Here is a 57,093-nt window from a genome sequence, read left to right on the forward strand (position 1 = left end):
GACCGGGTCCTCCTCGTGCTTCTCGAACGCCTGGATGGTGGCGCGGGCGAAGACGGCAGGGCCCGAGGCGTCGAAGTTGGCGAGGACCGAGAACCAGTACATGATCCCGAGCCGCTGCTCGTGGGTGAAGTCGCTCGGCCGCAAATCCTCCCAGGGCAGGTCTGCCGGGTTCCAGACCGTCCGCTTGGACTTCTCGTAGATGGCGGCGAGCTTCCCGGTCTCGACCCGCCATTCCATCGGATAGATGTTCGGCTGAGGGATCTCGGGAGCGGGCCAGAAACCGCCCTCGGGAATCGTCAGGTCCGCCATGGCCACACCCCCTGTGACAGCTCCGTTTCACATCTTGCGCCTGTATGTCACGTCTTTCAAGGACGCCCGGGGCCCGGCGCGCCCCGCTTCGGGAACCGGCACAGGACGTGCCCTGCTTCGGGAACCGCGACGCTCAGGAGCGGGCCCGCTGCGTCAGGGCGACGCACGCGAGGACGGCCAGCGCCGCCGCGATCGTGACCGGGCCGAACAGCTCCCCGAGCAGCAGCCAGGCCCACAGCAGCGTGAGCAGCGGCTGGGCGAGCTGGGTCTGCCCGGCGCGGGCGATGCCGCCCATGGCCAGGCCCGCGTACCAGGGGATGAAGCCGAGGAACATCGAGACCAGGCCGACGTACGCGAATCCGGCCAGCGAGGCGGCGGTGGGCCGCGGGTCGGTGGTGAGCGCGAGCGCGACGGCGATCGGGACGGTCAGCGGGGCGGCGAGGACGAGGGTGTGGGAGATCACCCGCCAGCCGGGGGTCTCGCGGGCCAGGCGCCCGCCCTCGGTGTAGCCGACGGCGGCCGACAGCAGCGCGCCGACGAGCAGCAGGTCGGCCCCGGTGACGTGGCCGCCGCCCATGCTGAGGGTGAAGGCGGTGATCGACACGGCCCCGAGGCCGCAGGACACCCAGAACAGCGCCCTGGGCCACTCCCCCGCCCGCAGCACCGCGCAGGCGGCGGTGGCCGCGGGCAGCAGCCCGATCACCACGGCGGCGTGCGAGGTGGAGGCCCCGGCGTACAGCGCCAGGCCGCTGAAGAGGGGGAAGCCGAACACCACACCCGCCACGATGACGCCGTACGACCGCAGCTGGGCCCTGGGCGGCAGCAGCGGCATCCTGGCCGCGAGCAGGAAGGCGGCCGCCGCGACGGCCGCGACGGCGGCCCGGCCGACCGCCACCAGGTAGGGGTCGAAGCCCTCCATCGCGAAGACCGTCGCCGGGAACGACCCCGAGAACGCCAGCACCCCGAGCCCGGCCAGCAGGGTGCCCCGCCACGCCCCGCCACGCGTCTCGGGCGGCACCGCGCCGGCGGGCCGCCGGTCGTGCCGCGCCTCTCTCGGGGACACCACCCGCACCGGCGAGGCCGTACCCGCCGCTATCCGATTTGGCACGATAGCGCTACTCTTTTCACTCATGAACGACGATAGCAGTATCGTCCGGCTCACCGCCACGCTCCGTGAGGAGGTGTCGCGGCTCCATCCGGGCGACCGGCTGCCGTCGAGCCGGGAGCTGGTCCGGCTGCACAACGTGAGCCCGGTGACCGTGTCGCGCGCGATCGGCAGGCTCGCCGCCGAGGGGCGGGTGATCACCAGGCCCGGCAGCGGCGCCTACGTCGCCCCGGCGATCACGCTCGGCGGCGACAGCGCCGACATGTCGTGGCAGACGGTGGCGCTCGGCGACAGGGTGGTGGACGACAGCGAGGTCAGCGGCCTGCTCACCTCGCCGCCCGAGGGGGTCATCCCGCTCACCGGGGGCTACCTCAACCCGGCGCTGCGCCCCTCCCGGGCCCTGTCGGCCGCCGCCTCCCGGGCGCTGCGCCGCCCCGACGTGTGGGCGATGCCGCCGCTGACCGGCCTCCCGGAGCTGCGCAGGTGGTTCGCCCGGGAGCTGGGCGGCGACGTCACCCCGTCGGACGTGCTGATCGTCAGCGGCGGGCAGTCGGCGATCGTCCACGCCTTCCGCGCCCTCGCGGCCCCCGGCACCCCCGTACTCGTCGAGACCCCCACCTACCCGGGCGCGCTCGCCGCGGCGCGGGCCGCCGGGCTGCGCGCGACGGCCGTGCCCATGGACCGCGACGGGGTACGGCCCGAACTCCTCGCGGAGGCGTTCGCCGTGACCGGCGCGCGGGTCTTCCTCTGCCAGCCGACCCTGCACAACCCCACCGGCGCGACCCTGACCCTGGAGCGGCGCGAGCAGGTGCTGGCGATCGCCCGCGCCGCCGGGGCGTTCGTGATCGAGGACGACTACGCCCGCTACTTCACCACCTCCCCCGTACCTCCGCCGATGGTCGCGCTGGACGCCCACGGCACGGTCGTGCACATCAACTCGCTGACCAAGGTCCTGTCACCGAGCCTGCGGGTGGCCGGGGTCGTCGCCCGGGGCCCCGCCGCCCGGCGCCTCCGGGCGAGCCAGCTCGTGGAGTCGTTCTTCGTGGCCAGGCCGCTCCAGGAGACGGCGCTGGAGTTCGTCGGCTCGCCCGCCTGGCGGCGCCACCTGGCCGCGCTGGGCACCGAGCTGGCGCTGCGCAGGGACACCCTCGCCGCCGCCCTCACCGCCCGGATGCCCGGCGCCGGGATCCACCTCGTCCCCCGCGGCGGTCTGCACCTGTGGGTACGGCTCCCCGAGGACCGCGACGAGGAGGCCGTGGTGGAGGCGGCCGGTCGGGCGGGCGCGCTGGTGAGCCCCGGGCGCATCTACTACCCGGCCGAGCCGCCGGGGCCGCGCATCAGGGTGACCCACTCGGCGGCCGTCCACACGGCCGAGCTGGTCGAGGGCGTCCGCAGACTGGCGACGGCCCTGGAGTCCCCCGGCCGCGCCTGAGCCCGCCCCCGCGACCCGGACCGCCCCCTCGCGGGGGTTCGGGGACGCCCCCTGCCCCCGAACCCCCGTGAGAGGGCGGTCAGGTGGCCGCGAAGACCTCGTGGTGGGTGACGGTGAGCTCGCGCTCGACCAGGAAGCGGTCGTCCTCGTCGTAGAAGACGGCACGCGACGGATCGTCCCCGGCGAAGGCCGCGATCGCCTCCCACGATTCCCAGAGCGAGGTCAGCAGGAACTCGGCCCGCTCTCCCACGTCGCGGCGGGTGAAGCACACCCCCCGGTTGCCCTCGGTCGAGGTGTAGCCGACGTACCCGGTGGCCAGCAGGTAGCTCTCATAGGCGACGGCGTCCTCGGCGCGGGTCCAGCCTCTCCACACTCTCATGATCATGGTCTCTCCTCCGGTACGACGCACGCCTGCCGGTCTCCTTGAACGCGAGATAGGCCAGGTACCACACGACAACCTCCCTTGGAACACCACCTATGAACCTACGACGGTGTCGCAGAGAACACAACCCCCTAATGGCGTACAGTGGTTGCGAAGAGGGATGAGGTGAGCGGACGACATGAACAACCCCTCCGACCTGGTGATCGACTTCGTGAACACGTACGACGTCGAAGGGGAGAGCGACTCGATCCCCTCCCCCGCCGCGCTGACCGCCTGGCTCGGCGGGCGAGGGCTGATCGGCGCGGACGACACGGCCGACGAGCGGGACCTGGCGACGGCCGTCGATCTCCGCGAGGCCCTCCGCGAGGCCCTGCGCCACAACCACGACCGCCCCGGCGGGACCGGTGATGACGATCACGGGCGAGGGCTGTCGCGGCCCTTCTCCGCCCTCCCGCTGCGTGTCGCGCTGACCGCCGAGGGGCCGGTGCTCGAACCGGTCGCGATGGGGGTGCCCGGCGGTCTGGCCGGGATCGCCGCCGCCGTGATGAGCGCCCGTTCCGACGGGATGTGGCCGCGCCTGAAGGTCTGTACCGAGAGCACCTGTCAGTGGGCGTTCATCGACTCGTCCAAGAATCGTTCGCGGTCGTGGTGTTCCATGAGGGTCTGCGGCAACCGCACGAAGACAAGGGCATATCGGGCCCGACGGCAGATGGAGCCGGGTTCACGTCATCTCTGAGTCGGATTCCCCGATACGGTGTAAGAGCCTGCCTCACGGATCCACCCGCCTGATGCCCGCTCGCGTGGCACGAGATCCACGAGACAGCGCGTTCCGAGGCGACGGCAGACGGCAGAGAAGGAGCGGGCCGAGATGGCAGACGTAGGCGTGCGGGCGGCTCGGCACGAGGATGTCGCCGCGGTGACGGGCACCCAGATCCGCGCGTGGAAGTACGGCTACCGGGATTTCCTTCCCGAAGGACCGCTGGAGCAGATGACCGGCCCGGCGGCCGAGAACATGTGGCGCCAGCAGTGGGACGACGCGATCACCTCCCCGCCCAGCCGCCGGCACCGCGTGCTGGTGGCCGTGGAGCAGGTCGTCCTCGACACCGACGCCTTCCCGGCGCTCGGTCCCGGCGGCATCGAGGCGATGGCCGCGCTGCAGGGCGCGGAGAAGGTCGCCGGTCTGGCCTCACACGCCCCGGCGGAGGACCCTGACCTCGACCCGACCACCGCCGGGGAGATGCTCACCTTCCTGATCGACCCCGACCACGTCCGGCGCGGCCACGGCAGCCGGCTGCTGAACGCCACGGTCGACTACCTCCGTGACGACGGCTACCACACCATCGTGACCTGGGTCTTCGCCGACAACTACGCGGTGCTCGGCTTCCTGGAGTCCGCCGGGTGGGGCGCCGACGGGGCCGAGCGGGTCATCGACATGGGCCGTACGGTGCGGATGATCCGCCTGGCGACCGACATCAGCTAGAACCCGAGAGGAACCCCGCAGCACCATGGCCACCCCGAGCCAGTGGATCGCCGGAGCACGTCCGCGCACCCTTCCCGCCGCCGTCGTCCCCGTCGCCATAGGCACCGGGGTCGCGATCGGCTACGGCGGAGGGGTGTGGTGGCGGGCCCTGCTGGCCCTGTTCGTGGCCCTCGCCCTGCAGGTGGGCGTCAACTACGCCAACGACTACAGCGACGGGGTGCGCGGCACCGACGAGGACCGGGTCGGCCCGATGCGCCTGGTCGGCTCGCGCGCCGCCTCGCCCCGCCAGGTCCTCACCGCGGCCCTCGCCTGCTTCCTGGCCGCCGCGGTGGCCGGGCTGGTGCTCGTCGTGGCCACCGGGGCCTGGTGGCTGCTGCTGGTCGGGGCCCTGGCGATCGCCGCGGCCTGGTTCTACACCGGCGGCTCCAGCCCGTACGGCTATCGGGCGCTCGGCGAGGTCTCGGTCTTCGTGTTCTTCGGCCTGGTGGCGGTGGCCGGGACCACGTACGTCCAGCTCGAACACCTGCCCTGGCTCGCGGTGGCGGCGGCCGTGCCCGCGGGCCTGCTGGCCTGCGCGATGCTCGTGGTCAACAACCTGCGCGACATCGTGACCGACGGACCGGCGGGCAAGCGGACCATGGCCGTGGTGCTCGGCGACAGCGGCACCCGTGTCCTCTACACCCTCTGCCTGCTCCTGCCCCTGGTGATCGCACTCGCGCTGGCGCCGTGGAAGCCGTTCGCGGCCCTGGCGCTGCTCGCCGCCCCGCTCGCCGTCACCCCGGTGAAGGCCGTACGCGCGGGCGCGACCGGCCCCGCGCTCATCGCCACCCTCCAGCAGACGGGTCGCTTCCAGCTCGCGTACGGCCTGCTGCTCACCATCGGCCTCGCCCTCTAGCCTGGCCTCCTCACAGCAGGCGGCGCATCACGACGCGGGGGGCGATCTCGATGCCCAGCTCGCGCTCGTGGCGCACCAGCTCGGCCAGCTCCGGCCCCCACTCGGCGGGGTCGAGCACGGAGAAGCCGCGCCGGGCGTACCAGGGCGCGTTCCAGGACACGTCGCGGTAGGTCGTCAGCGTCACGGCGGCGAAACCGGTCGAGGCCGCGTGCTCGCAGACGGCCTCCAGCAGGCTCCCACCGGCGCCCCTGCGCCCGTGGTCGGGGTGGACGGCGAGCTGGTCGAGGTGGACCTGCCCGTCGACCCAGCCGAACAGGGCGAACCCGATCGGCGGATCGCCCGCCACCAGCACCCGGGAGGGGTCGTCGGCCTCCTCGACCATCGTGGTCCCCGGCGGGAAGGTGATTCCGACCTGGGCGAAGACCCCGTCGGCCGCGAGCTCCACCGCCACCAGCCCGGCCAGCTCCTCCGGCCGCGCCCAGCGGACCTCAGTCGAAGTCGAAGATGGAGTGCCTGTCATAGAAGTGGAGGATATAGCGGCACCGCTCGCAGATCATCAGGGTCACCCGGTGCGAGGTGATGCCCCAGCGGCTGTCGAGCCTGCCCTGCTCCTGTCGGAACGCGGTGCCGTGACAGAGCGGGCAGGCGAGCTCGGGAGGTGTCATGGCCGTACAACGAGCGGCGCCGGACCCGCGGTTCCGAGGACCGCGGTTCCGGCGCGACCGCGGTCCCGGCGCGACCGCGGTCCCGGCGCGACCGCGGTCCCGGCGCGACCGCGGTTCCGAATACCGTGGTTCCGGCGCGACCACAAAGCCCGATTCGTCACCGCCTCACCGAAGCCGCCACCCAAGCCCGCGCCTCACCGAGGCCGCCACCCGGGGTCACGCGTCGCGGAGACCGGCCGACGCGGGCGACACAGGCGACGCGGGCGATCAGCGCGTTAGAGGTCGAGAAGGTGCTCCAGGCCGACGGTGAGGCCGGGCAGCTCGCGGACCCTGCGCACGCCCAGGAGCACCCCCGGGGTGAACGACGAGCGGTTCATGGTGTCGTGGCGGATGGTGAGGATCTCGCCGTCGCCGCCCAGGATGACCTCCTGGTGGGCGATGAGCCCGGCCAGGCGCACCGCGTGCACGCGGACCCCGTCGACGTCGGCGCCGCGCGCCCCGTCGAGCTCCGTGCTGGTGGCGTCGGGCATCGGCGCCGACCCCGCCTTGCGCCGCGCCTCGGCGACCAGCTCGGCCGTACGGCGGGCGGTGCCCGAGGGCGCGTCGGCCTTGTTGGGGTGGTGCAGCTCGACGATCTCGGCCGACTCGAAGTAGCGGGCCGCCTGCTGGGCGAAGTGCATCATGAGCACGGCCGCGATGCCGAAGTTGGGGGCGATCAGCGCGTTGACTCCGGGGTTGGCGTCCAGCCAGCCTCGTACGGTCGCCAGCCGGTCGGCGTCGAAGCCGGTGGTGCCGACCACCGGGTGGATGCCGTGGGAGACGCACCATTCGAGGTTGTTCATCACGACGTCGGGGTGGGTGAAGTCGACCACCACCTCGGCGCCTTCCAGCTCCTCGATCGGGTCGCCCTGGTCGACGGCCGAGACCAGTTCCAGATCGTCCGCCGCCTCGACGGCCCTGCACACTTCGACACCGACGCGCCCTCGGGCGCCGAGAACTCCAACCCTGATCACGGGCCCAAGGCTATACCGAAGGGCCCCGGAACGAAGGACGGCCCCGGCACGGGACGCGCCGAAGCCCCTCGTACGCGGAATCGAGAAGAACCCTCGCGAGACAGCGAACGGCCCCGGCACGGGACGCGCCGAAGCCCCTCGTACGCGGAATCGAGAAGAACCCTCGCGAGACGGCGAACGGCCCCGGTGCGAAATGCGCCGGGGCCGCTCGTGTGTGGAACGGGGAGGGGCCGTCAGCCGGTGACGACCGCGCTGAAGTCCCGGTCCTCCTTGTAGGGGCCGATGACCGCGAGGGACATCGGGCGGGTGAGGACGTCGGAGGCCACCTCGGCGATCTGCTCCGGGGTCACCGCCTCGATCCTGCCGAGCAGGTCGTCGACCGAGAGCAGCTCGTCGAAGACCAGCTCGCCCTTGCCGATCCTGGACATCCGGGAACCGGTGTCCTCCAGGCCGAGCACGAGGCCGCCGCGCATCTGGCCCTTGCCTCGGACGATCTCCTCCTCGGTGATGCCGTCGGCGACCACGCGGTGCACCTCCTCACGGCAGATCTTCAGCACCTCGTCGATCTTCGACGGCAGGCAGCCGACGTAGATGCCGAACTGGCCGGTGTCGGACAGGGCGGAGGTGTAGGAGTAGGCCGAGTAGGCCAGCCCCCTCTTCTCCCTGATCTCCTGGAACAGCCGCGAGGACATCCCGCCGCCCAGCGCCGCGTTGAGCACGCCGAGCGCGAAGCGGCGGTCGTCGGTGCGGGTGAGCGCGGTCGCGCCGAGGACCAGGTTGGCCTGCTCGGTCGGCCGGTGCACCACCCGCGTGCCGGAGCGCGGCTCGACGCCGGGCCCCGACACGCGCGGGGGCACCGGCGAGGCGTCCCCGCCCAGGGCCCCGGCCCGCTCGTAGGCCGCGGCGACCAGGGCCACCACCCGCTCGTGGTCGACGTTGCCCGCCACCGACACCACGGTGTGGGTGGGCAGGTAGTAACGCCGGTAGTACTCGGCGATGCGGTCGCGGGTGACCGCGGTGATCGAGTCGACCGTGCCGAGGATCGGCCTGCCGACCGGCGTGTCACCGTACAGCTCGGCGGAGAACTGCTCGTGCACCACGTCCGAGGGGTCGTCGTCGTGCATGGCGATCTCCTCCAGGATCACGCCACGCTCGGCCTCGACGTCCTCGGCGCTGATGATCGAGGAGGTCACCACGTCGGAGAGCACGTCGATCGCCACCCGCAGGTCCTCGTCGAGGACCCGCGCGTAGTAGCAGGTGTACTCCTTGGCGGTGAACGCGTTGATCTCGCCGCCGATGCCCTCGATCGCCGCGGAGATCTCCAGGGCGTCCCGCGTGGGCGTGCCCTTGAACAGAAGGTGCTCAAGGAAGTGGGAGGAGCCCATGTGCTGGGGGGACTCGTCTCGCGACCCGATGCCGACCCACATGCCGACCGCGACGGAACGCACGGTCGGCATGGACTCGGTCACCACCCGGAGCCCACCGGGAAGGACGGTGCGCTTCACGACCCCGGCGCCGTCCCTGCCGGGGTGCAGAGTGGTGGTGATCACGAGTTGCGGTCTTCCCCTCCGCCGCCACCGCGGTTGCCGCCGCCGCTGTTGCTGCTGCGGGTGCGGGTGCGGCGGGGCCGCTCCTCGCGGGGCTTGTCGTCGGCGGCGGACGCCTCGGCGGCCGGGGCGGCCGGCGCTTCGGTGTCGCCGGACTCGGCCTTCGCCGCGGCCTCCTTCTCGATGACCTCGACGGGCACCAGGGAGAGCTTGCCGCGCGAGTCGATCTCGGCGATCTCCACCTGGACCTTCTCGCCGACGTTCATGACGTCCTCGACGTTCTCGATGCGCTTGCCGCCGTGCAGCTTGCGGATCTGGGAGACGTGCAGGAGGCCGTCCTTGCCCGGCATGAGGGAGATGAAGGCACCGAAGGCGGCGATCTTGACGACCGTGCCCAGGTAGCGCTCGCCGACCTCCGGCATGTGCGGGTTCGCGATGGCGTTGATCGCCGACCTGGCCGCCTCGGCGGACGGGCCGTCGGTGGCGCCGATGTAGATGGTTCCGTCGTCTTCCAGGGTGATCTCGGCGCCGGTGTCGTCCTGGATCTGGTTGATCATCTTGCCCTTCGGGCCGATGACCTCTCCGATCTTGTCCACCGGAATCTTGATCGTGATGATGCGCGGGGCCGTCGCGTTCATCTCCGCCGGGGAGTCGATGGCCTCCTGCATCACGTCGATGATCGCCAGACGGGCGCCCTTGGCCTGCTTCAGCGCGGCGGCCAGCACCGAGGCCGGGATGCCGTCGAGCTTGGTGTCGAGCTGGAGGGCGGTGATGACGTCCTTGGTGCCGGCGACCTTGAAGTCCATGTCGCCCATGGCGTCCTCGGCGCCGAGGATGTCGGTCAGCGTGACGTACTGGTCGCCCTCGTTGATGAGGCCCATCGCGATGCCCGCGACGATGCCCTTCAGCGGGACGCCCGCGTCGAGCAGCGCCATCGTCGAGGCGCAGACCGAGCCCATGGAGGTCGAGCCGTTGGAGCTCAGCGCCTCGGAGACCTGGCGGATCGCGTACGGGAACTCCTCGCGCGCCGGCAGCACCGGCAGGAGCGCCCGCTCGGCGAGCGCGCCGTGGCCGATCTCGCGCCGCTTGGGCGAGCCCACCCGGCCGGTCTCGCCGGTGGAGTACGGCGGGAAGTTGTAGTTGTGCATGTAGCGCTTGGTGCGCTCGGGGTTGAGCGTGTCGATCATCTGCTCCATGCGGAGCATGTTGAGCGTGGTGATGCCCAGGATCTGGGTCTCGCCGCGCTCGAACAGGGCCGAGCCGTGCACCCGGGGCACGATGTGGACCTCGGCGCTGAGCTGGCGGATGTCCTTGACGCCGCGGCCGTCGATGCGGACGCCCTCGGCGATGACGCGCTCGCGCATGAGCTTCTTGGTCAGCGACCGGAACGCGGCGCCGATCTCCTTCTCGCGGCCCTCGAAGTCGGGGCCGACCTTCTCCAGCACCAGGGCCTTGACCCGGTCGAGCTCGGTCTCGCGCTCCTGCTTGGCGGCGATGGTGAGCGCGGCGGCGAGCTCGCTGCGCACCGCGCCGGTCACGGCCTCCAGGACGTCGTCCTGGTAGTCGAGGAACAGGGGGTACTCGGCGGTCTCCTTGGCGGCGACCTTCGCGACCTTGGACTGCGCGTCGCACAGCACCTTGATGAACGGCTTGGCGGCCTCGAGGCCCTGGGCCACGGTCTCCTCGGTCGGAGCCACGGCGCCCTCGGCGACCAGCTTGAGCGTGTCGCGGGTGGACTCGGCCTCGACCATCATGATCGCGACGTCGCCGTCGTCCAGGACGCGGCCCGCGACCACCATGTCGAAGGTGGCGCTGGCCAGCTCGGTGTTGGTCGGGAAGGCGACCCACTGGCCCTCGATCAGCGCGACGCGGACGCCGCCGATCGGGCCGGAGAACGGCAGCCCGGCGAGCTGGGTGGACAGGGACGCGGCGTTGATCGCCACGACGTCGTACAGGTGCTCGGGGTGGAGCGCCATGACGGTGGCGACGACCTGGATCTCGTTGCGCAGGCCCTTGACGAACGAGGGGCGCAACGGCCGGTCGATCAGGCGGCAGGTGAGGATGGCGTCCTCGGAGGGACGGCCCTCACGCCGGAAGAACGAGCCGGGAATGCGGCCCGCGGCGTACATCCGCTCCTCGACGTCCACCGTGAGGGGGAAGAAGTCGAGGTTCTCCTTGGGGTTCTTCGACGCCGTGGTCGCGGAGAGGACCATCGTGTCGTCGTCGAGGTAGACGACGGCGGAACCCGCCGCCTGGCGCGCGAGCCGGCCGGTCTCGAACCGGATGGTACGCGTGCCGAATGAGCCGTTGTCGATGACGGCTTCGCTGCTGTGGACACCCTCCACGGGGGACCTCCTTGTGGGTCGGTCGCCCGCGTCCGGCCAGACGCACGTGTCGCGCCTGGTTCGTCGTGTTGCCGGCTCCCCGTAGGTGCAGCGCCGGTCTTCGATCGAAGCGCCCGGTTCCGTATGGCTTGTGCCATGATGACCGGGGGCCACTACCGAGGACCGGCCCTCCGACGCCGTGGGGCGCGCTTGCTTGCGGACGCGGGGCACTGTCTCGGCTATTCAGTTTGCTCACTGGGGCGGCGTCTTCGTGGCGCGACGCGCCGACACCGCCCCATATGAGATGAGGGAGCGGCGCGAACGCCACTCCCCCATGACACTATCGGCGCAGGCCGAGGCGCTCGATGAGCGAGCGGTAGCGCGTGATGTCCTTGCTCTGCAGGTACTTCAGCAGCCGGCGACGGCGGCCGACGAGCAGCAGCAGGCCACGACGGCTGTGGTGGTCGTGCTTGTGCACCTTCAGGTGCTCGGTGAGCTCGCTGATGCGCTTGCTGAGCAGCGCGATCTGCACCTCGGGGGAACCGGTGTCGGTCTCACCCTTGGCGTAGTCACCGATGATCTGCTTCTTTGCTGCGGTGTCGAGCGACACTTTTCTCCTTGAACCTCTGCGGGCACGCGCAATTCCGGCTCCCCGAACGACCGTGCGTGCCTACAGTCGCCGTGGCGAGATCAGCACCGGGATCATGAGACACCGGTTACAGAGCTGACATGCCAGGCTACCACCGGGTTCAACGCCCCCGCACATCGTACGGGAGCCCCGGCGATCCCCTGACGGGAACCCCGGCGGGAGCGGGGATCCGGGGCCTGAGGGGCCTCGACAGGACGATGAGGATCAGCTCGTCAGGCGCCGTACCTCGTCCACGTCGGCGTGGATCTGCGCGACGAGCGCCTCGATCGAGTCGAACCTGGTGTTGCCGCGCAGCCTCGGCCCGAAGTCCACGGCCACGTGGGCACCGTAGAGGTCGAGGTCGTCGCGGTCGAGCGCGTACGCCTCGACCGTGCGGGGCACGCCCTCGAAGGTCGGGTTGGTGCCCACCGAGATCGCCGCGGGCCAGCGCTCGCCGCCGTAGACGGCGGGCAGGTTGCCGGTCGAGACCCCCTGCAGCCAGCCGGCGTAGACGCCGTCGGCGGGGATCGCGGTGAACTCCGGTGACTCCAGGTTGGCCGTCGGGAAACCGAGCTGGCGGCCGCGCTGGTAGCCGCGGACGACGACGCCCTCGACCCGGTGCGGGCGGCCTAGCGTCTGGGTGACCGCCTCCATGTCCCCGGCGGAGATCTGCTCGCGGATCAGGGTGGAGGAGATCGTCTCCCCGTCGCTGACCAGCGGGACCGCCTCGGCCACGAAGTCGTACTTCTCCCCGAGGGTGCGCAGCGTCTCGACGTCGCCGGAGGCCTTGTGGCCGAAGCGGAAGTTCTCCCCCACCACGACCCCGGCGGCGTGCAGCCGGTCGACGAGCACGGTCTGCACGAACTCGTCCGGGCTCATCCGGGAGAACTCCAGCGTGAACGGCAGGACGCACACCGCGTCGACGCCCAGCCCCGCGAGCAGCTCGGTGCGGTGCCTGGCCGTCGTCAGCCTCGGCGGGTGCGTGCCGGGCCGCACGACCTCCTCCGGGTGCGGGTCGAAGGTCACCACCACCGAGGACACCCCGAGACGCGCGGCCATCGCGACGGCACGGGCCACCATCTGCTGATGCCCGCGATGAACGCCGTCGAAGACGCCGATCGTGACGACGGACCTGCCCCAGTCTCCGGGCACGTCGTCCAATCCGTGCCAGCCTCGCACCGCAGCCTCTTCCCTCGTAGCGGATGAACCCCTAAAGCCTGCCATGCTCCCGGTGCTTCCCCCCAATCGGGGAGCCCCTTGGCCCCGACCCGCCGTCGGCCACCGGACCCACGGGACTCTTCACGCGGCGACGGGCGGCCCCGTCAGGGGACGAAGACCGCCAGGGACTTGGCGATCCGGTCGTGCTCCTCCACCAGCGCCACCAGGGCGCCGTCGGGGCCGAACACCCCGATCGGCCCGCTTCCCAGGCCCAGCGCGGGCAGCCGGCCGCCGTGCGCGACGGAGGCCGCCTCCTCGGCGGTCACGTCCCGGCGGGGGAAGGCCGCCGCGACCGCGTCGGCCATCGGCAGGATCACGCACTCGGCCGCGAGCCGCTCCAGGGTGTGGGCCGCCGACAGGTCGTAGGGACCCACCCGGGTGCGGCGCAGCGCGGTCAGGTGGCCGCCCACCCCCAGATCGGCGCCCAGGTCGCGGGCGAGCGCGCGGATGTAGGTGCCGCTGGAGCACGAGACCGAGGCGTCGACGTCGACGAGGTCACCGTGCCGGCGTACGGCGGTGATCTCGAAGCCCGACACGGTCACCGGACGAGCCTTGAGCTCGACCTCCTCGCCCGCCCTGGCCCGCTTGTAGGCCCGCTCCCCGTTCACCTTGATGGCGCTGACCTGCGGCGGGATCTGCATGATCGGGCCGGTCAGCGCGGCGACGCCCTTCCTGATCGCCTCCTCGGCGACCTCGGCCGCCGACGCCGTGGCGACGATCTCGCCCTCGGCGTCGTCGGTGTTGGTGGACTGGCCGAGGCGGATCGTGGCGTCGTAGCCCTTCTCGGTGAGCGCGAGGTGGCCGAGCAGGCGGGTGGCCTTCTCGACGCCGACCACCAGCACGCCGGTGGCCATCGGGTCGAGGGTGCCCGCGTGGCCGACCTTGCGGGTGCCCGCGATGCCGCGGAGCTTGGCCACGACGTCGTGCGAGGTCCACTCGGCGGGCTTGTCGACGATGATCAGCCCGCTCGGCGGCGGGGTGCGCTTGGCGCGAGCCGTACTCATTTCGGTCCTTACGAGCGTGCCGGGAAGGGTTCTACAGCAGTGCCCGGAGACTCGCGATCGTCTCCTCGACGGGCTGGTGGGAGGTGAAACCCGCCGCCTTGGCGTGCCCGCCGCCGCCCAGCGCGGTACTGACGCGCGAGACGTCCACCCCGCCCTTGGAGCGCATCGAGACCTGCCAGACGCCGTCGTCGTCCTCCTTGAGGATCGTGGCGACATCCGCCTCGTCGGTGCGCCGGATCACGTCGATGATCCCCTCGACCTCGTCGTACGGCAGCCCGTACGCGGCGCGGTCGGCGCGGGTGACGAACGTCCAGACCAGGCCACCGCCCACCTCGGGCTCCAGCCGCACCCTGCCGAGCACGACGCCGAGCACCTTCAGGTAGCCGGACGGGGAGCGGTCCCACAGCTCACGGGCGATCTTCTCGGGGTCGAGCCCGACGGCGAGCAGCCGGGCGGCCATGGCGTGCGCCTCGGGGGTGGTGGAGGAGTGCCTGAAGGAGCCGGTGTCGGTGACGAGCCCGACGTACAGGCAGGTCGCGATGTCCTTGTCGACCGTCAGGCCGAGCCGGTGGATCAGCTCCTCGGCGAGCACGGCGGTGGCCGCGGCGGCGGGGTCGACCAGGTTGAGGGTGCCGAACCCGGTGTTGGAGGGGTGGTGGTCCAGGACGACCAGCTCGTGCGCCTTGACCGTGTTGCCGGCGAGCACGCCCAGACGCCCGACGGTGGGGACGTCGAAGGTGACCATCACCTCGGGCGCCGCCGGGTAGTGCGCGGGGTCGGCCAGCAGGTCCTGCCCAGGCAGGAAGCGCAGCAGCCTGGGCACCGCGAAGCGCCGGTCGCCGAAGGAGGCGGTGACCCGCTTGCCCGCCGCGCGCAGCGCGAGCCCGACGCCCAGCATGGAGCCGAGCGCGTCGCCGTCGGGCGAGACGTGGCAGGCCAGCGCGATCTCGTCCGCGGCGGAGATGAGCTCGACGGCCCGGTCCCAGTCGTGACCGGACACCGGGCCCACCGAGTCACCGCCGCTCAGGTCGGGCGTCACGTCGCGGAGTGTCCCGCGCGTTCCGAGGACTCGTCTTCCTCGCCGTCGCCGTCCTCCCGGTCCTCGGGCTTGCGGTACGGATCGGCGTCGCCGGCGTGCGAGGCTCCCTCGGCCCGCTTGGCGATCTCCACGTCCCTGGCCTTCGCCTCGGCGAGCAGGTCCTCCAGGTGACGGGCGTTGTCGGGGAGCGGGTCGTGGGTGAACGTCAGCGTCGGCGTGTGGCGCAGGCCCGTCTGGCGGCCCACCTCCGAGCGGATGAGCCCCTTGGCGCTCTCCAGGGCGACGGCGGAGTCGGCCCGCTCGGCCTCGGAGCCGAACACGGTGTAGAACACCGTGGCCTCGCCCAGGTCGTTGGTGATGCGCGTGTCCGTGACGGTCACGAACCCCAGCCTGGGGTCCTTGATCCGGCGCTCCAGCATCTCCGCCACGATCTGCTGGATCCGATCGGCGATCTTGCGCGCGCGTGCGGCGTCCATAGCTCCCCCCTTCTCACGGGGACGGCCGGTGGCGGTAGGGGTGCTCCCGCCGGCCGGCCGTCTCCGTATCTAGTCCTCGTCCTCGTTGTAGAGCCGGTGCCTGGCGGACAGCAGCTCGATCTCCGGATGGAAGGCGATCAGTCGCTCGCAGTCGTCCAGCACCGCGCCGCAGTTGGCGGCGGTGGCGGAGACGACCGCGATCCCGATCTCGGTACGGCGGTGCAGATCGAGGTGGCCGGTCTCCGCGACGGCCACACCCGGGAACCGTCGCTGCACCTCGGCGACGATGGGACGCACCACCGAGCGCTTCTGCTTCAGCGAGTGGACGTCGCCGAGCAGGATGTCCAGTGTCAGAGCACCTACATACATGGTGGGTCACTCGCCACGATCGTCGTCGTGCCACGGGGCGCGGGCCCCGCCCACCGGCCGCGCACCCGAGGGGCGCGGCCGGTGGAACGGTTCCTCTGCCTGCCGGGACATCAGACGCGCGGCTTCTCCCGCATCTCGAAGGTCTCGATGACGTCATCGATCTTGATGTCGCTGTAGCCGACACCGATACCGCACTCGAACCCTTCGCGGACCTCGGTCGCGTCGTCCTTGAAACGGCGCAGCGAGGAGACGGTGAGGTTGTCGGAGATGACGACCCCGCCGCGGATGATCCGGGCCTTGCTGTTGCGGACGATCGTGCCCGAGCGGACCAGCGCACCGGCGATGTTGCCGATCTTCGGCACCTTGAAGACCTCGCGGACCTCGGCGGTGCCCATCTGGACCTCTTCGAACTCCGGCTTGAGCATGCCCTTGAGGGCCGCCTCGATCTCCTCGATCGCCTGGTAGATGACCGAGTAGTAGCGGATGTCGACGCCCTCGCGCTCGGCCAGGTCGCGCGCCCTGACCTCGGGACGCACGTTGAAGCCGATGATGACGGCGTTGTCGTCGGCGACCGCCAGGTTGACGTCGTACTCGGTGATCGCACCGACGGCGCGGTGGAGCACCCGCAGGCGCACCTCGTCGCCGACGTCGATCTTGAGCAGCGCGTCCTCCAGGGCCTCGACGGAACCGGAGACGTCACCCTTGATGATGAGCTTGAGCTCGTCGACCTGGCCCTTCTCCATCTCGCTGAAGAGCTCTTCGAGGGTGCGGCGACGGCCGGACTTGGCCATGTCCGCGATGCGCTTGCGCGCCGCGCGCTGCTGGGCGATCTGGCGCGCCATCCGGTCGTCGGTGACGACGATGAAGTTGTCACCGGCTCCCGGCGTCGCGGTCAGACCGAGCACCTGCACCGGACGGGACGGGTCGGCCTCGGGGATCGAGTCGCCGTTGTCGTCGAGCATCGCCCGGACGCGGCCGAAGGCCTCGCCACAGACGATCGAGTCGCCGACGCGGAGCGTGCCGCGCTGGACCAGCACGGTCGCGACCGGGCCGCGGCCCTTGTCGAGGTGCGCCTCGATGGCGACGCCCTGGGCGTCCATCGTGGCGTTGGCCCGCAGATCGAGCTCGGCGTCCGCGGTGAGCAGGATGGCCTCGAGCAGCTGCTCGATGCCGATCCCGTTCTTGGCGGAGATGTCGACGAACATCGTGGTGCCGCCGTACTCCTCGGCGACCAGGCCGTACTCGGTGAGCTGGGCCCGGACCTTGCCCGGGTCGGCGCCCTCCTTGTCGACCTTGTTGACCGCGACGACGATCGGCACGTCGGCCGCCTGGGCGTGGTTGAGCGCCTCGACGGTCTGCGGCTTCACGCCGTCGTCGGCCGCGACGACCAGGACGGCGATGTCGGTCACCTTGGCACCGCGGGCACGCATGGCGGTGAACGCCTCGTGACCCGGGGTGTCGATGAAGGTGATCTTCCGGTCCTCGTCCTCGTGGACGGTGGAGATCTGGTAGGCACCGATGTGCTGGGTGATGCCACCGGCCTCCCGCGCCACCTCGTTGGTGTTGCGGATGGCGTCGAGCAGCTTGGTCTTACCGTGGTCGACGTGACCCATGACGGTCACCACCGGCGGGCGCGCGACCAGGTCGGACTCGTCGCCCTCGTCCTCGCCGAACTCGATGTCGAAGGTCTCCAGGAGCTCGCGGTCCTCCTCCTCCGGGCTGACCACAAGCAGGTTGTAGTCGAGCTCGGCGGCCAGGAGCTGGAGCGTCTCCTCGTTGACCGACTGCGTGGCGGTCACCATCTCGCCCAGGTGCAGCATGATCTGCACCAGGGACGCCGGGATCGCGCCGATCTTGTCGGCGAAGTCCGACAGGGAGGCGCCGCGCGACAGGCGGATCGTCTGCCCGTTGCCGCGGGGGGCCTGCACGCCGCCGATCGCCGGGGCCTGCATGTTGTCGAACTCTTGACGCCGCTGGCGCTTGGACTTGCGACCGCGGGTCGGGCGTCCTCCGGGACGGCCGAACGCGCCCGCGGTGCCTCCACCGCGACCACGGCCACCGCCACCGGGACGACCGGCGAAACCGCCGCCACCGCCACCGGGACCACCGGTTCCGGTGCCGGGACGACCTGCGCCGCCACCGCCACCCGGACGACCGGCGAAACCGCCGCCGCCACCGGGACGACCGCCACCGCCGCCGGGACGACCTGCGCCGCCACCGGGACGACCGGCACCCGCGCCACCGCCGGGACGGCCCGCGCCGCCACCGCCGCCACCGGGACCGGCGGGCCGGCCCTGGGGCATCATCATCGGGCTGGGACGCGGACCACCGGGACGCGGGCCGCCGGGGCCACCCGCGCCGCCACCGGGACGCGGGCCACCGGCACCGGGACCCGGACGCGGGCCACCGGATCCGGGCGGGCCGGAACGGGCGCCGGGCGGACGGGGACCGGCGTTGTCGCGGTCCTGACGGGGACCGCGGTCCTCGCGGGGACCGGGACGCGGCCCCCTGTCGCCGGGACCACCGTCACGGCCGGGACCACCGGGGCCACCGGGGCCGCCGGCGCGCGGCGGACGGGCCTGGCCCATGCCGCTGGCGTTGGACGAGAACGGGTTGTTGCCGGGGCGCGGGCCACGCGGACCCGGACGCGGACCGGGCTTGGGCGCACCGGCACCGGGGGCACCGGCACCGGGCCTGGGGCCCGAAGGCGCTCCACCGGGACCGCCCGCGGGACGACCGCCCTCGGGACGCGCCTCGGGGCGCTGGGCCGGACCCGGACGCGGGGCGGGCCTGGGACCCGGCTTGGGGCCGGGGCCGGAGGCCGCCGGGCGACCGCTGTCGGTGCGGGGTGCCTCGAACCGCGGGGCCTGCACCTGCGGCGGCTGCTGACGCGGCGGCTGCGGGGGCTGGACCGGCGGAGCCGGGGGGACGACCGGCGGGGCCGCCTGCGGCGCGGGGGCCGCGGGGCGAGCCGGTGCGGGCCCCGGACGAGGACCCGGCCTGGGGGCCGGTCCCGGCTTGGGGATTGATGATGTCGACGCCGCGGGGGCGCCGTTGGGCTGGCCGTCTCCCGGCCGAGGTGCCGCCTGAGGCGGCCTGGGGCCTCTGCCCCTGTCGGACGAGCCCTTGCTGGGGCCGCCCAAAGCTTCCGTGAGCCTGCGGACTACCGGTGCTTCGATAGTCGAGGACGCCGAACGCACGAACTCGCCCATCTCCTGGAGCTTGGCCATGACGACCTTGCTCTCCACACCGAACTCCTTGGCGAGCTCGTATACCCGGACCTTCGCCACTGCACTCCCTTGTCTCGGCCCGGGAGGCTGTGCCGCCGGACCGTCGTTACGTTGACGTACTCATCGCCGCATGCTCATCAGGCGCTCATAGCTATCTGACCAGCCCATCAAATCGGCGTCCTACATGACAGTCGGTAACCATTTCACCCGATCCTTTCAGCGTGTCGCTCTTCCAGGTGGCCACGCAACCGCGACAGGTCGAGCGACTCCGCGACGCGAAAAGCGCGCGGAAACGCTCGGCGACGCTCTGCGAGTTCGAGACAGCTCAAGGTGGGATGCAGTGAAGCACCACGACCTTGGAGCCGTCTTCGCAGGTCAGGGACGATAACGCCCTCGACCACCACCAGGCGGAGCAGCTCGGAGGAAACCGTGCGAACCCGGCACCCCACACATGTTCTCAGTGGGGCAGCCTGGCCACCATATTCCAGCTTACCGTGTGGGCGCATCTGCGGGACCGGCCGCGTCCCCCGGCTGGGTGTCGGGACGGATGTCGATCCGCCAGCCGGTGAGGCGGGCGGCCAGCCGGGCGTTCTGCCCCTCCTTGCCGATGGCGAGGGAGAGCTGGTAGTCCGGCACGGTCACGCGCGCGGCGCGGCCGTCGAAGTCGATCACCTCTACGTGGGAAACGCGGGCGGGCGACAGGGCATTCCCCACGAAATCCGCGGGATCCTCCGACCAGTCGATGATGTCGATCTTCTCGCCGTGCAGCTCCGTCATCACGTTGCGTACCCGGGAGCCCATCGGGCCGATGCAGGCGCCCTTGGCGTTCACCCCCGGGCGCCGCGACCTCACCGCGAGCTTGGTGCGGTGACCGGCCTCGCGGGCGACGGCGGCGATCTCGACCGTGCCGTCGGCGATCTCGGGCACCTCCAGCGCGAAGAGCTTCTTCACCAGGCCGGGGTGGGTGCGCGACAGGGTCACCGAGGGGCCCTTGTGGCCCTTCTTGACCTGCACCACGTAGCAGCGGATGCGGTCGCCGTGGACGTACTCCTCGCCCGGGACCTGCTCGCTGTGCGGCAGCACCGCCTCGATCTTGCCCAGGTCGACCAGGACCACCCTCGGGTCCTTGCCCTGCTGGATGACTCCCGCCACCAGCTCGCCCTCGCGGCTGGCGAACTCGCCGAAGTTGATCTCGTCCTCGGCGTCGCGCAGCTGCTGCAGGATGACCTGCTTGGCGGTGGTCGCGGCGATGCGGCTGAAGTTGCCCGGGGTGTCGTCGAACTCCCTGAGCACCTCCCCGCTCTCGTCGTCGAGCTCGGCGGCGAAGATGGTCACGTGCCCGGACTTGCGGTCGAGCTCGGCGCGCGCCTTGGCCGCCGCGCCCTCGCTCCGGAAATATGCGATCAGCAGCGCGTCCTCGATCGCCTTGACGACCAGGTCGAAGGAGATGTCCTTCTCCCGCTCCAGGCTGCGCAGGACGCTCATGTCGATGTCCACGAGGCTTCCCCCTTAGCCCTCGTCGCCGTCTTCGCCGTCGTCTTCGGCGTCGTCGAGCCGGCGGAATTCCACCTGCACCCGTCCTCGGGTCAGGTCCTCATAGTCGATGCGGCGCGGCGCGCCGTCGACGTCCAGCTCCACGCCGGTCTCGTCGGTGGCGACGATCCGGCCCTCCACGGCACTGCCGTCCCTCAGGTCGGCCTTGACCAGCCTCTTCACCGCGCGGCGCCAGTGGCGTGGCTCGGTGAGGGGGCGGTCGACCCCCGGGGAGGAGACCTCCAGCACGTACGGGGTGGACCCCATCGCCTCGTCGGCGTCCAGCGTCGCGGAGACCGCGTGGCTGACCTCCGCGACGTCGTCGAGGCTCACGCCGCCGTCACGGTCGACCACGACACGCAGCAGCCGCCGCTTGCCCGCGGGGGTGACCGTGACGTCCTCCAAGTCGAGCCCCTCGGCTCCGACGACAGGTTCCAGAAGCTCTATCAGGCGGTCGCGGGATGTGGCGCTGCCCATGCCGACCTCCCATTGTCACGATCTCAGCCGGGCGGACCTCGCCCATGCGATTAACCAGCCTATCCACACCAGGGCGTGGAAACAGCGCCACTCGGTGTGGCGAAGCCGCCCGAGAAGCGAGGTGAGTGCCATTATTCCAAGCCCGTACGATGCTAAGTGCGTCAGCTGCCGACACAGAACCGGAGGTCGTCGTGCGTTCCGTCTCCCGGCGCGCCCTGCTGCGGGGTGGCACCCTCGGGGTCGCGGTCGTGACGGTCGCGGGATGCGCCACCGAGGAGCGGGTGCCTCCCGTGGCCGCGCCGCCCGACCCCGAGACCCTGCTCCTGCGCGAGCTGATCGCGGGCAAGGAGCTGACCGTCGCCCTGTACGCCTCGGCGGCCTCGGCCCGGCTCGAACCCTTCAGGCAGCGCCACGAGGCCCATCTGGCCGAGCTCCGCCGCCGCCTCCCGCCCGCACCGCCCGCCTCGGCGCCCGCGCCGTCGCCCACCCCCTCGCCCTCGGGGAGCGCGGCCCAGGGTGGCCGCCCGTCGGTGCGGACCCTGCGGGACCTGGAACGCAAGGCCGCGGCGCTGCGTACCCGCCAGATCGAGGGGGTCTCGCCCCCGCTGGCCCAGTTGCTCGCCTCCATCGGCGCCTGCGAGGCCGCGCATGCCCTGGCCCTGTCGAGGTCGCTGTGAGAGGCGCCTCCGGAGCCGGGTCCAGGGCCGGGGCCGATCAGGGGCTCGGCACGGCGCTGGCGGCCGAGCACGCCGCCGTGTACGCCTACGGGGTGATCGCGGCCAGGACCACCGGCAGGCTGCGCGCGACGACGACGGCGGCCTACAACGCCCACCGCGCCCGGCGCGACCGGCTCCGCACCATGATCATCACTGCCGGCGGCACGCCCGCGGAGCCGAAGGCGGTCTACGAGCTCCCCGTCACGCCGTCGAGCGCGGCGCAGGCGGTGGAGCTGGCGGTGCTGGTCGAGCGGGGGGTGACCGGCGCCTACCTGGAGCTGGCGGCGTCCACGGACCCGGCCCTGCGCAAGATGGCCGCGCTGGCCATGCAGGAGTGCGTCGTCCGCTCCTACGGCCTGCGCCCGGAGATCGAGGCCTTCCCCGGCATGCCGCCCCGGACGGCGCCCGAGCCCACCGCCACCCCTGTGGTGACCCCGTCCCAGTGACGTTTCCCGCCGGTTTTCCCGGATGGCCGCCTTCCGGCGAAAGGGCGGGAACCGGGCTGGTCAGCGCGGAAAACGATCTTTAACGGCGTTTCCGGATTCGCGAATCAGCGTTCACGCCCGCTTTCAACCATGTTTGCACCGCGTCTGCCGGGTAGCTGGATTTCGCTGAACACGCCTAAGGAGGAAGCAATGGGCTGGGGATACCGGAAATCCATGAAGTTCGGTCCGTTCCGTCTCAACCTTTCGCGGGGCGGAGTGGGTCACAGCTGGGGAAACCGCGCCTTCAGGGTCACCAAGACGGCCGATGGGCGCCGCACTCTGAGCGTCAACCTTCCCGGTGGCTTCCACTGGCGCAAGACGCTGAGCAGCAACAGCAGCCGTCGCTGATGGGCATCACCCGGGAACCCTTCGCGAACGCCGCTCGTTCTCATGACACGACGCGAGATTTCGGGGAGTCCGGGGAGAGGGCAATGGGCTGGGGATACAGAAAGTCGATCAAAGTCGGTCCCTTCAGGATCGACCTGTCCCCGCGGGGGATCGGCCACAGCTTCGGCAACCGCCGATTCCACGTCAGCAGGACTCCCGACGGTCGCAGATACGTGACCGTCAACCTGCCCGGCGGGTTCCATGTGGGCAAGGCGATCGGCCGGAGCTCCCGGCGTCACCACTACCACTACTGACACGGGGCCACACACGTTGGAGAGCGGCCCGTCCCTTTCGAAAGGGGCGGGCCGCTCTTCGCGCGTTCCGGGTGACACGCCTTTCGACGGCGTCCGGGATCACCTTCGGCGAGGGGCGGAGCCGGGGTCATCCCTTTTCGGGGCCGGGAAGACCGGCTTCAGGGGCCGGCGGACCGGCTTCGGGGACCGGCGGTCCGGCGTCCGGGATCACCTTCGGCGAGCCCGCCGGGGTCATTCGCGGCAGGCCGCCACGACGCGCTCCACGGCCTCGGCGAGGGGGATCTCCTCCTTGGTGCCGGTGGCGCGGTCGCGCAGCTCCCCGACGCCCTGGGTGAGCCCGCGGCCGACGATCAGGATCGTCGGCATGCCGAGCAGCTCGGCGTCCTTGAACTTCACTCCCGGCGAGACGCCGGGGCGGTCGTCCACCAGGACGCGCAGCCCGCGGCCCTCCAGCTCCTCGGCGATCCGGGTGGCGGCCTCGACCTGGCCGTCCTTGCCGGTGCCCACGATGTGGACGTCGGCGGGGGCGATCTCGCGGGGCCAGACCAGCCCGAGCTCGTCGTGCCGCTGCTCGGCCAGCACCGCCACGGCCCGGGAGACACCGATGCCGTAGGAGCCCATGGTGACGCGGACCGGCTTGCCGTCGGGGCCGAGGGCGTCGAGCTTCGCGGCGTCGGCGTACTTGCGGCCGAGCTGGAAGATGTGGCCGATCTCGATGCCGCGGTCGATGGACAGGCCGGAGCCGCAGACCGGGCAGGCGTCGCCCGCACGGACCTCGGCGGCCTCGATGGTGCCGTCGGCGACGAAGTCACGGCCGGCGACGACGTCCGCGGCGTGCTTGCCGGGCTCGTTGGCCCCGGTCACCCAGGCGCTGCCGTCGACCACGCGGGGGTCGACGAGGTAGCGGATGCCCAGGTCCTTGAGGACCTGGGGACCGATGTAGCCGCGGACCAGGCCGGGGTGCTTCGCGAAGTCCTCGGCCTCGAAGATGGCGGGCTCGCCGGGGGCGAGGGAGGCCTCCAGCCGCTTGAAGTCGACCTCGCGGTCGCCGGGGACGCCGACGATCAGGGTCTCGGTCTTGCCCGAGCCGGGGACGGTCACCTTGATCACGATGTTCTTGAGCGTCTGGGCGGCGGTGATGCCGAGGCCGTGGTGCTCGTTGACGTGGTCGACCAGCGACTCGATGGTCGGGGTGTCGGGGGTGTCGAGCACCCGCGAGGCGGGCCGCTCGCCGGTGATCGCGGGCGGCGCGGGCGTGACGACGGCCTCGGCGTTGGCCGCGTAACCACAGTTGTGGCAGGCCACGAAGGTGTCCTCGCCGGTGGCGGCGGGGGCGAGGAACTCCTCGGAGGCCGAGCCGCCCATCGCGCCGGAGGTGGCGAAGCAGATCTTGTACGAGATGCCGAGCCGGTCGAAGGTCTTGATGTAGGTCTCGCGGTGGCGCTCGTAGGAGCGCTTGAGGCCGTCGTCGTCGAGGTCGAAGGAGTAGGAGTCCTTCATGACGAACTCGCGCCCGCGCAGGATGCCGGCCCGGGGGCGGGCCTCGTCGCGGTACTTGGTCTGGATCTGGTAGAGGGTCACCGGATAGTCCTTGTAGGAGGCATACTCCCCCTTGACCATGTCGGTGAACATCTCCTCGTGGGTGGGACCGAGCAGGTAGTCGGCGCCCTTGCGGTCCTTGAGGCGGAAGAGGGTGTCGCCGTACTCGGTCCAGCGGCCGGTCGCCTCGTAGTATTCGCGGGGCAGCAGGGCCGGGAAGAGCACCTCCTGGCCGCCCATGCGGTTCATCTCCTCGCGCACGACGCGCGTGACGTTCTCCAGGACCGTCTTGCCGAGCGGCAGCCAGGAGTAGACGCCGGGTGCGACACGGCGGACGTAACCGGCGCGGACGAGCAGCTTGTGGCTCGGGACTTCCGCGTCTGCCGGGTCGTCCCTCAGCGTTCTAAGAAACAGCGACGACATGCGCAGTAGCACGGCTACTCCTAGCTAGCGAGGTTCGGTGCTCTACAGGCTATCGAGTCTCGCAAGCCGATTGTCTGCGGTTGGCCGCTTCCAGGTCCGGTTCCAGGTCCGGTTGTGAGACCTCAGAGGCCGGTGAGGAAAACGAAGTACGAGGCCCCGAGGACCAGCGCGATCAGCGCGGAGCAGGCCCGGTCGCACCCGCGGCCCAGCGAGACCAGCATCCCCAGCACGATCGCGACCACCACCGCGACCCCCCACGGCCAGAAACCGGGGACGTGCTCGGGCCCGCCGGGCATGGCCTTGTCGATCCCGTCGAAGAGGGCCAGCCCGGCCGCGCCGCCCGCCGCGAGGTCACCCCAGCGGTCGTAGCGCTTGGCGAGGTAGGAGAGGACACCGATGGCGACGAGGTTCGCGATCATGAGGTTCATCGAGGCGCCGTCGCCGCCCAGGCTCACGAGCCAGGCGTTCTTCGCGAAGATCGTGGCGACCAGCATCGAGAGGATCGGGCCGAACGCGGCCAGCACGCTGGAGAGGACCGCCCAGCCGAGGCCCGCCGCCGTCCGGCCCATGACGACGATGAAGACGAGGTAGGCGTACGGATGGTAGATCGCGTAGAGCAACTCGGGCCCGTAGGCCAGCAGCGCCCCGACGCCCCCGAGCAGCATTCCCACCAAAAGGGAAAGGATCATATGCCGGAGAATGGCGCGATCCCGGCGGTCCCCGGCCACGAAGTCAAGCGTGTAATTACGTTCCACCAAAGCCACTGATCCCCCGATCATATTTGCTAGTGGCTATCAGCAGTGTATCTGACCTGGGGAAACATCTCGAACGTGTCAAGTTTACAAAATGGCGGGCGCTTGATCACATTAAAGTCGGCGAGTGCCTGGCCGCGTTGTCGCCGCGGGCCTTTCCATGATTCTCCCCGGGAAGCGGCCGGATCTCCGCGACGCCGTCCGCGCCTTTCTCTCCCGTCTCTCTCGTCGCCTGGAGGGCGGCCTGCCGGGGCGGCGGTACCGGCTCGGCCGTTCGGGGTCAGCCGCCGAGAAGGATCTCCCAGGGGTGGCGGGAGGTGGTCCTGCGGGTGGTGTCGAGGGCCTCGCCGAGGCGGCGCAGACCGGCCCTGCCGGGGAAGCGCTCGCGGCGCACGGGGTCGACGGCGCGCAGGACGAACGGCACGCCCATCACGTCCAGGGTGGCGTTCCCCGCCGTGGCGGGGCCCGAGCGGGTGACCAGCGCGCCGGGGCAGCCCGGATCATGGACGTGCCTGGCCAGGACGGCGGCGATGTCGGCCGCGCCGGGGCCGTCGCGCCACTCGATGTGCCAGCCGTGGTCGGCCCCGCGCCACCAGGTCAGGTCGCGGCACGACTCCATCAGCTCCGACTCTCCCGCGAGCGCGGCCATCACCCGCCCGAACGCCTCGTACGGGAGCCCGCACGACGGTCGGCTTTCATCAAGGACATCGGGAACGCCGGAGGGGGCGGGAGCGCGTCCTGGCCGATGCGGTCCTCTCGCGTCCTGGAGCGGACCGTCCTTCGGACGCCGGGCACTCGCTTTGCGGCGCTTCTCCGCTCCTGAACTCACAAGAACCAACTGTGATCCGCCGGGCTTGTCCCCGCAAGTGCTGATCCGGTACCAGGGACTCACGCCACGGGGGAGGCCGAACCGGCCGGAACCTCGGAGTCGCTCCGGACCTCGGCCGGAACCCCGGGCTCGCTTCGCGTCTTGACCGGCACGGCGGCGTCGCGCCGCTCCCTGGCCGCCAGGGCAGCGTTGCGCCGCGCCTCGGCGAGCACGGCGCGGAAGAAGTCGGCGTAGCCGCGCTGCACGAACGCCCCGTACCGCTGGACCTCCGGGTGCCGCTCGCGCAGCCGGTGAAGGGGGACGTTCATCGCCGCGTGGTGCTCGATGTGCAGGTTGTTACCGTTGGTGTACCAGGTGCTGAACCAGCCTCCGGTGATCGACCGGGTGTTGCGGAGCACGTCGGTGGTGTCGTTGTCGCACAGCACGTGCTCGGGGAGCTCGACCAGGAAGTGCAGCGGCACCGCGACCAGCAGCAGGGGCAGCAGCCACAGCCGCGCCACGATGTCGGCGTGCCCGCCGGCCGCCAGGGCCACGGCCGCGAGCACGAGCAGGCCCAGCCCGACATGCTCGGCCACGATGCGGCGGTGCATCCTGGGCGCGATCGAGCCGAAGGCGTACCGCCACCTGCCGCTCGCGCTGCGCACGCAGTCGCCGAGCACGTCGGCGATCCGCCGGTAGTCGAACGTGCCCCGCAGCAGCACGCCCGGGGTGATCGGCGCCCGGGTGTCGAAGCCGAAGAACTCGGTGTCCCCGGGCGTCCCCAGGGCCCGGTGGTGCTGCAGGTGCCTGATCCGGTAGTGGCTGTAGACCACCAGCAGCGGGAGCCCCAGCGGCACCCCGACGATCCGGTGCAGGCGCGCGCCGCGGAAGGCCGCGTGGTGCAGGCACTGGTGCTGCAGCTCGACCGCGTGGGTGAACATGGCGCCCAGCAGCACGATCCCGGCCACCACCGCCAGCGGGTGGTCCGAGAGCGCCAGCCGGCCTCCGCACGTGCTCAGGACGGCCAGCAGGGCCAGCTTGCCCACGAAGACCCACTCGTCGCGCCGGCCGACCGAGCTCCTCCGGTAGAGCAGCACCGGCCCGGGGAGCGGTGTCTCGGCTACTTCGGTCATCAGGTCCATCTCCAAGGATCGATCAGGGTGCCGGTACGGGGTCGTGCGTGAAGGAGTCGCGAAGAGCTTGTGGAGGGGTCACGAAGGGCTTGTGCGGGGGCCACGAAGGGCCTGTGAAGGCGCCGTGAGCACCGCGCGCCGCTCACGGGGCTCACGGGGCTCACGGCGCTCACGGCGCTCACGGGGCTCACGGCGCTCACGGGGCGCGGTCGTCACGGCTCGCCCGGCCCGTACGGCAGGCGGGTCAGCGGCCGCTGAGCACGACGACGTGGGTGCCGCCGGCCGCGAGGGTCGCCGCCCGGCCCAGCAGCCCGGCCAGCGCCACCGCTCCCGCCGCCGTGGGCGTGGGGCCGTGGGCGGCCAGGGCGTCCCGCGCCCGGAGCAGTTCCGCGTCGCTCGCGCCGAGCACCTCCCCGCCGCAGAGCCGGATCGCGTCCATCGCCGCGGCGCCCTGCAACGCGTGCCAGTTGACCAGCGGCTGGTTGTGGTCCGTCGTGGCGACCGCGTCCGGTGCCAGCGGCAGGTACTCCCCCGGCCAGCTGGTCACGATCGGGTTGTTGCCGGCCGATCCGACGCCCACGATCCGGGTGGGCCAGCCCAGCGCGACCAGGCGCCGGTGCACGGCGATCGCCGTGGTGCCGTTGCCGACCGGCAGCCAGATGGTGTGCGGGGGCTCGTCCAGCTCGGCGGCGAGGGCGTCGACGACCTCGCCGTGCCCGGCCAGCACCTGGGGCTCGCAGGGGCCGTCGACGTTGCCGTCGAGCGCCCCCTTCTCTGCGGCGATCCTCCGTGAGGCGTCCACCGCCTCCTCGTAGCTGCCGTCGACAAGGACCACCCGGGCGCCCAGGGCGCGCATGGCGGCGCCGCCGTCACTCCAGCCGGAGGGGAGCACGACGGTGACGGCCAGCCCGGCGGCGGCACCCGCGGCGGCCGCCGCGCGGCCGTAGTTCCCGCAGGTGGCGACCACCACGTCCCGGTATCCGGCTTCCAGCGCGTGGCGGACGACGGCGCGGGCGGCCGGCTCCTTGTGGCTGCCGGAGGCGTAGCGGGTCTCGTCCTTGACCAGGACGCGGACGCCGGGGACGAGCCCGTACGCCTCGACCAGCGGGGTCTCCCCGGCGTGCTGAGGGAACGGCCCGGAGGTGGAGGAGGTGGCGGGCGGGGAGGTGATGCTGTCGAGCGTCACGGGGGATCCTTCGTGCGGGCGTGGACTGAGCTGTGGGCGTGGACTGAGTTGTGGGCGGGGGCGGGTATGCGGCCAGGAGGCGGGCGTGCGAGCGGGACGGAACGGGCGGGTGGGACGGGGACCGGCCGACGAGACGGGACCGGTGGGCGGGGCATGAGGATCCGGCGGGGCGTGATCGACCCGCCCGAACCGATCTATCCGGCCCCGGCCTACCCGGCCTCGACCTGCCCGGACGGTCTGTCCGGGCAGGTGGGGGCGTGTCAGGGACGTGTGGCGGCCAGCAGTTCGTCGGCGTGGCGCTGCATGGTGTCCCGGTCGCCGAGCCTGGCGGGCGGCAGGGCGTCGGGAAGCTCGTCCTCCAGGAACCGCAGCCGCCGGTGGAACCAGCCGCGTACCGCCCAGGCCAGCTGGACGAGCCCGCTGACGACGATCAGCAGCGCGAGGCCGCGTCCGGGCCCGGTGCCCAGCAGCGGGCCGACGGAGCCGGCGAGCGCGCCCCCGGGTTCCAGCAGGGGCCGGAACACGTGGTCGGCGAGCGGCCCCACCACCAGGAAGCCCAGCGGCATGGTCAGCATCATCACCGTGATGAAGATGGACAGCACCCGGCCCTGCAGCTCCAGGCCGACCTTGGTCTGCAGCAGCGCGATCCAGTGCCCGTTGATGAGGGACTCGGTGAAGGCGAGGACGAACATGCCCGCGACCGCGAACCAGGGGGCCGTGCCGAGGCCGACGAAGGCCATCGCGACGCTCGCGACCCCCATGAAGAAGATCATTCCCTCGGTACGGCGGCGGGTGCCGCCCCACAGGCTCATGGTGAGCGCGCCCAGCAGGCCGCCCACCCCGCCCGCGGACAGCACCAGCCCGAGAGCCTGCTCGGACTGCTCGATCAGGATCATCGGCGTGATCACCGCGAAGCCCAGCGTGTAGAAGAGGTGGTCGATGACGAAGAAGCGCAGCGCGATCCGCAGGCCCGGCCTGCGGGCGACGTAGCGCCAGCCGTTGGCGATCTCCGTCCCGAACGACTCCTCGCGCTTACGGAACATCCGGTCGGGGAACCGCACGGCCAGCAGGGTGCCCGCGCCGACCAGGAAGGTCGCCGCGTCCACGAGCAGCACGCCCCGGACCCCGATGACGCCGAGCAGGCCCGCCCCGAGCATCGGGGCGAACACCGCCCCGGCGCCGGTGCCCAGCTGGGCGATGCCGTTGGCGTGGCCGAGATAGCGTTTGGGGACGATCTGCGCCACCGCGGCCAGGTAGGCCGGGCGCTGGAAGGCCCCCGCCAGCGAGGTGAGCGCGAGGGCGACGTACACCTGCCACATCTCCAGCCGGCCGCTGAAGAGCAGGACCGCCAGGACCGCGGTGGCCAGTCCCGAGGCCGAGTCGGCCGCCAGCATGACGCGCCGCCGGTCCCAGCGGTCCGCGACGGCGCCCGCGACCGGGCCGGCGAGGATTCCCGGCAGCAGCCCCACCGCGGACATCAGCCCGAACGCGGTGACGTCCCCGGTGCGTTGGTAGACCCAGATGCTGAGGACCAGCGTGCTCAGGCCGCTGCCCACCAGGGAGACGAACTGGCCGAGCGCGACGAGGGCGAATGTCCCCAGGCTGGGGGCCGCGGCACCGCCGCGCCCGGTGCCGCCGGCCCCCCGCCCGGCGTCCCGGCCGGTGTCCCTGCCGGTGTCCTCGGTGGTGTCCCCGCCGGTGTCCTCGGTGCCCCGTCGCGCGCCGACGGCGCCGTCGGCGTCATCGGCCTCGCCCGGGACCTCACGAGGAGAAGGGGGTACGGGCTCCAGCCAGCGCCGGGCGGCGGCGTCGACCACCTCGGCGACCTCGGGGGCCTGGTGCTTGACGAAGAAGTGGCCGCCACCGGGGAGCACGGCGAGCTCGACGCTCTCCGAGAAGTGCGCCCACTCCCGGTGGCGTTCCTGGTAGAGCTCGGTCACCCTGTCGCGCTCCCCCACCAGGCTGAGGATCGGCGAGCGCAGCCTGCGGTACCCGGTCCCGGTGAACGCGGCGGTGAAGTACTCCTCCGCGTCCCGGGCGTCGTGCCGCACGTTGCGCAGCGCGAACGCCTGCTCGGCCGGGTCCTGGAGCTCGGTGAAGCCGCCGCGGGCCCGCAGGAAGGACAGGTACTCGCGGTCGGAGGTGAGGCGGTCGACGGGCAGCACCCGGTAGACCCAGTCGAAGAACCGGCCGGGCAGCCGGGCCGTGGGGAAGCTCGCGCCGAGCACCGTGCCGAGCACCCGCACCCCGGCCTCCTCCGCCTGCCGGGCGATCTCGACGGTGAGCGCGGTGCCCATGCAGTGCCCGTACAGCACGACCGGGCCGGGGATCTCGCGCATCTCGGCCACCACGAGGGCCGCGAGCTCCTCGCACGGCAGCAGCGGCTCGTCCGGGCGGGTGATGTCGTGGCCGGGCAGCTCCACGGCGTACAGGACGCTGTCCTTCGGCAGGGCCTCGGCCAGCGGGTGGTAGCTGACGGCCTGCCCGCCCGAGTAGGGGACGCAGACCGCGGTGAAGGCCACGTCGCCCGGCGCGGAGCCGCCTGGCGCGGGGTCGCCGGACAGGCGGCGCAGCAGGCGGCCCCCGTCCGCGGGGCCGGTCCCCTCCGCGCGGGCGTCGAGGAGGGCGGCGAGCCGGGCGACGGTCGGGTTCTGGTACAGGTCGATCACGCGCAGCGCCGGGTCGATCCGCCGGACCAGGCGCAGGGCGCTGAAGGAGTCGCCGCCCAGGGCGAAGAAGGTGTCGTTCCCGCCCACCCGCTCGACCTGGAGGACCTCCGACCACACCTCGGCGATCCGGATCTCGGTGGGCGTGGCGGGCCGGACGTGGCGGGAGGCGTCGGCGCCCTCCGGCGGGGCGGGCAGGGCGCGGCGGTCGAGCTTGCCGTTGGGGGTGAGCGGCAGCGAGGGCAGGGAGACGATGCGGGCGGGCACCATGTGGGCGGGCAGGGTCTCCGCGAGGTCGCGGCGCAGCTCCGCCTCGTCGGCCGTCCCACCCGGCCGGGTCGTCACGTACCCGATCAGCTGGGCGGTGCCACCGGCGAGGTCGTGCACGGCGGCCGCGCAGGCGAGGACGCCGGGGTGGGCGCCGAGGGCCGCCTCCACCTCGCCCAGTTCGATCCGGTAGCCGTTGACCTTGACCTGGTCGTCGAGGCGGCCCAGGAACTCCAGCGTCCCGTCGGCGCGGTACCTGGCGCCGTCCCCGGTCCGGTACATGCGCGCGCCCGGCACGAAGGGGTCGTCGAGGAAGCGTTCCGCGGTCAGCTCGGGACGGCCGTGGTACCCGGCGGCCACGCCGTCGCCGCCCAGGTACAGCTCGCCGACGACACCGGGCGGCACCGGCGAGCGCCTGTCGTCCAGCACGTACGCCCGGTTGTTGGCGAAGGGCCTGCCGATGGGCAGGGGCGCCTCGGCGGGCATGCCGTCCGTGTCGCCGTCGAAGAACACGTTGTCGACGGTGACCTCGGTGACGCCGTACGCGTTGACCACCCTGCCCCCGGGCCCGACGAGGCGCCGCGCCTGCCGGTACTCGCGCACGTGCCACTTCTCGCCGCCGCCGATGAGGAGCCGGACGAAGTCCAGCGTGGCGCCGGTGGTCTCGGCGTGGGAGAGCAGCCCGCGCAGTACGGCGGGGACGAGCTCGGTGCAGCGCACGTTCTCGCGGCGCATGAGGTCCAGCAGCGCGGCCGGTTCCAGCAGCGCCTCCCGGGGGACCACGACGAGCCGCCCTCCCGTGCACAGGGCGCGCAGCGTCTCGCCGACGAACATGTCGAAGGAGAAGCTGGCCGCCTGCTGGTAGGTCCACTCGGGGCTCAGCCGATAGTCGTGCCGCCACATGTGCACGGCGTGCACCAGGTGGCGGTGCGTCACCACCACGCCCTTGGCGCGGCCGGTGGAACCGGAGGTGTAGATGACGTACGCCGGGTCGTCGGGCCCGCAGGAGGGGGCGAGGTCGGTGTCCGGGAGCCGGGAGATCGCCGCGCCCTCGGTGTCCAGGGTGAGGACCCGCGGCCACGCCCCGTCGCCGGGCGCGCCGGAGCCGCCGGAGCCGCCGACTCCGGCCGGATCGCCGGGTTCGCCGGGATCGCCGGGATCGCCGGGATCGCCGGAGGGCGACGGGGCGAGGCCGGTGCGGGTGAGCAGGACGGCGGCGCCGCTGTCCCGGAGCATGTAGCGCAGCCGCTCGGCCGGGTAGGCGGGATCCAGCGGGACGTAGGCCGCGCCGGACTTCAGGACGGCCCACATCGCGACGAACAGCTCCACCCCCCGGTCCAGGCAGATGGCGACCAGGGCACCCGGACCGGCGCCGCGCTCCCCCAGGGCGCGGGCCAGGCGGTTGGCACGGGCGTTGAGCTCGCCGTAGGTGACGGTGGTCCCGTCGTGGGTGAGCGCGGGCGCCTCGGGGGTCGCCGAGGCGTGCGCCTCGAAGAGGTGGTGCACCGTCAGGTCGGTGGGCCGCTCCACGCGGAAGTCGTTCCACGTGTGGAGGATCCGGTGCCGTTCGGCGCCGGACAGCAGCGGCAGTTCCCCGAGGGGACGGTCCGCGGACCGGGCGGCGGCGTCCAGGAGGGTGAGGAGCTGGTCCAGCAGGCGGTCCACGGTCGCCGGCTCGAACAGCTCGGTGGCGAAGTCCGCGTTGAGCACCGGGCCGCCGGCCGGGAAGTCCAGCCCGATGGACAGGTCGACCATCCCGGCCGCGGGCGCGGTGTCACCCGCGTACCGCCAGCGCACCCCCGCCTCCTCCACACCGCCTGAGGGGGTGTTGTGGACCGTGAGCATCACGGGGCCGAAGGGGTTGCGGTCGAGCGCGGGCGCGAGCTCCAGCAGGGCGGGCAGAAGGGGGAGGGGAAGCTCCTGGTGGTCCAGGTCGGAGACGGTGTCGCGCCGTACCGCCGCCAGCAGTTCCGCGAAGGTGCCGTGCGCGGGGAGGGCGCCGCGCAGCGGGAGGATGTTGAGCAGCGGGCCGACGGCTCTCTCCTCGTCCAGGCTGCCGCGGCAGGCCACCGGCGCGAGAACGGTGACGTCCTCGCGTCCCGTGACACGCCACACCAGGGTCCGCACACCGGCGAGCAGGACCATGAACAGGCTCGCGCCGTGGTCGCGGCCGACGGTCTCCAGCCGCTCCAGGAGCCCGGCGGGCAGCGGGCGGGCGACCCGTTCGGTGCGGTAGGTCCGGGTGGCGGGACGGGGGCGGTCCGCGGGCAGCTCGACCCCGAGATCGGCCCCCTCCAGGCGGCGGCGCCAGTACGCGGCGAGCGCGGGCCGGGCCTCCCGCTCGGCGCGGGCGGCCGCCAGCCGGGAGAAGTCCGCTCCCTGGCCGGGGAGGCGGGACGGGGTGCCGGTGCGGGCCGCGCGGTACAGCTCGGCGAGGTCGGTGAGCACCACCCCGGCCGACCAGCCGTCGAAGGCCGTGTGGTGGACGACGAGCAGCAGTTCGTGGCGGTCCTCCGCCGTCCGCAGGAGGGTGGCGCGAAGCAGCGGCCCCCGCGCGAGGTCGAACGGCTCGGCGACGGCCCGGCGGCGGACCGCCTCCGCCTCGTCCTCGTCCGGCGCGTCGGCCTCGTCGAGCCTCACGAAGGTCCCGGGGCTCACGAAGGTCCCGGGGCTCACGGAGGTCCCCGGGCTCACGGAGGGCCCGGGGCTGGGCGGGTCGACGACGGTGACCGGCCGGCCGTCCTCGCCTGCCGGGTACCGGGAGCGCAGGATCGCGTGCCGCACGGTGAGCGCGTCCAGCGCGGCACGCAGCGCGGCGGTGTCCAGCGGGCCGGTCAGGCCGTAGCGGATACCGAGGTTGTGGACCGGGTTCTCGCCGTAGAGCTGTTCCGCCATCCAGAAGTCGGCCTGCAGGGGGGTCGGGGCCGTACGCGCGGGTGCGGCCCCCTCCCCGCCCGCCTCGCCGTTCGCGGGGTGCCCGCCACCTGCGGCGGGGAGCCCCCGGGCGACGGCGTCCACGAGTCCGGAGACGGTGGGGGCCGCGTAGAAGTCGGCCAGGGTGAGCTCGGCACGGTGGGCGCCGCGAAGCCTGGTGAGCACCCGCACGGCGGCGAGCGAGTCGCCGCCCATCGAGAAGAAGTCCTGGTCACCGCCGATGTCGTGACGGCCGAGGACCTCCGCCCAGATCGCGGTGACGGCGTCGGGGAGTCCCCTCCCGACGCCTTCCCCGGTGTCGCGGGCGGTCGCGGGGCTTCCGGCGGGGGTCGCCCCGCCGAGCAGCGCCGCCCGGTCCACCTTGCCCTGGACGGTGACCGGGAAGGAGGGGTGGAAGGCGAAGGAGGCGGGCACCATGTGCGCCGGCAGCGACCGTCCGAGCTCCCCCCGGAGGAACACGGCGGACGGCACCTCCCCGGGTGCCTCCGCGAGCAGGTGGGCCGCGAGCCTCGGCGCCCCGGGGACCCGCTCGTCGAGCCCCACCACGGCGTCGCGGACCCCCGGCAGGCCGCACAGGGCGGACTCGATCTCGCCGGGCTCGACCCGGAAGCCACGGATCTTGACCTGGTGGTCGTCGCGCCCCAGGAACACCAGCGAGCCGCCGGCCCCCTGCCGGACACGGTCACCGGTGCGGTACCAGCCGGAAACCGGTTCCTCCCCGTCGGAGGAGGCCCGGCCCGGGTAGAAGCGTTCGGCGGTGGCCTCCGGACGGCCGAGGTAGCCGAGTGCCACCGTGGGGCCGCCGATGTGCAGCTCGCCCTCCGTTCCCGGGGGCACGGGGGTGCCGTCGGGCCCGGCGACCAGACACAGCACGCCCGGGATCGGGAGGCCGATGGGCACCGGCCCCTCCCCGTCCCAGTGGCCGAGGTCGGCGACCGTGGCGACCACGGTGGTCTCGGTGGGCCCGTAGGTGTTCAGCAGGCGAACCCCCGCACCGGGGCCGCGCCGCCAGGCCCGTACCGCCTCGGGCCGCGCCCGCTCGCCGCCGATGATCACGAGGCGCAGGGCGGGCGGCCACCGCAGGTCCGGGTCGGGCAGGGCCTCGACGAGCTCGTGCCAGTACGCGGTGGGCAGGTCGAGCACGGTGACGCCGAGCTCGTGGCAACGCTCCAGCAGCAGGTCGGGACGGCTGATCATGTCGTCGTCGCGTACCACCACGGTCGCGCCGCAGGTGAGCGCGGGGAAGATCTCCTCCACGCTGGCGTCGAAGCCGAGCGAGGCGAACTGCAGGACCCGGTCGGCGTCGGTGAGGCCGTACGTCTCCACGGCGGCCTCGCAGAAGTGGGCCAGGGCCCGGCCGGGCACCGCGACGCCCTTGGGCCGGCCGGTGGAACCCGAGGTGAAGATGACGTAGGCGGCGTCCTCGGGACGATCGGCCGGAGAGTCGTTCTCCGGCCCGTCACCGTCGGTCCCGGCGTCGAGGAACAGCGGGTTCGCGGCGGGGGGCAGCGCGGCCCGCAGCGAGGTGGTGGTGACCGTGGCCCGCAGCCCCGCCTCCTCGGCCATCACGGCCAGGCGCTCGGCGGGATAGGCCGGATCCAGCGGTACGTAACCGGCTCCCGCCCCCAGGATCCCGAGCATCGCGACGATCGCGTCCGCTCCCCGGGGCAGGAGGAGGCCGACCAGATCGCCCTCGCCGACCCCGGCGGAGTCGCGGAGCCGGCGGGCGAGCGCACCGGCCCGGCCGACCAGCCCGGCGTAGCTCAGCGCGCCCGAGGCGTCCACGACGGCGGGCGCGTCAGGGGCCCGGCGGGCTCTCGCCTCGACGGCCTCCAGGATCCGCCGCGCGCCTCGCGGATCGGACGGCCGGGGACGAGGGGCGGGGAATGCGGTGGGGACGGCGTCGTCCCGGACCGGGGAGAGCATGAGTGGGGACGGCCTCTCGTGACAGAACTTGACCGCCCGCTTACACAGGAGTGATCACAGGCGGTAACGCAGCAGCGATCCTGCTCCCACTCGATGAACGACAAAGGTCGCAAACGTGATTTTCTCCCCGACACCGCATGACATTTGGATCAAGCGCCCGTTGTTCCCCGGCCGTTCCCCCGGCGGACGATTCGATCTTGTCGGCGCGTGAGTCTGGCGGCTCGCCCCCGGGTGATACAGAATCGAGCAGGGCATCGCGTTCATGACATCCAACGCCGAGGAGGCGACATGTCACTGCGAGTCGCGGTCGTGGGGTCGGGCCCCGCCGGGATATACACCGCCGAGGCCCTGACCAAGCAGGCCACCGGTCCTCTCGAGGTGGACGTCCTGGAGCGCCTGCCGACGCCGTACGGGCTGGTGCGCTACGGGGTGGCCCCCGACCACACCTCGATCAAGTCGATAGCGAACTACCTGCGCGGCGTGCTGGAGCTTCCCCAGGTGCGGTTCCTCGGCGGGGTCGAGCTGGGCAAGGACGTCGAGGTCACCGATCTGCTCGACTGCTACGACGCCGTCGTCTACTGCACCGGCGCGATGGTGGACCGGCGGATGGGCATTCCCGGCGAGGACCTGCCGGGCAGCGTGGCCGCCACCGACTTCGTCAACTGGTACTGCGGCCACCCCGACATGTCCGCCGACCGCTTCGTCCTCGACAGCCCCGAGGTCGCGGTGATCGGCGTGGGCAACGTGGCGGTCGACGTGGTGCGCGTCCTGGCCAAGACCGCCGAGGAACTGCGCGCCACGGACGTGCCCGAGGAGGTGCTGACCCGGCTCGCCGCCAGCGAGGTGAAGACCGTCCACATGATCGGGCGCCGGGGGCCCGAGCACGCCAAGTTCACGTTGAAGGAGCTCAGGGAGCTGGGCGAGCTGGCCAACGCGGACGTGCGCGTGCGGCCCGAGGAGTGCGTGGCCGACGTCACGACGGCGTCCCGGCAGGTCCGGGGGAACGTCGAGGTCCTGCGGAGCTGGGCGACCCGCCCCTCCATGGGCCGCCCCCGGCGGCTGGACGTGCGGTTCTGGATGCGCCCGGTGGAGATCATCGGTGAGGAGCGGGTGGAGGCGCTCAAGCTGGAGCGCACCCGGCTGGTGGACGGCCGGGTCGTCGGCACCGGCGAGTTCGAGACCCTGCCCGTCGGCATGGTGCTGCGCTCGGTCGGCTACCAGAGCGTGCCGCTGCCCGGCGTCCCCTTCTCCGAGGCCACCATGACCGTGCCGAACGAGTCCGGCCGGGTCCGCGACCGCGAGTACGTCGCGGGCTGGCTCAAACGGGGCCCCACCGGTGTGATCGGCACCAACAAGTCCGACGCCGCCGAGACGGTCCGCACCCTCCTCACCGACCTGGCCGGCCGCGATCCGGTACGCCGCGCGGACCTGGACGACCTCCTCGCCGCCCGGGGGGTCTCGCCGATCACCTACGAGCACTGGCTCGCCATCGAGGCGGCCGAGGCGGCCCTGGCCAGGTCCCTGGACCGGGGCGAGCGGGTGAAGCTCCTGGGCCTCCCCGCCATGCTCACCGCCCTCGACCGGAGACCGCCACCGGAACAGGACCCGGAGACCGGCTGAACCGGCCCCGCCCGGCCAGGCGCGTCCGGCCCTCGCTCGCACCGGCACGTCCAGGAGGAAGACCAGCATGCGCGTCACGCTCGCCGACCCGTCCGCCCTGATCCCGGATTTCGAGCGGATCCACGGCGAACAGTCCGCGCTGTACCCCTACCGGCCGGTCGAGTGGCAGCCCGTGCACACGGTCTACGTACCGGCCGACCGGTTCGACGCCGCGACGACGCGGGAGTGGGGTGACGCCGCGCTGGAGCTGTTCCGGCGGCACCTGCCGGAGGCCGACCTGGCCGCGATCCTCGGCGCGGGTGTGGACCTCGCCGGTGCCGTGCACGAGAGGGTGGCCGCCAAGCTCGCCCGGGAGCCCGTCGAGGACCTCCGGATCGACTTCGAGGACGGCTACGGTACGCGCCCCGGGGAGGAGGACGGCCACGCCTCCGCCGCCGCCAAGGCGGTCGCGGCCATGCACGCGGCCGGGACGCTCCCCCGGCGCTGGGGGCTGCGGGTGAAGTCGTTCGCCGACGGCGACCCGGTCCGCGCCGTCAGGACCCTGGACGGATTCCTCACCGGCGTGGCCGAGCGGGCCGGGCACCTGCCCGAGGGGTTCGTCGTCACCTTCCCGAAGGTGCTGATGAGGGAGTACCTCCACCGGTTCGCCGACTGCCTCGCCGCTCTGGAGGAGGGGCTGGGCCTCGGTCCGGGCACGCTGAGGTTCGAGATCCAGGTGGAGGCGCCGCAGACGGTGCTGTTCCTCGACGCGGGCCTGGTGTCCTCCCTGCGGGGCAGGCTGGCGGCGGCGCACTTCGGCGTCTTCGACTACACGGCGAGCTGCGGCCTTCCCCCGCACGAGCAGCGGCTGGACCACCCCGCCTGCGACCACGCCAGGCACGTCATGCAGACGGTCTTCGCCGGGACCGGGGTCGAGCTGTCGGACGGCTCGCTGGCCGCCTCCCCCGCCTCGGACGGCGGGCCCGACGTGCGGGACCTGTGGCGGCGCCACGCGGCGCTGGTCGCGCACTCCCTGGCCCACGGCTTCTACCAGGGCTGGGACATGCACCCCTCCCACCTGGTCAGCCGGTACGCGACGGTCTACGCCTTCCACCTGTCCCGGTACGGGGAGTACGCCGGCCGGGTGCGTGCCTGGGAGGAGCGGCGCGACGCCGGTGAGGGGGTGATGGACGAGCCCGCCACGGTCAGGACCATGGCCGCCGCCCTCCGGCGCGCCGACCTCGCGCTGGGCACCGGCCCCGCGGAGCGAACGGCCTGACCCGCCTGACCCGCCCTGATCGGCTCGACCGGCTCGACCGGCTGACCTCAGTCGATCAGGGCACGCCACTCGCGGACCCGGTGGGCGTCGACCGGGTCCGACCAGGACGCCCGCACCGCGCTGCCGACGTGGAAGGCCCGCACGCCGTACTCCATCAGCACCCCGACGTGGCCGGGCCGCAGCCCGCCCCCGGCCATGATCAGCGGGCCGTCGCCGGCCTCGCACCGGGTCTTGAGCACCGGCAGCCCGTCCGACACGCCACCGGGCGCACCCGAGGTGAGCACGGTGGCGAGGTTGGGCAGGAGGCGGACGGCGCGCCAGCTCGCCTGGGTGTCGGCCGCGTGGTCCACCGCCCGGTGGAAGGTCCAGGGCAGCGGCGCGACCGCGTGGATGAGCGCCTCGGTGGCGGCCAGGTCGACCGCCCCCGCCTCGTCGAGGAAACCGAACACGAACCCGGCCGCGCCCGCGTCGGCGAGGGCCCTGGCATCGCGGCTCAGGGCCTTCAGCGACTCGGGCGTGGCCAGGAACGAGGCCTCGCCGCGCAACATCACCATCTGCGGCAGCGCGCATTCCTTGGAGATCGCCGCGACCGTCTCCGGCGCCGGGGTGAGCCCGTCGGAGGCCATGTCGGCGACGACCTCCAGGCGATCGGCGCCGCCCGCCTCCGCGGCGACGGCGTCGCGCACGTCGAGCGTGATCACCTCAAGCAAGGATCCGGTCATGAATGGAGGCTATCGGATGGCTTTGTCCTAGGATCGCCGTGGTTCAGACATGCTCGGGGACGAACGACCCGCGCCGGTCCGAGAACGGCAGCGCCAGGCCGGACGCGCGGGCGCGCAGGCCCCCCGGCCGCTGGAACAGGGCACCGGAGGCACGATGCGGCAGGTCGACCGTGCGGAGATGCGCGAAACGCTGTCCCCGATAGTAGTCCTGCAACCTCGGGTTGTCCTTGGAGCAGTCAAGCCTGAGCCATCTTTTTCCCAGGGCCAGGACCCGCAGGCCCGCCCAGTCCAGAAGCGCCTCTCCCAGCCCCGTGCCCGCGTGGTCGCGCGCCACGGCCAGCTTGTGGACGTAGAGCGCCGAACCGGGGTCGTCCCCCCGGGTCCAGAACTCGGGGTCGGCGTGACCGTCCAGGGCGAGGGTGGCGACGGGCCCGCCGTCACCCTCCGGGCCGTCCTCCCTGTCGAGCAGGTACAGGACACCCTCGCCGATCAGCGGGGTGACGCGCCCGGCGGGGAACCCGTCGGCGGGCCACTGCCGCACCCCGCGGCGGTTCAGCCACCCGGCGGTCTCGGCGAGGAGCGCGAGCACCCCGTCGAGGTCACCGTCCGTGGCCCTGCGCAGCGTGTACGGGCGCGTGGCGGTGGGACTGGCGGTGTTCGAGTGCATGGTTCATCCCTTCGTTGCGTTCGGTGCATGAGTTGACACGGAGCGTGTCCATGTGATGGCGCACGGCATCCATGCCGGGCTAGGCGGACGCCTAGGGGCCTGAGGCGAGCGGGGAGACCGCGATCGGCGGGGAGAGCGGGAGGAGACCCACCGGCGCGAGAGACACCGGCGAGATCAGCGGGGAAAGGTCCGCCGGGGTGGGAACCGCCGCTGGAAGCCGCGCGGAAAGGCTCGCCGGGGTGGGAACCACCGATGGAGGCCGCGCGGAAAGGCCCGCCGGGACGGAGGACACCGGCGGGGGCGACGCGAACAGGCCTCCCGGGACGGAAGTCGCGAGGAGGCCGGAAGAGCGGCGGAGGCAGGAAGAGCGGGGAGAGAAGCAGGGAGCGCGGCGTCTAGCCACCTGGCGGACGCGGCCCGGTGCTCGCCCGCGACGCGGGCGGAACGGGGGCCGGCCCGTCAGGGCGGTCACGGAGACGTCAACGGCTTTCCAGCTCGTACCGGATCAGATGCTTGTCCGCGGGCAGGACCGACACCGCCACGCGCACGGGGGTGTCCTCCTCGTCGTAGCCGACCCGGATGTAGACGACGACGGGCGTGCCGAGCTGGAGCTGGAGCCGTTCGGTCTCCGCGCTGTTGGGCATCCGCGCCCAGATGTCGTCCACCACCCGCACCTGCCGGTGGCCGAGTTCCTCCAGGACCTTGTTCGCCCCGCGCACGATGTCGCCGGGGCGGGTGATCTCGGAGTCGGCGACCAGGGCCAGCGGGAAGTAGGAGTCGTTGGTGTTGTACGGCTGGCCGTCCACGAAGCGCAGCCGGCGGCGGACCACGGCGAGCTCGTCGTCGGAGAGCTCCAGCCTGCTGGCGATCTCCTCGGCCGGCTGCACGATCGAGACCTCGATCTCCTGGCTCGGCGCGCGCCCCTCGCGGGAGACGGCCCAGGCGAAGGCCTCCAGGGTCTCCTCGCGTCGCGGCTGCAGCTCGCGCTGGGGGTGCATGAGCAGCGGGCGGCGTTCCCGGACGACGGTGCCCCGGCGGGGCGTGCGGGTGACCAGGCCCTCGTTCACGAGCTCGCCGAGGGCAAGTCGTACGGTGTTGCGGCTGACCTGGTGCGCGAGCATGAGTTCCGCCTCGGTCGGCAGCTGATCCCCCGGTCCGAGCGCACCGGAGTAGATGGTCCTCCGTAGGTCGGAGGCCACCTGTTGATACAGCGTTGACCGTGCCATTAAGTCCCCTTTGTGCCAACAAAACTAGACGATCTGGTTCTAGCGGGGAACAGCCCCTTGACCCAACCTGCCAAGACCCGCATTATCCAATCGTTGGTACAAATCCATCGAAAGGTCAGCGAGGAGGTGGAGGCCGGTGCTGTCGGTCCGCACGGATACGCCGTACCTGCCTTGGCGCGATCCCCGCGAGGCAACACGTTTACTGCGTTACGCGTTGCACCGCCAGGGATTCACCCACACCTACCAGAGCAACGGGAACGGCATGTCCGTGCTCTCGGTGCTGACCGACCTGACTGTCTGGTGCAAGAACGGGTTGTTCGTCTGGAACGAGGACGGCCTTGAGTCGTCCCACCCGGCCGACGACCCGGTGGGAGCGGCCCGCCTCATCTCGGAGCACTACCGGCGGCCCGCCCCCGACGACGACCTCTCGGAGGGGGACGCGGACCACCCGGCCCGCGCCCTCGCCGCCACAGACTCCGAGCGCGACTAGCAGGCCGAGGACCCCATCCCTCGCCGGGGTCCTCCGCCACCGCGCCCGGGGCGGAACGCGTCCTGGCGGGTCCCCCACGCCCGCCAGGGCGCGTTTCCCATCGCGGGAACGCGTCCACGGGACGGGACCCGCCAAGGCGTGACCGCTCGCCCGCCCCCACCCCCCGCCTCGGCGGCGAGCGGCCCGCCGGGAAGGGCTGATCGCCGAAGGCGTCCGGCGGACGCCATCACCCCGAAGGACCACGAACGCCGACCCGGCCGGGGTTCGCCGCGAACGCCCCCGCTGTTCGCGGCGAACCCCGGCCGGGTGGACCGTGCCGGGGCTGTACGGGGTGGCCGTTTCAGAAGGTGCCGCATCAGAAGATGCCGCTTCGGAAGACGCGCTGCAGGCGGTGCCGCGTCAGGAGGCGGTGGCGCGGGCGGCCTTGTGGATGAGGCTCGCCACCGCGTCGGGCTCGGAGACGGTGACGGCGTGGGAGGCGTCGATCTCGACGGTCGCGGACTTCGCCCTCTTCGCCATGAAGCGCATCGACTCCGCCGGGATGGCCAGATCCTTGGTGGTGATCATGCTCCAGGACCTGATGGTCTTCCAGGCGGTCTTGACGGCCTTGTCCTCAAGGGCGTCGGCGGCGATGGGACGTTGGGTGACGGCCATCAGGTCGGTGGTCCGGCGGGGCACGTCGGCGGCGAACACCGCGCGGAACCTGTCCTGCCGGATGTAGAGGTCGTTTCCGGTGGTGCCGTCGGCGGCCCGGAACGGGACGGACCTGAGGGCGGGACCGAGCTCGGCGCCGGGGAACTTGGCCGCCAGCTCGCCGGTGCTCTCGCCGACCTCGGGCTGGAAGCTGGCGACGTAGACGAGGGCCTTCACGTCGCGGTCGCGGTCGGCGGCCTCGCTCATCACGGTGCCGCCGTACGAGTGGCCGGCGAGGACGATCGGGCCGTCCACGCTGTTCAGGACGCTGCGGAGATACTGCGCGTCGTGGCGCAGGCCGCGGAGCGGGTTGGCGGGGGCGATGACCGGATAACCCTTGCGTCTGAGATCGGCGATCACCCCGTTCCAGCTGGAGGAGTCGGCGAAGGCGCCGTGGACCAGGACGACCGTGGGTTTGGCCGAACCGGCTTCGGCGGTGGCGACACCGGCGGCGACACCGGTGGAGAGGAGCGCGGTGACGGCCACACCGGAGGCGAGGACTGTGCGCTTGAGGTTCATGGGGGACTTCCCTTCCGTTCCGTGGGGATGTGATCAGCGGGTGGTGGCGCGGGCGGCGGCGTCGACGAGGTCGGCGACGGCGTCCGGGCGGGAGACGGTGACGGCGTGGGAGGCGTCGATCTCGACGATCGTCGACCCCGCCCTCTTGGCCATGAAACGCATCGCCTCGGCGGGGATGGCCAGGTCCCGGGTGGTGACCATGGCCCAGGACGGGATGGTCCTCCAGGCAGCCCTGGTCGCCTTGTCCCCCAGCGCGGCCGCCTCGATGGGCCGCTGCGTGGCCGCCATCAGCTCGGCCGTCTCCGGGGCGACGTCGGCGGCGAACACCGCGTGGAAGCTGTCCTGCCGGATGTACAGGTCGGTCCCCGTGCCGCCGTCCACCGGGTAGGGCACCGGGTTGAGGGCGGGGCCGAGCTCGTTGCCGGGGAACTTGCCCGCCAGCTCGCCGGTGCCCTCGCCGACCTCGAGCTGGAAGCTGGCGACGTAGACGAGCGCGACGACGCCCTCGGCGCCGTCGGCGGCCTCGCTCATCACCGATCCGCCGTACGAGTGGCCGGCGAGCACGATCGGGCCGGTCAGGCCGTCGAGCACGCTGCGCAGGTACCTGGCGTCCTCCTTCAGCCCGCGCAGCGGGTTGGCGACGGCGACGACCGGGTAACCGCGGCGCTTGAGGTCGGCCACCACGCCGTTCCAGCTCGCGGACTCGGCGAAGGCGCCGTGGACGAGGACGACGGTGGGGAGTCCCGCCGCGGCGGACTCTCGGGGCATGACGCTCATCGGGGTTTCCTTTCGGTACGAGGGACGACGGCCGCCGCCCTGGAATGAAATATGCAATATATTGCTGGCACTGTCAAACGTCCCGGCTCGCTTGCAGTTTCCTGTTCGGTGTGTGCAATATATTGCATGCCCATCCCGCACAACACCCCCGCCATCGACCGGCACCTCCTGCGCGACAACGTCTACCAACGCCTGCGCGACGCCATCGTCGACGGCAGCCTCGCGCCCGGCGAGCAGTTACGCGACGTCGAGCTGGCGGCCTGGCTCGGGGTCAGCCGCACCCCCGTCCGCGAGGCGTTGCTGCGTCTCGCGGAGGCCGGGCTGGTCGTGGCCCAGCCGGGACGTTCCACGACGGTGAGCTCGCTGAACCTGCGCGACGTCCACGAGGCCCGCGACGTGGTGGCGGCGATGCACGAACTCGCCGTCCGCGAAGCGGTGGGCGGTCTCACCGAGGCCGACCTCGACGCGATGCGCCAGGCCAACGACCGGTTCCGCGCGGCGATCGAGCAGGGCGACGTCGAGGCGGCCCTGCGCGCCGACGACGAGCTGCACGGCATCCCGGTGAGGGTGGCCTCCAACCGGGCCCTGGCCTCGGTCCTCGACCAGTTCACACCGGTACTGCGGCGCGCCGAGCGGCTGCGCTTCTCGTCGCTGGGCGGACGCGCGTCCCTCGCCCGGCACGACAACCTGATCCGGCTCTGTGCCGCCGGGGACGCGGACCAGGCGGCGGCGGTCGCCTTCGACACCTGGCGCACGCTGCCCGCCACCGAGGAGTGAGCATGACCCTGTCCGACTTTCCCCGCCACCCGCTGACCTTCGGGCCGAGCCCCGTCCACCCCCTGCCGCGCCTCAGCCGGCACCTCGGGGGGGCGTCGGTCTGGGCCAAGCGCGAGGACTGCAACTCGGGACTCGCCTACGGCGGCAACAAGACCCGCAAGCTGGAGTACATCGTCCCGGACGCGCTCGCGCGGGGCGCCGACACGCTGGTGTCGATCGGCGGGTACCAGTCCAACCACACCCGCCAGGTCGCCGCCGTCGCCGCGTCGCTGGGGTTGAAGGCGGTGCTGGTACAGGAGAACTGGGTCGACTGGCCGGACTGCGTCAACGACCGGGTCGGCAACATCATGCTCAGCCGGATCATGGGCGCCGAGGTCCGGCTCGACCCGGCCGGTTTCGGCATCGGCTTCAAGGACTCGTGGAACCGGGCGATCGAGGACGTGAAAGCGCGCGGCGGCACGCCGTACCCGATCCCGGCGGGCGCCTCCGACCACCGCCTCGGCGGGCTCGGTTTCGCGAACTGGGCGTACGAGGTGGCGCGGCAGGAACGCGAGCTGGGCGTCTTCTTCGACACCGTCGTGGTCTGCGCGGTCACCGGCTCGACCCAGGCCGGCATGATCGCCGGATTCGCCGCGCTGGAGGAGGACGGCGGCCGGCCGCGCCGGGTGATCGGGATCGACGCGAGCGCGAAGCTCGGGGAGACCCGCGACCAGGTCGCCCGGATAGCGAGGGCCACGGCCGAGCTCATCGGCGTCGGCCGGCCCCTGTGGGACGACGAGATCACGATCCTGGACGGGTGGGCCGGCGACCTGTACGGGATCCCGGTCGAGTCGACCCTGGACGCGATCCGGCTCACCGGCGAGCTGGAGGGCATGATCATCGACCCGGTCTACGAGGGCAAGTCGATGGCCGGTCTGATCGACCTCGTCACCGGCGGGGAGATCCCCCGCGACGCCACCGTCCTGTACGCGCACCTGGGCGGCCAGCCGGCGCTGAACGCCTACAGCGGCCTGTTCGCCCGCTGACCTGTCGGCCGAGGCCGTCGCCGGCCCGGAGGGCCCCGGCCCACGAGCCGACGGCCCGCCAGGCCCGCCAGGCCCGCCAGGCCCGCCAGGCCCGCCAGGAAGACCCTGTCAGCTGAGACCACCGGCGGCCCTCTGTCGGCTGAAGCCGCCTGCCCGTGAGCCGACGGCCGCCCAGGCCCTCCAGGAAGGCTCTCAGCTGAGACCCCCGTTGGCCTGGAGGTTCTGGCCGGTGAGCCAGCGGCCGTCCGGGCCCGCCAGGAAGGCCACGACGTCCGCGATGTCCGAGGGGTCGCCGAGGCGGGAGAGGGGAGTGAGGGCGGCGATCTGGGTCAGGAGCTCCTCCGGGTTGGTGCCACGCAGCAGGTCGGTGTCCGTGGCGCCCGGGGAGACCGTGTTGACGGTGATGCCCCGCTCGCCGAGCTCGCGGGCCGCGACGGCGGTCAGCTGTTCGAGGGCGCCCTTGCTCGCCGCGTAGGGGACGATGCCGGCCGCGGGACGGACGGTGTTGAGCGTGGAGATGTTGACGATACGGCCGCCGTCGCGCATGTGCTTGGCGGCGTACCGGATGGTGAGGAAGGCGGCCTTGGCGTTGACCGCCATGGCGCGGTCGTACATCTCCTCGGTGGTCTCCGCGATGGGGATCGGGGTGAAGCTCAGCGCGGCGTTGTTGACCAGGATGTCGAGACCGCCCAGATGCTCCTCCGCGGTCTCCATCAGCCACTGCGCGGCACCGCGCTTGCCGAGGTTGACCTGGACGGCGCGGGCGCTCCCGCCCGCCTCCTTGACGGTCCGCTCCACCTCGCCCGCGGAGGTGACGGCCTTCGCGTAGGTGAAGACGACGTCCGCGCCGTCACGGGCGAGACGCTCCACGATCGCCCGGCCGATGCCCCTCGACCCCCCGGTGACCACCGCGGTCCTGCCCTCCAGCACCGCCATGCCGACCTCCGCGCCTCTCTCCGACGAATTCTTCTCTCGGCCGTCCTTCGTGCCCCGCGCCCTCCCGCGGTTCCCGCCCCCACCGCGAACCTATGATCGTCCGGCACGGTTGTCGACGCCTTTCGGGAGGACCGTGACCGGTCCGGCGAGCCGGACGGGAACGGGGCGGCTCGTTGGCGCGTTCCAGATCCGTGACATTCCGGGTGTGGCGGAGTTTCGGTCCCGCGACTTAACCTGCCCACCATGACCACCGATGGGCGCTCGGCGCACATTCTCGACGTCTTGATCACCGAGTTCGGTGATTCCATGAAGCGCGACCCCGCCGCCTTCCGGCGCAAGTTCCGGAAGATGGCCGCCTCGCCCTTCGCCTTCTACCGGGGCAGTGCCTGCCTGTTCTACGCGGACATGACCGGCGCGTTCGCCGACGACGCCTTCCTGGACGAGCAGACGCGGCGCGTCTGGATCCACGGTGACCTGCACGCCGAGAACTTCGGCACCTACATGAACGCCTCGGGCGTCCTGGTGTTCAACGTCAACGACTTCGACGAGGCCTACGTCGGCCCCTACATCTGGGACCTGCGGCGGTTCGCGGCCAGCGTCGCGCTCATCGGGTACGCCAAGGCGCTGTCGGACGACGTCATCGGCGAGCTGGTGACCGGGTTCGCCCACGCCTACCTCTCCGAGCTGCACGGCATCTCGGCCGGAGGGGACGACGCGATCGGCGCGCTCACCCTGGAGACCACGAGCGGTGTGCTCCACCGGGTGCTGCAGCTCGCCCGGCTGAACACCCGGGTGGCACTGCTGGACCTGGAGACCACCGTCGAGAACTTCGACCGCAGGTTCGCCGTCATGGACGGCCGCTACCCGGTGGACCAGGAGACCCGCGAGGCGGTGGAGGTGGCCTTCCGCGACTACCTGACGACCCTTCCGGCGGTCTCCGAGGTCGAGCACAAGATCAAGGACTTCGCGCTGCGCACCGGCATCGGGATCGGCTCGGCCGGGCTGCCCTCGTACAACATGCTCCTGGAGGGCCACACCCAGGCCCTGGAGAACGACGTCATCCTCTACATGAAGCAGGCCCAGGTCCCGGCCGTGGCGCGGCACATCACCGACGAGAAGGTGCACGGCTACTTCCGGCACCAGGGCCACCGCACCGCCGAGTCGCAGCGCGCCCTGCAGGCGTACGCCGACCCGTGGCTCGGCTACACCACGCTGAACGGCGTCGGCCAGATGGTCGCCGAGGTCTCCCCCTACTCCGCCGACCTGGACTGGGGCGACGTCAACGAGCCGGAGGAGCTGGCCTCGGTCATCCGCGACCTGGGCCGGGCCGTGGCCAGGATGCACTCGGTGGCCGACGACGAGTCCAGCCACGACCTGGTCGACTTCTCCACCGAGGACGCGATCGTGGCCGTGATCGGCGGCGACACCGACGGCTTCACCCGTGCCCTCGTCGACTTCGCCCACGCCTACGGGGCGCGGGCCAGGGCCGACCACGGGCTCTTCGTCGACCTGTTCAGGAACGGCCGCCTCCCCGGCCTCTGACTCCCCCGCGTCTCACCGCCGTTCGGCCTCGGCGTCGGCGTCGGCCTCGTGCCGGGCCGAGGCCGCGCGGGCCTCGGCGTGGTGGCAGGCGACCTGGGCGGCGGCGAAGGAGGACGGGGAGGGCAGGGAGGGCGGGGAGGGCAGCACGGGCAGCGGCCGTGACACGCACAGCCCGTCGACCCCCGCCTCGGCCGCCGCGCCCGAGGCCAGCACCTGGCAGCGCGGGTGGAAGCGGCAGCCCGGCGGGATCCGGGTCGGGTCCGGCGGCTCGCCGCCCAGCACCACGGGCGACGGCGACTCCGGCAGGACCGACAGCAGCGCCTGGGTGTACGGGTGCGAGGGCTCGGTGAGGATCCGCTCCACGGGCCCCGACTCGACGATCCTGCCGAGGTACATCACCGCGACGCGGTCGGCGATGTTCCAGGCCAGCCCGAGGTCGTGGGTGACGACCAGCGCCGACAGGCCCAGCTCGTCGCGGAGGCGGAGCAGCAGCGCGAGGATCTCGCCGCGCACCGACGCGTCCAGCGAGGCCACCGGCTCGTCGGCGACCAGCACCCTGGGGTCGAGCGCGAGGGCCCCGGCGATGACGACGCGCTGGCGCTGGCCGCCGGACAGCTCGTGCGGGTGGCGGTCGAAGAAGCGTTCCGGGGGCCGCAGCCCGGCGCGCGACAGCGCCGACGCGACCCGCTCCCCCTCCCCGGGCAGGCGGTGGATGCGCGGCCCCTCGGCCACCGCCTCGTAGACGGTGTGCCGGGGGTTGAGCGAGCCGGTGGGGTCCTGGAGGACGAGCTGCACCTCGCGCCGGTGGGCCCGCAGCGCGCGCGAGGAGTACCCCAGCGGGACCCCGCCGTACAGGACCGACCCCGAGGCGGGCCGTTCCAGGCCGAGCAGGGTGCGGGCCAGCGTCGTCTTGCCGCAGCCGGACTCGCCGACCAGCGCGACGATCTCCCCCTGGCCCACGACGAGGTTCACCCCGTCCACCGCGCGGGCCCGGCGCCCGCGCGAGGCGAACTCCACCCGCAGGTCCCGCGCTTCGAGCAGGGTCATGGGATCTCCCGGTGGGCGCGGACGTGGACGCACGCGGCGGTGTGCGACGCCTCGGCACGGCCTCTATTACGGCCCACCGGCCAGAGCTCGACCGGCTCCGACGCGCACGAGACGAGCGACACCGGGCAGCGGGGATGGAAGGAGCACCCGGCGGGCAGGTGGGCCGGGTCGGGCGGGTCGCCGCCCAGCCCCCTGGGCGCCATCCTGGAGGCGGGATCGCCGACGGTGGGGAAGGCCTCGGCCAGCGCCCTGCCGTAGGGGTGCCTGGCGTCCCGGAAGACCTCGCGCGAGGGGCCGGACTCCACCACGCGGCCCGCGTACATGACCGCCAGCCGGTCGCACGTCGCGGCCAGGACCGACAGGTCGTGAGAGATCATGACGAGGCCGATCCCGTGCCCGGCGACGAGCGAGCGGATCAGCGAGAGCACCTGCGCCTGGATCATCACGTCCAGCGCGGTGGTCGGCTCGTCGGCGACGATCAGGCGCGGCGAGCAGGCGAGCGCCATCGCGACCATCACGCGCTGGCGCTGCCCGCCGGAGAGCTCGTGCGGGTAGCCACGCGCCCGCCAGGCGGGCAGGCCGACCTGCTCCAGCAGCTCCGCCGTCCTGCGCCGCGCCGCCGCGCCGGTCGCCATGCCGTGCACCCGCAACGGCTCGGCGATCTGGTCGCCGATCCTGCGCACCGGGTTCAGGGCGTGCTGGGCCCCCTGGAAGACCAGGGAGGCAGACGCCCACCGGACCGCGCGCAGCCGCCCCCAGCTCATCGTGAGAACGTCCTCGCCGTCCAGCAGGATCTCCCCGGACACCAGCGCGTCCCTGGGCAGCAGCCGCAGCAGTGACATGGCCAGCGTCGACTTGCCCGATCCCGACTCCCCCGCCACGCCGAGCGCCTCGCCCTCCGCCAGAGAGAGCGAGACGCCCCGCACCGCGGGGACGTCCCCGGCCGCGCTCCGGTAGGTCACCGCCACGTCGCGCAGTTCGAGCAGGCTCACGAAACCTCCCGGACGCGCGGGCCGGACATGGCCAAGGCTGCGGGAAGCCGCGGGCCGGGGACGGACGAGGCCGCTGGAAGCCGCGGGCCTGGCATGGCCGGGGCCGCTGGAAGCCGCGGGCCAGGCATGGCCGGGGCCGCTGGAAGCCGCGGGCCTGGCATGGCCGGGGCCGATGGAAGCCGCGGGCCAGGCATGGCCGGGACCGATGGAAGAGGCGGGTCGAGTACGGTCACGAGGCCCCCCGAAGGCGCGGGTTGAGCACGGTCTCCAGGGCGCGCCCGCAGAGGGTGAACGCCAGGACGACCAGGACGATGCACAGGCCGGGCGGCAGCACGTACCACCAGGCGCCCGAGGTGGCCGCGCCCCAGTCGTAGGAGGCGCGCAGCATGCCGCCCCACGACACCTGGCCCGAGTCGGCGCCGAGGAAGGCGAGGGTGGACTCGGTGACGATGGCTCCGGCCACCGTGAGGGTGGTGTTGGCCAGGACCAGCGGGGCGACGTTCGGCAACACGTGCCGGGTCATGACGTGCCAGTGCCCCGCGCCCAGCGCCCTGGACCTCTCGATGTAGGGCCTGGCCTCGACCGCCAGCGTCTGGGCCCGGATCAGCCTCGCCGTGGAGGCCCAGGAGGTCACCCCGATCGCCAGGATGATCGTGGACGTGCCGCCGCCGAGGACGGCCGCGAGGACCAGGGCCAGGACCAGGGTGGGCAGCACCAGGAACCAGTCGGTGACGCGCATCAGCACGGCCGCGACCCAGCCCCGGAAGTGCCCGGCCGCGATGCCGAGGACCGTGCCGATCACCATGCTGAGCAGTGCCGACACGAACCCGATGAGCAGCGAGACCCGCGCGCCCCACAGGAGCATGAGCAGGACCGAGCGGCCGGACTCGTCGGTGCCGAGCGGGAAGTCCGCGCTCGGCGGCGCCAGCTTGGCGCCCGTCGCCCTGGTCACGTCCATGCCGGACGGGTCGGTGACCAGCGGCGTGACGAGGGCCGCCAGGACGGCGACCAGCAGGATCGCCGCGCCGTACAACCCGGCCCTGTCGCGGCCGTACGCGCGGCGGAACCGCGCGAACGCGGCGCGGCGGCGCGCCCTGGCGATCGCACGCGGCGTCCCGGCGCCGCCACCGACCGCGCGTGACGTCCGGACGCCGCCACCGACCGCGCGTGACGTCCCGGCGTCACCGCGGACCGTGTACGGCGTCCCGGCACCGTCACCGGCCGCGCCCGGGTCCTCCTCCTTCGTGCTCACGCCGACCTCACCCTCGGATCCAGGACGTGGTAGACCACGTCGGCCAGCGTGTTCATGACGATCACCGCGACGCAGACGAGCATGAAGGTCCCCTGCATGACCGCGTAGTCGGGTCCCCTGATCGCCTCGACGAACAGCAGGCCGAGGCCGGGCCAGGAGTAGACGAACTCCACCGAGACCGCGCCGCCGACCACGAAGCCGATCTGCATGAAGACCAGGGTCACCGTCGGCAGCAGCGCGTTCGGCACCGCGTGGCGGCGCCGGACCTCGTCGTCGCGCAGGCCCTTGGCGCGGGCGGTGGTCACGTAGTCCTGGCCGATCTCGTCGAGCAGCGAGGAGCGCATGACCAGCAGGTACTGCGCGTAGACGACGGCGACCAGGGTGAGGCACGGCAGCACCAGGTGGTGGGCGACGTGCAGCAGGTAGAGCGGCCCGTCCGGCGCGTCGACGTCCTCCATGCCCCGGGTGGGGAACAGGCCGGGTATCGGGCCCGTCCCCGCGGCCAGGACCATGAGCAGCAGCAGCCCCAGCCAGAAGGTCGGCACCGACCACAGGGTGAGCGCGGTCCCCGTGGAGAGGCGGTCGAACCGGCCGCCGTGGCGCCAGGCGGCCCTGGTGCCCTGCCACATGCCCAGGCCGACCGCGACGGCGAGCCCGGTGCCCGCCAGCAGCAGCGTCGGTCCGGCCCGCTCGCCGATGAGCTCGGCGACGGGCCTGCGGTACTCGTACGAAGTGCCGAGGTCCAGCCGCAGGGTTCGCAGGACGAAGTCCAGGAACTGCTCGCCCAGCGGCCGGTCCAGGCCCATCTGCCGCCTGAGCAGGGCGAGCTGTTCCGGGGTGACCGGCACGTCGCGGGTGTAGGCGATGGTGGGATCGCCGGGGATCAGGCGGAACAGGAAGAACGTCGCGACGATCACCAGCCCGATGCCGAGCAGTGCCCCGCCGAGCTTGGTCAGCGCGTAGCGCGCCACGCTCCGGCGGGCACCGTCCCGGCCTTCCTCCGGCGGCGCCTTCGTCAACTCGCCCGGCAGGGTGCTCACCGGCCGCTACTCGCGCTCGTCGGCGGTGGCGCGGCGCCGCCTGGCGAAGAGGAGGATCCCGGTCCCGGCGAGCACGACGGCGACCGCCGCGACGGCCAGGACGACGCCGTTCCCGGAGTCCTCGGCGGGGGCGGCGCGCTGCACCGCCCGCAGGGAGTAGACCGGCCAGTAGCCGCTCCCGCCGTACAGGATGCCCTTGTCCTCCGGGATCGGGGTGATGGAGGCGATCCGGTCCTTGCGGTAGCCCTCCAGGTTGTTGGGGTAGTAGAGCGCGATGACGGGGGCCTCGGTGTAGAGCCGTTCCTGCATCCGCTTGATCAGCTCGACGCGCGCGGGCCTGTCGAGCTCGGCCAGCTGCTCCTGATAGAGCCTCTCGAACTCGTCGTCGCAGAAGAACGACTCGGTGCCGCCGCCCTCGCCGCTCGCGGTGGGCCTGCGGCTGCACAGGTGGGTGGCGAGGACCTCCTCGGGGTCCGGGTTGACCGACCAGCCGCTGATCGCGATGTCGTAGAGCGCGGTGCCGCCCGTCTCCTCGGTGAACTTGTTGGAGTCGAGCCTGCGGGTGGTGATCTGGATGCCGACGTCCCTGAGCCAGCCGGTGAGGAACTGGGCGAGCTTGTCCTCGACGGGGTCCTCGGTGTGGATGCTGAAGCGCATCTCCAGCCTGCGGCCCCCGCCGGGCATGGTCCTGATCCCGTCGGCACCCTTGGCGTACCCGGCCTCGTCGAGGATGCGGCCGGCCTCGGCCGGGTCGAAGGTGACGGCCTTGTCACCCTCGGCCCTCCAGAAGAACTCCCGGTACATCGGCGGGATGATCGAGCCGTCGGCCGGGACGGCGAGCCCGTTCTGCACCTGCGCGACGAGGGTCTTCTTGTCGATCGCGTGGTGGATCGCCCTGCGCACCCTGGCGTCCTTCAGCGCGGGGTGCCCGTCGCCGATCGGCTCGCCGTCCGCCGTCTCGGCGCCCGGGTTGAGCTGCAGGTAGCCGGCGCGGCGGCCCTGGGTGTTCCACCGCACGAGGTTCGGGTCACCCGCGAGCGCCTCGAACTGCGGGGGTGCCAGCCGTCCGATCCAGTCGACGTCGCCCTTCCTCAGCCCGGCGTTCGCCGCCTCGGGGTTCTCGTAGAAGACGACGTGCAGCTCGTCGATGGCGGGAGCGCCGCGCCAGTACGACGGGTTGGCCCGCAGCTTCACGTAGTTGTTCTTGCTGTGCTCGACGGGGATGTAGGGGCCGCTGCCGACGGCGGGGTAGGTCTCGTTCTCGAAGGTGCCGACGTCGGGAACGCCCTCCCACACGTGCTTGGGCATGATCGGGACCGGCAGCTCCAGCATCGAGGCCTGGGGCTTCTTCGTCCTGATGACGAGGGTGCGGTCGTCGGGCGCCGTCACGGTGTCGAAGTTCTCGACGGCCGGGCCGTTGGCCGTCTTGGCCGCGTCGTCCGTCATGATCTTGTTGAGGGTCCACGCGGCGTCCCCCGCGGTGACGGGTTTTCCGTCCGACCAGGTGGCGCCGGAGCGGATCGTGAAGGTCCAGGTCAGCTTGTCCGGGGACGTCTTCCACGACTCGGCGAGGTCGGGGCCGGGCTTCAGGGTCTTGGGATCGGCCACCGTGAGGTAGCCGTACGTCCAGCGGTGGATCGACGTCGAGATCAGCCGGACCGCGAGGAACGGGTTCATCGAGTCCATGCTCTGCGTCGCGCCCAGCCGGACGATCCTCTTCTCCGGGCGGGGGGCTCGGGCTGCGGGGAGCGCGAGGGTTTCCGAGGGGGCGAGGGCCTTCGAGAGGACCTCCGAGGGGGCCTTCGAAGGAGCCTTCGAAGGAGCCTTCGAGGGGGCCTTCGAGGGGGCCTCCGAGGGGAGAGGTGACGCGTGGGCGAGGGGAAGCGCCGTCGCCGACAGCGCCACCGACAGTCCCAGGCCCAGCGCCGCCAGGCGCGCACCCGTTCTGAGCATGCCGTACCCCCGCCTTCGGATCGGTGACTCCTGACAACGAAGGCACACCATACGAACGGCGCGTGTCAACGAGCGGTGGAAGATTGTTTCACTCTCGTTTTATTTGGCGACATTATTTTTCAAGCCCTCCGGAACGAACCGACACAAAGGGGATTTCAGGCCATGAACGGGATACTCGACCACCCGGAACCGACCGGTTGGTATGGACGAGATCACCGGGGTGCGGCATGCTACAGAACATGACTCTGTTCTCGGTGGAAGGCAAGACCGTCGTCGTCACCGGCGGGTCCCGGGGCATCGGCCGGATGATCGCGGCCGGGTTCGTCGACGCGGGCGCCACGGTTTACATCTCCTCGCGGAAGGCGGCCGAGGTCGGCAAGACGGCCGCCGAGCTGGGATGCACCGCGATACCCGCCGACCTGTCCACCGAGGACGGGGTGTCCGCGCTGTTCGAGGCGGTCGCGGAGCGGGAGTCGCGGCTCGACGTGCTGGTGAACAACGCCGGGGCGACCTGGGGGGCGCCACTGGAGGAGTACCCCGAGCAGGCCTTCGACAAGCTCTGGGGGATCAACGTCAAGGGCGTGTTCTACCTGACCCAGCGGTTCCTGCCGCTGCTGCGCGCCGCCGCGAGCCCGGAGGACCCGGCCAGGGTGATCAACATCGGCTCGGTGGACGGTATCCGGGTACCGACGATGGAGAACTACGCCTACTCGGCGGCGAAGGCGGCCGTGCACATGCTCACCCGGCACCTGTCCCAGCGGCTCGCCAAGGAGTCGATCACGGTCAACGCGATCGCCCCGGGGCCGTTCGAGTCGAAGATGATGGCCTTCGCGCTCGACGACCCGGCGACGCGCGCGGTGGTCGCCTCCCACGTCCCGCTGGGCAGGATCGGCAGTCCCGAGGACATGGCGGGCACCGCGATCTTCCTGTCCTCGCGCGCCGGCGCCTACCTCACCGGGACCGTGATCCCGGTCGACGGCGGCATCTCCGGCCACGCGTAGCCCCCCGCCGGCGACCGGGGGGTTCCGCCGCCAGAAGCGGACCTTTCGCCCATAAATCTATTTTCATCACTGTTGGTTACGAATACCTCAAAAGCACTATCCGTAACACAAGCGTAAAATTTTCCCTCTTGCCGTCATTTCTTTCAGATGACAGCTTTGCTTCATGCTGAAGCGTTTCAAGGTGATGGCACCGGTCGTACTGGCCGTTGCCATCGCCCTTCCCGCCGGAGCCGCCCAGGCGGAACCTACCCCGGCCGCACCCCCCGTGACCACCTGTGACGCCACCCGGACTACCCCCGCGTACAACGGCAAGGTACCGACGCCGAAGAGCGTGCTCGGCTTCGAGCTCGGTGAGCGGGAGGTCACCTCGGCCGAGTCCGACACCCTGCTCACCGCGATAGACAGGGCCAGCGACCGGGTCGTCTCCGGCACCCTGGCCACGAGCGCCGAGGGACGCCCGCTGAAGTACGCGATCGTCGGCACCTCGCACAACATCAGGAACCTGCGCGCGATCGAGACCTCGATCAAGCTGCTGCGCAACCCCCTCACCCCCGCCTCCGCGGCGAAGGTCCTCGCCAGGAACACCCCCGCGATCCTGTGGGTCGCCGGAAACGTGCACGGCGGCGAGGAGAGCGGCACCGACGCGGCGCTGAGGACCCTGCACGACCTGGCCGGACGGGACGACTGCGCGGCCAAGCGCATCCTGGACAACGCCGTCGTGGTGATCCTGCCGACGCAGAACCCCGACGGCCGCGAGGCCGACACCCGGCGCAACGCCTACTCGTTCGACATGAACCGCGACTGGTTCGCGCGGACCCAGCCGGAGACCGACGGCAAGATCGAGCTGATGCGCAAGTATCCGCCGCAGCTCTTCATCGACGCCCACGAGATGGGCGGCACCGAGTACTTCTTCCCGCCGAACGCCGACCCGTTCTACCACGACATCGCCGAGCC

General features: G+C 72.2%; 51 protein-coding genes (2 of these 51 only partly in view). 16 read left to right on the forward strand and 35 right to left on the reverse strand.

Going from position 1 to position 57,093, the window contains the following annotated elements; translation table 11 throughout:
- Window positions 1-309 carry the start of a hypothetical protein gene (locus tag ACFYWM_RS11660; RefSeq protein WP_389912407.1) on the reverse strand. Its footprint begins 714 nt before the window's first position, so the window shows 309 of its 1,023 coding nt (coding positions 1-309); the start codon lies at window positions 307-309; its stop codon lies off the left edge, out of view.
- A gap of 133 nt (window positions 310-442) precedes the next feature.
- Entirely contained in the window at window positions 443-1,417 is a 975-nt protein-coding gene (locus ACFYWM_RS11665) for a DMT family transporter (protein ID WP_389912410.1), read from the reverse strand.
- A gap of 22 nt (window positions 1,418-1,439) precedes the next feature.
- Here ACFYWM_RS11665 and ACFYWM_RS11670 point away from each other — a divergent pair, with 22 nt between their 5' ends.
- Window positions 1,440-2,846 (forward strand): PLP-dependent aminotransferase family protein, encoded by a 1,407-nt coding sequence (locus ACFYWM_RS11670; protein ID WP_389912413.1) that lies wholly within the window; start codon window positions 1,440-1,442, stop codon window positions 2,844-2,846.
- Window positions 2,847-2,925: 79 nt separating this feature from the next.
- Here ACFYWM_RS11670 and ACFYWM_RS11675 read toward each other — a convergent pair whose 3' ends face one another.
- The gene (locus ACFYWM_RS11675) at window positions 2,926-3,231 is read right to left on the reverse strand and encodes a hypothetical protein (RefSeq protein ID WP_389912416.1); all 306 of its coding nucleotides are present in this window, start codon (window positions 3,229-3,231) and stop codon (window positions 2,926-2,928) included.
- Between the two features lie 175 nt (window positions 3,232-3,406).
- Between ACFYWM_RS11675 and ACFYWM_RS11680 the strand changes: the two genes are divergently transcribed.
- The 3 genes from ACFYWM_RS11680 to ACFYWM_RS11690 all read left to right on the forward strand — a co-directional run bounded on the left by ACFYWM_RS11680 (window position 3,407) and on the right by ACFYWM_RS11690 (window position 5,603).
- Window positions 3,407-3,964, forward strand: a complete 558-nt coding sequence (locus ACFYWM_RS11680) for a CGNR zinc finger domain-containing protein (RefSeq protein ID WP_389912419.1) — start codon at window positions 3,407-3,409, stop codon at window positions 3,962-3,964.
- Between the two features lie 132 nt (window positions 3,965-4,096).
- Entirely contained in the window at window positions 4,097-4,708 is a 612-nt protein-coding gene (locus ACFYWM_RS11685) for a GNAT family N-acetyltransferase (RefSeq protein WP_389912422.1), read from the forward strand.
- 25 nt (window positions 4,709-4,733) lie between these two features.
- Entirely contained in the window at window positions 4,734-5,603 is an 870-nt protein-coding gene (locus ACFYWM_RS11690; protein WP_389912425.1) for a 1,4-dihydroxy-2-naphthoate polyprenyltransferase, read from the forward strand.
- 10 nt (window positions 5,604-5,613) lie between these two features.
- On the opposite strand, the gene ACFYWM_RS11695 is transcribed toward ACFYWM_RS11690, so the two are convergent.
- The 15 genes from ACFYWM_RS11695 to rimP all read right to left on the reverse strand — a co-directional run bounded on the left by ACFYWM_RS11695 (window position 5,614) and on the right by rimP (window position 21,126).
- Window positions 5,614-6,123, reverse strand: coding sequence for a GNAT family N-acetyltransferase (locus ACFYWM_RS11695; RefSeq protein ID WP_389912428.1), 510 nt, complete (start codon window positions 6,121-6,123; stop codon window positions 5,614-5,616).
- On the reverse strand, window positions 6,092-6,268 hold the full coding sequence (locus ACFYWM_RS11700; RefSeq protein ID WP_389912430.1) for a hypothetical protein: 177 nt from the start codon (window positions 6,266-6,268) through the stop codon (window positions 6,092-6,094). Before ACFYWM_RS11700 ends, ACFYWM_RS11695 begins: the two co-directional genes overlap by 32 nt.
- A 275-nt stretch (window positions 6,269-6,543) precedes the next feature.
- The gene (dapB, locus tag ACFYWM_RS11705) at window positions 6,544-7,281 is read right to left on the reverse strand and encodes a 4-hydroxy-tetrahydrodipicolinate reductase (RefSeq protein WP_389912433.1); all 738 of its coding nucleotides are present in this window, start codon (window positions 7,279-7,281) and stop codon (window positions 6,544-6,546) included.
- A 233-nt stretch (window positions 7,282-7,514) separates the two neighbouring features.
- Window positions 7,515-8,828, reverse strand: a complete 1,314-nt coding sequence (locus ACFYWM_RS11710) for a M16 family metallopeptidase (RefSeq protein ID WP_389912729.1) — start codon at window positions 8,826-8,828, stop codon at window positions 7,515-7,517.
- Window positions 8,828-11,173 carry a polyribonucleotide nucleotidyltransferase gene (locus ACFYWM_RS11715; protein WP_389912436.1) on the reverse strand — a complete coding sequence of 782 codons (2,346 nt, stop codon included), beginning with the start codon at window positions 11,171-11,173 and terminating at the stop codon, window positions 8,828-8,830. Before ACFYWM_RS11715 ends, ACFYWM_RS11710 begins: the two co-directional genes overlap by 1 nt.
- 319 nt (window positions 11,174-11,492) lie before the next feature.
- Window positions 11,493-11,762, reverse strand: a complete 270-nt coding sequence (gene rpsO / locus ACFYWM_RS11720; RefSeq protein ID WP_389912439.1) for a 30S ribosomal protein S15 — start codon at window positions 11,760-11,762, stop codon at window positions 11,493-11,495.
- 243 nt (window positions 11,763-12,005) lie between these two features.
- Entirely contained in the window at window positions 12,006-12,959 is a 954-nt protein-coding gene (locus ACFYWM_RS11725; protein ID WP_389912442.1) for a bifunctional riboflavin kinase/FAD synthetase, read from the reverse strand.
- 143 nt (window positions 12,960-13,102) lie between these two features.
- Window positions 13,103-14,002, reverse strand: a complete 900-nt coding sequence (gene truB, locus ACFYWM_RS11730; RefSeq protein ID WP_389912445.1) for a tRNA pseudouridine(55) synthase TruB — start codon at window positions 14,000-14,002, stop codon at window positions 13,103-13,105.
- Between the two features lie 31 nt (window positions 14,003-14,033).
- Entirely contained in the window at window positions 14,034-15,041 is a 1,008-nt protein-coding gene (locus ACFYWM_RS11735; RefSeq protein ID WP_389912447.1) for a bifunctional oligoribonuclease/PAP phosphatase NrnA, read from the reverse strand.
- Window positions 15,038-15,517 carry a 30S ribosome-binding factor RbfA gene (gene rbfA / locus ACFYWM_RS11740; protein WP_389912450.1) on the reverse strand — a complete coding sequence of 160 codons (480 nt, stop codon included), beginning with the start codon at window positions 15,515-15,517 and terminating at the stop codon, window positions 15,038-15,040. The genes ACFYWM_RS11735 and rbfA overlap by 4 nt, the downstream gene beginning before the upstream one ends.
- Window positions 15,518-15,586: 69 nt before the next feature.
- Window positions 15,587-15,886, reverse strand: a complete 300-nt coding sequence (locus tag ACFYWM_RS11745) for a DUF503 domain-containing protein (protein ID WP_344920595.1) — start codon at window positions 15,884-15,886, stop codon at window positions 15,587-15,589.
- 110 nt (window positions 15,887-15,996) lie between these two features.
- The gene (infB, locus tag ACFYWM_RS11750) at window positions 15,997-19,176 is read right to left on the reverse strand and encodes a translation initiation factor IF-2 (protein WP_389912453.1); all 3,180 of its coding nucleotides are present in this window, start codon (window positions 19,174-19,176) and stop codon (window positions 15,997-15,999) included.
- Window positions 19,177-19,319: 143 nt separating this feature from the next.
- Window positions 19,320-19,622 (reverse strand): YlxR family protein, encoded by a 303-nt coding sequence (locus tag ACFYWM_RS11755; protein ID WP_386158602.1) that lies wholly within the window; start codon window positions 19,620-19,622, stop codon window positions 19,320-19,322.
- Window positions 19,606-20,601, reverse strand: a complete 996-nt coding sequence (gene nusA / locus ACFYWM_RS11760) for a transcription termination factor NusA (RefSeq protein ID WP_350972934.1) — start codon at window positions 20,599-20,601, stop codon at window positions 19,606-19,608. Before nusA ends, ACFYWM_RS11755 begins: the two co-directional genes overlap by 17 nt.
- Before the next feature lie 24 nt (window positions 20,602-20,625).
- Entirely contained in the window at window positions 20,626-21,126 is a 501-nt protein-coding gene (gene rimP, locus ACFYWM_RS11765) for a ribosome maturation factor RimP (RefSeq protein WP_389912457.1), read from the reverse strand.
- Between the two features lie 191 nt (window positions 21,127-21,317).
- On the opposite strand from rimP, the gene ACFYWM_RS11770 reads away from it, so the two are divergent.
- From ACFYWM_RS11770 to ACFYWM_RS11785, 4 genes are all read left to right on the forward strand, one after another.
- Complete coding sequence (locus ACFYWM_RS11770; protein WP_389912459.1) at window positions 21,318-21,803, forward strand: hypothetical protein; 486 nt, start codon at window positions 21,318-21,320, stop codon at window positions 21,801-21,803.
- The gene (locus ACFYWM_RS11775) at window positions 21,800-22,288 is read left to right on the forward strand and encodes a ferritin-like domain-containing protein (protein ID WP_389912462.1); all 489 of its coding nucleotides are present in this window, start codon (window positions 21,800-21,802) and stop codon (window positions 22,286-22,288) included. Before ACFYWM_RS11770 ends, ACFYWM_RS11775 begins: the two co-directional genes overlap by 4 nt.
- Window positions 22,289-22,477: 189 nt before the next feature.
- Window positions 22,478-22,675, forward strand: coding sequence for a DUF4236 domain-containing protein (locus ACFYWM_RS11780; protein ID WP_350972795.1), 198 nt, complete (start codon window positions 22,478-22,480; stop codon window positions 22,673-22,675).
- 83 nt (window positions 22,676-22,758) lie between these two features.
- Window positions 22,759-22,968, forward strand: coding sequence for a DUF4236 domain-containing protein (locus ACFYWM_RS11785; protein WP_389912465.1), 210 nt, complete (start codon window positions 22,759-22,761; stop codon window positions 22,966-22,968).
- Between the two features lie 231 nt (window positions 22,969-23,199).
- On the opposite strand, the gene ACFYWM_RS11790 is transcribed toward ACFYWM_RS11785, so the two are convergent.
- From ACFYWM_RS11790 to ACFYWM_RS11815, 6 genes are all read right to left on the reverse strand, one after another.
- Complete coding sequence (locus tag ACFYWM_RS11790) at window positions 23,200-24,942, reverse strand: proline--tRNA ligase (protein WP_389912468.1); 1,743 nt, start codon at window positions 24,940-24,942, stop codon at window positions 23,200-23,202.
- A 110-nt stretch (window positions 24,943-25,052) separates the two neighbouring features.
- Window positions 25,053-25,619, reverse strand: a complete 567-nt coding sequence (locus ACFYWM_RS11795) for a hypothetical protein (RefSeq protein ID WP_389912471.1) — start codon at window positions 25,617-25,619, stop codon at window positions 25,053-25,055.
- Window positions 25,620-25,962: 343 nt separating this feature from the next.
- Window positions 25,963-26,331: a hypothetical protein gene (locus tag ACFYWM_RS11800; RefSeq protein ID WP_389912474.1), complete on the reverse strand. Its 369-nt coding sequence runs from the start codon at window positions 26,329-26,331 to the stop codon at window positions 25,963-25,965.
- A 239-nt stretch (window positions 26,332-26,570) separates the two neighbouring features.
- Window positions 26,571-27,623: a fatty acid desaturase family protein gene (locus ACFYWM_RS11805; RefSeq protein WP_389912477.1), complete on the reverse strand. Its 1,053-nt coding sequence runs from the start codon at window positions 27,621-27,623 to the stop codon at window positions 26,571-26,573.
- A gap of 244 nt (window positions 27,624-27,867) precedes the next feature.
- On the reverse strand, window positions 27,868-28,809 hold the full coding sequence (locus ACFYWM_RS11810; protein ID WP_389912480.1) for a pyridoxal-phosphate dependent enzyme: 942 nt from the start codon (window positions 28,807-28,809) through the stop codon (window positions 27,868-27,870).
- Between the two features lie 260 nt (window positions 28,810-29,069).
- Entirely contained in the window at window positions 29,070-36,602 is a 7,533-nt protein-coding gene (locus ACFYWM_RS11815; protein WP_389912483.1) for an amino acid adenylation domain-containing protein, read from the reverse strand.
- 288 nt (window positions 36,603-36,890) lie between these two features.
- Between ACFYWM_RS11815 and ACFYWM_RS11820 the strand changes: the two genes are divergently transcribed.
- Window positions 36,891-38,222, forward strand: a complete 1,332-nt coding sequence (locus ACFYWM_RS11820; protein WP_389912486.1) for an FAD-dependent oxidoreductase — start codon at window positions 36,891-36,893, stop codon at window positions 38,220-38,222.
- Between the two features lie 67 nt (window positions 38,223-38,289).
- Window positions 38,290-39,480, forward strand: coding sequence for a DUF6986 family protein (locus ACFYWM_RS11825; RefSeq protein WP_389912489.1), 1,191 nt, complete (start codon window positions 38,290-38,292; stop codon window positions 39,478-39,480).
- A gap of 47 nt (window positions 39,481-39,527) precedes the next feature.
- Here ACFYWM_RS11825 and ACFYWM_RS11830 read toward each other — a convergent pair whose 3' ends face one another.
- The 3 genes from ACFYWM_RS11830 to ACFYWM_RS11840 all read right to left on the reverse strand — a co-directional run bounded on the left by ACFYWM_RS11830 (window position 39,528) and on the right by ACFYWM_RS11840 (window position 42,095).
- Complete coding sequence (locus tag ACFYWM_RS11830; RefSeq protein ID WP_389912492.1) at window positions 39,528-40,202, reverse strand: copper homeostasis protein CutC; 675 nt, start codon at window positions 40,200-40,202, stop codon at window positions 39,528-39,530.
- Between the two features lie 43 nt (window positions 40,203-40,245).
- Complete coding sequence (locus ACFYWM_RS11835; RefSeq protein ID WP_389912495.1) at window positions 40,246-40,869, reverse strand: GNAT family N-acetyltransferase; 624 nt, start codon at window positions 40,867-40,869, stop codon at window positions 40,246-40,248.
- Window positions 40,870-41,348: 479 nt separating this feature from the next.
- A complete protein-coding gene (locus tag ACFYWM_RS11840; protein ID WP_389912498.1) occupies window positions 41,349-42,095 on the reverse strand; it encodes a GntR family transcriptional regulator in 747 nt (248 codons plus the stop codon).
- A 214-nt stretch (window positions 42,096-42,309) separates the two neighbouring features.
- Between ACFYWM_RS11840 and ACFYWM_RS11845 the strand changes: the two genes are divergently transcribed.
- On the forward strand, window positions 42,310-42,585 hold the full coding sequence (locus ACFYWM_RS11845) for a hypothetical protein (protein ID WP_389912501.1): 276 nt from the start codon (window positions 42,310-42,312) through the stop codon (window positions 42,583-42,585).
- Between the two features lie 399 nt (window positions 42,586-42,984).
- Here ACFYWM_RS11845 and ACFYWM_RS11850 read toward each other — a convergent pair whose 3' ends face one another.
- A complete protein-coding gene (locus ACFYWM_RS11850) occupies window positions 42,985-43,797 on the reverse strand; it encodes an alpha/beta fold hydrolase (RefSeq protein ID WP_389912504.1) in 813 nt (270 codons plus the stop codon).
- Between the two features lie 33 nt (window positions 43,798-43,830).
- A complete protein-coding gene (locus ACFYWM_RS11855) occupies window positions 43,831-44,574 on the reverse strand; it encodes an alpha/beta hydrolase (RefSeq protein WP_389912507.1) in 744 nt (247 codons plus the stop codon).
- A 126-nt stretch (window positions 44,575-44,700) separates the two neighbouring features.
- Between ACFYWM_RS11855 and ACFYWM_RS11860 the strand changes: the two genes are divergently transcribed.
- Window positions 44,701-45,351 carry a GntR family transcriptional regulator gene (locus ACFYWM_RS11860; protein WP_389912509.1) on the forward strand — a complete coding sequence of 217 codons (651 nt, stop codon included), beginning with the start codon at window positions 44,701-44,703 and terminating at the stop codon, window positions 45,349-45,351.
- Window positions 45,352-45,353: 2 nt separating this feature from the next.
- The gene (locus ACFYWM_RS11865) at window positions 45,354-46,376 is read left to right on the forward strand and encodes a 1-aminocyclopropane-1-carboxylate deaminase (protein ID WP_389912512.1); all 1,023 of its coding nucleotides are present in this window, start codon (window positions 45,354-45,356) and stop codon (window positions 46,374-46,376) included.
- Between the two features lie 192 nt (window positions 46,377-46,568).
- Here ACFYWM_RS11865 and ACFYWM_RS11870 read toward each other — a convergent pair whose 3' ends face one another.
- Entirely contained in the window at window positions 46,569-47,312 is a 744-nt protein-coding gene (locus ACFYWM_RS11870) for an SDR family oxidoreductase (RefSeq protein ID WP_389912515.1), read from the reverse strand.
- Between the two features lie 243 nt (window positions 47,313-47,555).
- Here ACFYWM_RS11870 and ACFYWM_RS11875 point away from each other — a divergent pair, with 243 nt between their 5' ends.
- Window positions 47,556-48,854: a DUF2252 domain-containing protein gene (locus ACFYWM_RS11875; protein WP_389912518.1), complete on the forward strand. Its 1,299-nt coding sequence runs from the start codon at window positions 47,556-47,558 to the stop codon at window positions 48,852-48,854.
- Window positions 48,855-48,866: 12 nt separating this feature from the next.
- On the opposite strand, the gene ACFYWM_RS11880 is transcribed toward ACFYWM_RS11875, so the two are convergent.
- From ACFYWM_RS11880 to ACFYWM_RS11900, 5 genes are all read right to left on the reverse strand, one after another.
- Window positions 48,867-49,901, reverse strand: a complete 1,035-nt coding sequence (locus ACFYWM_RS11880) for an ABC transporter ATP-binding protein (protein ID WP_389912521.1) — start codon at window positions 49,899-49,901, stop codon at window positions 48,867-48,869.
- Window positions 49,898-50,893 (reverse strand): ABC transporter ATP-binding protein, encoded by a 996-nt coding sequence (locus ACFYWM_RS11885; protein WP_389912524.1) that lies wholly within the window; start codon window positions 50,891-50,893, stop codon window positions 49,898-49,900. The genes ACFYWM_RS11880 and ACFYWM_RS11885 overlap by 4 nt, the downstream gene beginning before the upstream one ends.
- Window positions 50,894-51,122: 229 nt before the next feature.
- Complete coding sequence (locus ACFYWM_RS11890; RefSeq protein WP_389912732.1) at window positions 51,123-51,995, reverse strand: ABC transporter permease; 873 nt, start codon at window positions 51,993-51,995, stop codon at window positions 51,123-51,125.
- Between the two features lie 146 nt (window positions 51,996-52,141).
- Window positions 52,142-53,185, reverse strand: coding sequence for an ABC transporter permease (locus ACFYWM_RS11895; RefSeq protein ID WP_389912527.1), 1,044 nt, complete (start codon window positions 53,183-53,185; stop codon window positions 52,142-52,144).
- Window positions 53,186-53,191: 6 nt separating this feature from the next.
- Window positions 53,192-55,138, reverse strand: coding sequence for an ABC transporter substrate-binding protein (locus ACFYWM_RS11900; RefSeq protein WP_389912530.1), 1,947 nt, complete (start codon window positions 55,136-55,138; stop codon window positions 53,192-53,194).
- Between the two features lie 239 nt (window positions 55,139-55,377).
- On the opposite strand from ACFYWM_RS11900, the gene ACFYWM_RS11905 reads away from it, so the two are divergent.
- Together ACFYWM_RS11905 and ACFYWM_RS11910 are read left to right on the forward strand one after the other, a co-directional pair.
- Window positions 55,378-56,139, forward strand: coding sequence for an SDR family oxidoreductase (locus tag ACFYWM_RS11905; protein ID WP_389912532.1), 762 nt, complete (start codon window positions 55,378-55,380; stop codon window positions 56,137-56,139).
- Window positions 56,140-56,302: 163 nt separating this feature from the next.
- On the forward strand, window positions 56,303-57,093 hold the 5' portion of the coding sequence (locus ACFYWM_RS11910; RefSeq protein ID WP_389912535.1) for a M14 family zinc carboxypeptidase. The gene runs 1,750 nt beyond the window's last position; 791 of the gene's 2,541 nt are visible here — the first part of the coding sequence; it begins with the start codon at window positions 56,303-56,305; the stop codon falls past the right edge of the window.

The organism is Streptosporangium sp. NPDC002721 (assembly GCF_042888905.1).
Classification (GTDB): Bacteria; Actinomycetota; Actinomycetes; order Streptosporangiales; family Streptosporangiaceae; genus Streptosporangium.

Bases quoted from the DNA above. Each gene is read 5' to 3' on its own strand.
- ACFYWM_RS11685 (WP_389912422.1), top strand. From the start codon at position 4,097: ATGGCAGACGTAGGCGTGCGGGCGGCTCGGCACGAGGATGTCGCCGCG.
- nusA (WP_350972934.1), bottom strand. From the start codon at position 20,601: ATGAGCGTCCTGCGCAGCCTGGAGCGGGAGAAGGACATCTCCTTCGAC.
- ACFYWM_RS11815 (WP_389912483.1), bottom strand. From the start codon at position 36,602: ATGCTCTCCCCGGTCCGGGACGACGCCGTCCCCACCGCATTCCCCGCC.
- ACFYWM_RS11840 (WP_389912498.1), bottom strand. From the start codon at position 42,095: ATGGCACGGTCAACGCTGTATCAACAGGTGGCCTCCGACCTACGGAGG.
- ACFYWM_RS11875 (WP_389912518.1), top strand. From the start codon at position 47,556: ATGACCACCGATGGGCGCTCGGCGCACATTCTCGACGTCTTGATCACC.
- ACFYWM_RS11855 (WP_389912507.1), bottom strand. From the start codon at position 44,574: ATGAGCGTCATGCCCCGAGAGTCCGCCGCGGCGGGACTCCCCACCGTC.
- rimP (WP_389912457.1), bottom strand. From the start codon at position 21,126: ATGGGCAGCGCCACATCCCGCGACCGCCTGATAGAGCTTCTGGAACCT.
- ACFYWM_RS11670 (WP_389912413.1), top strand. From the start codon at position 1,440: ATGAACGACGATAGCAGTATCGTCCGGCTCACCGCCACGCTCCGTGAG.
- ACFYWM_RS11745 (WP_344920595.1), bottom strand. From the start codon at position 15,886: ATGTATGTAGGTGCTCTGACACTGGACATCCTGCTCGGCGACGTCCAC.
- ACFYWM_RS11675 (WP_389912416.1), bottom strand. From the start codon at position 3,231: ATGATCATGAGAGTGTGGAGAGGCTGGACCCGCGCCGAGGACGCCGTC.
- ACFYWM_RS11905 (WP_389912532.1), top strand. From the start codon at position 55,378: ATGACTCTGTTCTCGGTGGAAGGCAAGACCGTCGTCGTCACCGGCGGG.
- ACFYWM_RS11795 (WP_389912471.1), bottom strand. From the start codon at position 25,619: ATGATCCTTTCCCTTTTGGTGGGAATGCTGCTCGGGGGCGTCGGGGCG.
- ACFYWM_RS11755 (WP_386158602.1), bottom strand. From the start codon at position 19,622: ATGCGCCCACACGGTAAGCTGGAATATGGTGGCCAGGCTGCCCCACTG.
- ACFYWM_RS11880 (WP_389912521.1), bottom strand. From the start codon at position 49,901: ATGACCCTGCTCGAAGCGCGGGACCTGCGGGTGGAGTTCGCCTCGCGC.
- ACFYWM_RS11785 (WP_389912465.1), top strand. From the start codon at position 22,759: ATGGGCTGGGGATACAGAAAGTCGATCAAAGTCGGTCCCTTCAGGATC.
- ACFYWM_RS11805 (WP_389912477.1), bottom strand. From the start codon at position 27,623: ATGACCGAAGTAGCCGAGACACCGCTCCCCGGGCCGGTGCTGCTCTAC.
- ACFYWM_RS11860 (WP_389912509.1), top strand. From the start codon at position 44,701: ATGCCCATCCCGCACAACACCCCCGCCATCGACCGGCACCTCCTGCGC.
- ACFYWM_RS11850 (WP_389912504.1), bottom strand. From the start codon at position 43,797: ATGAACCTCAAGCGCACAGTCCTCGCCTCCGGTGTGGCCGTCACCGCG.
- ACFYWM_RS11680 (WP_389912419.1), top strand. From the start codon at position 3,407: ATGAACAACCCCTCCGACCTGGTGATCGACTTCGTGAACACGTACGAC.
- ACFYWM_RS11830 (WP_389912492.1), bottom strand. From the start codon at position 40,202: ATGACCGGATCCTTGCTTGAGGTGATCACGCTCGACGTGCGCGACGCC.
- ACFYWM_RS11825 (WP_389912489.1), top strand. From the start codon at position 38,290: ATGCGCGTCACGCTCGCCGACCCGTCCGCCCTGATCCCGGATTTCGAG.
- ACFYWM_RS11800 (WP_389912474.1), bottom strand. From the start codon at position 26,331: ATGGCCGCGCTCGCGGGAGAGTCGGAGCTGATGGAGTCGTGCCGCGAC.
- ACFYWM_RS11820 (WP_389912486.1), top strand. From the start codon at position 36,891: ATGTCACTGCGAGTCGCGGTCGTGGGGTCGGGCCCCGCCGGGATATAC.
- ACFYWM_RS11835 (WP_389912495.1), bottom strand. From the start codon at position 40,869: ATGCACTCGAACACCGCCAGTCCCACCGCCACGCGCCCGTACACGCTG.
- ACFYWM_RS11865 (WP_389912512.1), top strand. From the start codon at position 45,354: ATGACCCTGTCCGACTTTCCCCGCCACCCGCTGACCTTCGGGCCGAGC.
- ACFYWM_RS11900 (WP_389912530.1), bottom strand. From the start codon at position 55,138: ATGCTCAGAACGGGTGCGCGCCTGGCGGCGCTGGGCCTGGGACTGTCG.
- ACFYWM_RS11695 (WP_389912428.1), bottom strand. From the start codon at position 6,123: ATGACAGGCACTCCATCTTCGACTTCGACTGAGGTCCGCTGGGCGCGG.
- ACFYWM_RS11870 (WP_389912515.1), bottom strand. From the start codon at position 47,312: ATGGCGGTGCTGGAGGGCAGGACCGCGGTGGTCACCGGGGGGTCGAGG.
- rbfA (WP_389912450.1), bottom strand. From the start codon at position 15,517: ATGGACGCCGCACGCGCGCGCAAGATCGCCGATCGGATCCAGCAGATC.
- ACFYWM_RS11780 (WP_350972795.1), top strand. From the start codon at position 22,478: ATGGGCTGGGGATACCGGAAATCCATGAAGTTCGGTCCGTTCCGTCTC.
- ACFYWM_RS11690 (WP_389912425.1), top strand. From the start codon at position 4,734: ATGGCCACCCCGAGCCAGTGGATCGCCGGAGCACGTCCGCGCACCCTT.
- truB (WP_389912445.1), bottom strand. From the start codon at position 14,002: ATGAGTACGGCTCGCGCCAAGCGCACCCCGCCGCCGAGCGGGCTGATC.
- ACFYWM_RS11700 (WP_389912430.1), bottom strand. From the start codon at position 6,268: ATGACACCTCCCGAGCTCGCCTGCCCGCTCTGTCACGGCACCGCGTTC.